Origin of the sequence: Bradyrhizobium sp. Mp19 (assembly GCF_029952935.1) — a bacterium.
Taxonomy (GTDB): Bacteria; Pseudomonadota; Alphaproteobacteria; order Rhizobiales; family Xanthobacteraceae; genus Bradyrhizobium; species Bradyrhizobium elkanii.
Genome location: NZ_JASAUT010000021.1, coordinates 1 through 55,232 on the forward strand (window position 1 = coordinate 1; position 55,232 = coordinate 55,232).

The 55,232-nt window shown below is 65.9% G+C and carries 59 protein-coding genes and 2 tRNA genes (1 of these 61 running past the window's edge); 39 read left to right on the forward strand and 22 right to left on the reverse strand.

Annotated elements, in window-relative coordinates; all coding sequences use genetic code 11:
- Positions 1–83: 83 nt before the first annotated feature.
- The 3 genes from QJT82_RS22380 to murI form a co-directional block, all read right to left on the reverse strand.
- Positions 84–473 carry a cupin domain-containing protein gene (locus QJT82_RS22380; protein WP_028339901.1) on the reverse strand — a complete coding sequence of 130 codons (390 nt, stop codon included), beginning with the start codon at positions 471–473 and terminating at the stop codon, positions 84–86.
- Positions 474–768: 295 nt separating this feature from the next.
- Complete coding sequence (locus QJT82_RS22385; RefSeq protein WP_028339902.1) at positions 769–1,545, reverse strand: aldolase/citrate lyase family protein; 777 nt, start codon at positions 1,543–1,545, stop codon at positions 769–771.
- A gap of 59 nt (positions 1,546–1,604) precedes the next feature.
- Complete coding sequence (gene murI / locus QJT82_RS22390) at positions 1,605–2,402, reverse strand: glutamate racemase (RefSeq protein ID WP_028339903.1); 798 nt, start codon at positions 2,400–2,402, stop codon at positions 1,605–1,607.
- Between the two features lie 184 nt (positions 2,403–2,586).
- Here murI and QJT82_RS22395 point away from each other — a divergent pair, with 184 nt between their 5' ends.
- Positions 2,587–3,150, forward strand: coding sequence for a cytochrome b (locus QJT82_RS22395; protein ID WP_028339904.1), 564 nt, complete (start codon positions 2,587–2,589; stop codon positions 3,148–3,150).
- Positions 3,151–3,342: 192 nt separating this feature from the next.
- Positions 3,343–4,305, forward strand: a complete 963-nt coding sequence (locus QJT82_RS22400; RefSeq protein WP_281446656.1) for an agmatine deiminase family protein — start codon at positions 3,343–3,345, stop codon at positions 4,303–4,305.
- Positions 4,306–4,360: 55 nt separating this feature from the next.
- Here the strand turns inward: QJT82_RS22400 and QJT82_RS22405 are convergent, their stop codons facing one another.
- The 3 genes from QJT82_RS22405 to QJT82_RS22415 form a co-directional block, all read right to left on the reverse strand.
- Positions 4,361–5,533, reverse strand: a complete 1,173-nt coding sequence (locus tag QJT82_RS22405) for a M20 aminoacylase family protein (RefSeq protein ID WP_028339905.1) — start codon at positions 5,531–5,533, stop codon at positions 4,361–4,363.
- Between the two features lie 202 nt (positions 5,534–5,735).
- Complete coding sequence (locus QJT82_RS22410) at positions 5,736–6,389, reverse strand: response regulator transcription factor (RefSeq protein WP_028339906.1); 654 nt, start codon at positions 6,387–6,389, stop codon at positions 5,736–5,738.
- Between the two features lies 1 nt (position 6,390).
- Positions 6,391–7,761, reverse strand: a complete 1,371-nt coding sequence (locus QJT82_RS22415; RefSeq protein ID WP_028339907.1) for a histidine kinase — start codon at positions 7,759–7,761, stop codon at positions 6,391–6,393.
- Positions 7,762–8,005: 244 nt separating this feature from the next.
- On the opposite strand from QJT82_RS22415, the gene QJT82_RS22420 reads away from it, so the two are divergent.
- From QJT82_RS22420 to QJT82_RS22450, 7 genes are all read left to right on the forward strand, one after another.
- Positions 8,006–8,788, forward strand: a complete 783-nt coding sequence (locus QJT82_RS22420) for a MotA/TolQ/ExbB proton channel family protein (RefSeq protein WP_028339908.1) — start codon at positions 8,006–8,008, stop codon at positions 8,786–8,788.
- Complete coding sequence (locus QJT82_RS22425) at positions 8,785–9,474, forward strand: hypothetical protein (RefSeq protein ID WP_028339909.1); 690 nt, start codon at positions 8,785–8,787, stop codon at positions 9,472–9,474. The genes QJT82_RS22420 and QJT82_RS22425 overlap by 4 nt, the downstream gene beginning before the upstream one ends.
- Positions 9,467–10,075 (forward strand): hypothetical protein, encoded by a 609-nt coding sequence (locus QJT82_RS22430; RefSeq protein ID WP_028339910.1) that lies wholly within the window; start codon positions 9,467–9,469, stop codon positions 10,073–10,075. Before QJT82_RS22425 ends, QJT82_RS22430 begins: the two co-directional genes overlap by 8 nt.
- A 625-nt stretch (positions 10,076–10,700) precedes the next feature.
- Entirely contained in the window at positions 10,701–10,835 is a 135-nt protein-coding gene (locus tag QJT82_RS22435) for a hypothetical protein (RefSeq protein ID WP_016843141.1), read from the forward strand.
- A complete protein-coding gene (locus QJT82_RS22440; RefSeq protein WP_028339911.1) occupies positions 10,832–11,425 on the forward strand; it encodes a TetR family transcriptional regulator in 594 nt (197 codons plus the stop codon). The genes QJT82_RS22435 and QJT82_RS22440 overlap by 4 nt, the downstream gene beginning before the upstream one ends.
- Positions 11,426–11,532: 107 nt before the next feature.
- Positions 11,533–12,273, forward strand: a complete 741-nt coding sequence (locus QJT82_RS22445) for a metallophosphoesterase family protein (RefSeq protein ID WP_028339912.1) — start codon at positions 11,533–11,535, stop codon at positions 12,271–12,273.
- A 5-nt stretch (positions 12,274–12,278) separates the two neighbouring features.
- Positions 12,279–13,757: a bifunctional serine/threonine-protein kinase/universal stress protein gene (locus tag QJT82_RS22450; RefSeq protein WP_028339913.1), complete on the forward strand. Its 1,479-nt coding sequence runs from the start codon at positions 12,279–12,281 to the stop codon at positions 13,755–13,757.
- A 13-nt stretch (positions 13,758–13,770) separates the two neighbouring features.
- Here QJT82_RS22450 and rpe read toward each other — a convergent pair whose 3' ends face one another.
- Positions 13,771–14,472: a ribulose-phosphate 3-epimerase gene (rpe, locus tag QJT82_RS22455; RefSeq protein ID WP_028339914.1), complete on the reverse strand. Its 702-nt coding sequence runs from the start codon at positions 14,470–14,472 to the stop codon at positions 13,771–13,773.
- Positions 14,473–14,724: 252 nt separating this feature from the next.
- Here rpe and QJT82_RS22460 point away from each other — a divergent pair, with 252 nt between their 5' ends.
- Complete coding sequence (locus tag QJT82_RS22460) at positions 14,725–15,522, forward strand: EF-hand domain-containing protein (RefSeq protein WP_028339915.1); 798 nt, start codon at positions 14,725–14,727, stop codon at positions 15,520–15,522.
- 221 nt (positions 15,523–15,743) lie between these two features.
- Here the strand turns inward: QJT82_RS22460 and QJT82_RS22465 are convergent, their stop codons facing one another.
- The 6 genes from QJT82_RS22465 to QJT82_RS22490 all read right to left on the reverse strand — a co-directional run bounded on the left by QJT82_RS22465 (position 15,744) and on the right by QJT82_RS22490 (position 22,060).
- A complete protein-coding gene (locus tag QJT82_RS22465; protein ID WP_028339916.1) occupies positions 15,744–16,739 on the reverse strand; it encodes a P1 family peptidase in 996 nt (331 codons plus the stop codon).
- Between the two features lie 205 nt (positions 16,740–16,944).
- Positions 16,945–18,063 (reverse strand): branched-chain amino acid ABC transporter substrate-binding protein, encoded by a 1,119-nt coding sequence (locus QJT82_RS22470; RefSeq protein ID WP_028339917.1) that lies wholly within the window; start codon positions 18,061–18,063, stop codon positions 16,945–16,947.
- A gap of 167 nt (positions 18,064–18,230) precedes the next feature.
- Positions 18,231–18,980: an ABC transporter ATP-binding protein gene (locus QJT82_RS22475; RefSeq protein WP_028339918.1), complete on the reverse strand. Its 750-nt coding sequence runs from the start codon at positions 18,978–18,980 to the stop codon at positions 18,231–18,233.
- The gene (locus QJT82_RS22480; RefSeq protein WP_028339919.1) at positions 18,977–19,810 is read right to left on the reverse strand and encodes an ABC transporter ATP-binding protein; all 834 of its coding nucleotides are present in this window, start codon (positions 19,808–19,810) and stop codon (positions 18,977–18,979) included. Before QJT82_RS22480 ends, QJT82_RS22475 begins: the two co-directional genes overlap by 4 nt.
- Entirely contained in the window at positions 19,807–21,132 is a 1,326-nt protein-coding gene (gene livM / locus QJT82_RS22485; RefSeq protein ID WP_028339920.1) for a high-affinity branched-chain amino acid ABC transporter permease LivM, read from the reverse strand. Before livM ends, QJT82_RS22480 begins: the two co-directional genes overlap by 4 nt.
- A gap of 10 nt (positions 21,133–21,142) precedes the next feature.
- On the reverse strand, positions 21,143–22,060 hold the full coding sequence (locus QJT82_RS22490) for a branched-chain amino acid ABC transporter permease (RefSeq protein ID WP_028339921.1): 918 nt from the start codon (positions 22,058–22,060) through the stop codon (positions 21,143–21,145).
- 368 nt (positions 22,061–22,428) lie between these two features.
- Between QJT82_RS22490 and QJT82_RS22495 the strand changes: the two genes are divergently transcribed.
- Positions 22,429–22,575 (forward strand): hypothetical protein, encoded by a 147-nt coding sequence (locus tag QJT82_RS22495; RefSeq protein ID WP_162832451.1) that lies wholly within the window; start codon positions 22,429–22,431, stop codon positions 22,573–22,575.
- Between the two features lie 94 nt (positions 22,576–22,669).
- Here the strand turns inward: QJT82_RS22495 and QJT82_RS22500 are convergent, their stop codons facing one another.
- The gene (locus QJT82_RS22500; protein WP_028339922.1) at positions 22,670–23,428 is read right to left on the reverse strand and encodes a hypothetical protein; all 759 of its coding nucleotides are present in this window, start codon (positions 23,426–23,428) and stop codon (positions 22,670–22,672) included.
- Between the two features lie 193 nt (positions 23,429–23,621).
- On the opposite strand from QJT82_RS22500, the gene QJT82_RS22505 reads away from it, so the two are divergent.
- Positions 23,622–24,149 (forward strand): hypothetical protein, encoded by a 528-nt coding sequence (locus QJT82_RS22505; protein WP_028339923.1) that lies wholly within the window; start codon positions 23,622–23,624, stop codon positions 24,147–24,149.
- Here the strand turns inward: QJT82_RS22505 and QJT82_RS22510 are convergent.
- The 3 genes from QJT82_RS22510 to QJT82_RS22520 form a co-directional block, all read right to left on the reverse strand.
- A complete protein-coding gene (locus QJT82_RS22510) occupies positions 24,129–24,521 on the reverse strand; it encodes a carboxymuconolactone decarboxylase family protein (protein WP_028339924.1) in 393 nt (130 codons plus the stop codon). The genes QJT82_RS22505 and QJT82_RS22510 overlap by 21 nt on opposite strands.
- 111 nt (positions 24,522–24,632) lie before the next feature.
- Positions 24,633–25,415, reverse strand: a complete 783-nt coding sequence (gene pcaD, locus QJT82_RS22515; protein ID WP_028339925.1) for a 3-oxoadipate enol-lactonase — start codon at positions 25,413–25,415, stop codon at positions 24,633–24,635.
- 83 nt (positions 25,416–25,498) lie between these two features.
- The gene (locus tag QJT82_RS22520) at positions 25,499–26,854 is read right to left on the reverse strand and encodes a 3-carboxy-cis,cis-muconate cycloisomerase (protein ID WP_028339926.1); all 1,356 of its coding nucleotides are present in this window, start codon (positions 26,852–26,854) and stop codon (positions 25,499–25,501) included.
- A gap of 210 nt (positions 26,855–27,064) precedes the next feature.
- On the opposite strand from QJT82_RS22520, the gene QJT82_RS22525 reads away from it, so the two are divergent.
- From QJT82_RS22525 to QJT82_RS22565, 9 genes are all read left to right on the forward strand, one after another.
- Positions 27,065–27,511, forward strand: a complete 447-nt coding sequence (locus QJT82_RS22525; protein WP_028339927.1) for a carbon monoxide dehydrogenase subunit G — start codon at positions 27,065–27,067, stop codon at positions 27,509–27,511.
- Between the two features lie 168 nt (positions 27,512–27,679).
- The gene (locus tag QJT82_RS22530) at positions 27,680–28,165 is read left to right on the forward strand and encodes a (2Fe-2S)-binding protein (protein WP_016840414.1); all 486 of its coding nucleotides are present in this window, start codon (positions 27,680–27,682) and stop codon (positions 28,163–28,165) included.
- An 83-nt stretch (positions 28,166–28,248) separates the two neighbouring features.
- Positions 28,249–29,055 carry a xanthine dehydrogenase family protein subunit M gene (locus QJT82_RS22535; RefSeq protein WP_016840415.1) on the forward strand — a complete coding sequence of 269 codons (807 nt, stop codon included), beginning with the start codon at positions 28,249–28,251 and terminating at the stop codon, positions 29,053–29,055.
- Positions 29,056–29,103: 48 nt separating this feature from the next.
- Complete coding sequence (locus tag QJT82_RS22540; protein WP_028336801.1) at positions 29,104–30,009, forward strand: MoxR family ATPase; 906 nt, start codon at positions 29,104–29,106, stop codon at positions 30,007–30,009.
- Positions 30,010–30,114: 105 nt separating this feature from the next.
- Positions 30,115–31,323, forward strand: coding sequence for a VWA domain-containing protein (locus QJT82_RS22545; RefSeq protein WP_028339928.1), 1,209 nt, complete (start codon positions 30,115–30,117; stop codon positions 31,321–31,323).
- A gap of 28 nt (positions 31,324–31,351) precedes the next feature.
- Complete coding sequence (locus QJT82_RS22550; protein ID WP_018272401.1) at positions 31,352–31,675, forward strand: XdhC family protein; 324 nt, start codon at positions 31,352–31,354, stop codon at positions 31,673–31,675.
- 2 nt (positions 31,676–31,677) lie between these two features.
- Complete coding sequence (locus tag QJT82_RS22555; RefSeq protein WP_028339929.1) at positions 31,678–32,391, forward strand: XdhC family protein; 714 nt, start codon at positions 31,678–31,680, stop codon at positions 32,389–32,391.
- Positions 32,388–33,992 carry a molybdopterin-binding/glycosyltransferase family 2 protein gene (locus QJT82_RS22560; protein WP_028339930.1) on the forward strand — a complete coding sequence of 535 codons (1,605 nt, stop codon included), beginning with the start codon at positions 32,388–32,390 and terminating at the stop codon, positions 33,990–33,992. The genes QJT82_RS22555 and QJT82_RS22560 overlap by 4 nt, the downstream gene beginning before the upstream one ends.
- A 280-nt stretch (positions 33,993–34,272) precedes the next feature.
- The gene (locus tag QJT82_RS22565; RefSeq protein WP_051447784.1) at positions 34,273–34,623 is read left to right on the forward strand and encodes a DUF4189 domain-containing protein; all 351 of its coding nucleotides are present in this window, start codon (positions 34,273–34,275) and stop codon (positions 34,621–34,623) included.
- Positions 34,624–34,692: 69 nt separating this feature from the next.
- Here the strand turns inward: QJT82_RS22565 and QJT82_RS22570 are convergent, their stop codons facing one another.
- Positions 34,693–35,910, reverse strand: a complete 1,218-nt coding sequence (locus QJT82_RS22570) for an FAD-binding oxidoreductase (protein ID WP_028339932.1) — start codon at positions 35,908–35,910, stop codon at positions 34,693–34,695.
- A gap of 309 nt (positions 35,911–36,219) precedes the next feature.
- Between QJT82_RS22570 and QJT82_RS22575 the strand changes: the two genes are divergently transcribed.
- Entirely contained in the window at positions 36,220–36,630 is a 411-nt protein-coding gene (locus QJT82_RS22575; protein WP_028339933.1) for a DUF2000 family protein, read from the forward strand.
- Between the two features lie 29 nt (positions 36,631–36,659).
- Here QJT82_RS22575 and QJT82_RS22580 read toward each other — a convergent pair whose 3' ends face one another.
- Entirely contained in the window at positions 36,660–37,667 is a 1,008-nt protein-coding gene (locus tag QJT82_RS22580; protein WP_245288682.1) for a DUF4239 domain-containing protein, read from the reverse strand.
- Between the two features lie 133 nt (positions 37,668–37,800).
- Between QJT82_RS22580 and QJT82_RS22585 the strand changes: the two genes are divergently transcribed.
- The 6 genes from QJT82_RS22585 (at position 37,801) to QJT82_RS22610 (ending at position 43,954) form a co-directional block, all read left to right on the forward strand.
- Positions 37,801–38,535, forward strand: a complete 735-nt coding sequence (locus tag QJT82_RS22585) for a TetR/AcrR family transcriptional regulator (RefSeq protein WP_035631209.1) — start codon at positions 37,801–37,803, stop codon at positions 38,533–38,535.
- Positions 38,532–39,317 carry an efflux RND transporter periplasmic adaptor subunit gene (locus tag QJT82_RS22590; RefSeq protein ID WP_028339936.1) on the forward strand — a complete coding sequence of 262 codons (786 nt, stop codon included), beginning with the start codon at positions 38,532–38,534 and terminating at the stop codon, positions 39,315–39,317. Before QJT82_RS22585 ends, QJT82_RS22590 begins: the two co-directional genes overlap by 4 nt.
- Positions 39,314–40,273, forward strand: coding sequence for an ABC transporter ATP-binding protein (locus tag QJT82_RS22595; protein ID WP_028339937.1), 960 nt, complete (start codon positions 39,314–39,316; stop codon positions 40,271–40,273). Before QJT82_RS22590 ends, QJT82_RS22595 begins: the two co-directional genes overlap by 4 nt.
- Positions 40,274–40,291: 18 nt before the next feature.
- Positions 40,292–41,455, forward strand: a complete 1,164-nt coding sequence (locus QJT82_RS22600) for an ABC transporter permease (protein ID WP_028339938.1) — start codon at positions 40,292–40,294, stop codon at positions 41,453–41,455.
- A gap of 169 nt (positions 41,456–41,624) precedes the next feature.
- Positions 41,625–42,866: an adenylate/guanylate cyclase domain-containing protein gene (locus tag QJT82_RS22605; protein WP_245288683.1), complete on the forward strand. Its 1,242-nt coding sequence runs from the start codon at positions 41,625–41,627 to the stop codon at positions 42,864–42,866.
- A gap of 170 nt (positions 42,867–43,036) precedes the next feature.
- Positions 43,037–43,954, forward strand: a complete 918-nt coding sequence (locus QJT82_RS22610) for a PhzF family phenazine biosynthesis protein (protein ID WP_028339940.1) — start codon at positions 43,037–43,039, stop codon at positions 43,952–43,954.
- Here QJT82_RS22610 and QJT82_RS22615 read toward each other — a convergent pair.
- Positions 43,951–44,412, reverse strand: a complete 462-nt coding sequence (locus QJT82_RS22615) for a DUF488 domain-containing protein (RefSeq protein WP_028339941.1) — start codon at positions 44,410–44,412, stop codon at positions 43,951–43,953. The genes QJT82_RS22610 and QJT82_RS22615 overlap by 4 nt on opposite strands.
- Positions 44,413–44,422: 10 nt before the next feature.
- Positions 44,423–45,256, reverse strand: coding sequence for a DUF72 domain-containing protein (locus tag QJT82_RS22620; protein WP_028339942.1), 834 nt, complete (start codon positions 45,254–45,256; stop codon positions 44,423–44,425).
- 140 nt (positions 45,257–45,396) lie between these two features.
- Between QJT82_RS22620 and QJT82_RS22625 the strand changes: the two genes are divergently transcribed.
- The 7 genes from QJT82_RS22625 (at position 45,397) to QJT82_RS22655 (ending at position 52,916) form a co-directional block, all read left to right on the forward strand.
- Entirely contained in the window at positions 45,397–45,768 is a 372-nt protein-coding gene (locus tag QJT82_RS22625) for a hypothetical protein (protein ID WP_028339943.1), read from the forward strand.
- A 67-nt stretch (positions 45,769–45,835) separates the two neighbouring features.
- Positions 45,836–46,042 carry a hypothetical protein gene (locus tag QJT82_RS22630; RefSeq protein ID WP_028339944.1) on the forward strand — a complete coding sequence of 69 codons (207 nt, stop codon included), beginning with the start codon at positions 45,836–45,838 and terminating at the stop codon, positions 46,040–46,042.
- A gap of 261 nt (positions 46,043–46,303) precedes the next feature.
- Positions 46,304–47,437: a glycosyltransferase family 2 protein gene (locus tag QJT82_RS22635; protein WP_028339945.1), complete on the forward strand. Its 1,134-nt coding sequence runs from the start codon at positions 46,304–46,306 to the stop codon at positions 47,435–47,437.
- 7 nt (positions 47,438–47,444) lie between these two features.
- Positions 47,445–48,947 (forward strand): glycosyltransferase family 39 protein, encoded by a 1,503-nt coding sequence (locus QJT82_RS22640; RefSeq protein WP_028339946.1) that lies wholly within the window; start codon positions 47,445–47,447, stop codon positions 48,945–48,947.
- Between the two features lie 78 nt (positions 48,948–49,025).
- Positions 49,026–49,721 (forward strand): DUF899 family protein, encoded by a 696-nt coding sequence (locus tag QJT82_RS22645; protein WP_028339947.1) that lies wholly within the window; start codon positions 49,026–49,028, stop codon positions 49,719–49,721.
- Positions 49,722–50,114: 393 nt separating this feature from the next.
- A complete protein-coding gene (locus QJT82_RS22650; protein WP_035631236.1) occupies positions 50,115–51,290 on the forward strand; it encodes a DUF2778 domain-containing protein in 1,176 nt (391 codons plus the stop codon).
- Positions 51,291–51,419: 129 nt separating this feature from the next.
- The gene (locus QJT82_RS22655) at positions 51,420–52,916 is read left to right on the forward strand and encodes an AMP nucleosidase (RefSeq protein WP_028339949.1); all 1,497 of its coding nucleotides are present in this window, start codon (positions 51,420–51,422) and stop codon (positions 52,914–52,916) included.
- 23 nt (positions 52,917–52,939) lie between these two features.
- Here QJT82_RS22655 and QJT82_RS22660 read toward each other — a convergent pair whose 3' ends face one another.
- Positions 52,940–53,533 (reverse strand): cysteine hydrolase family protein, encoded by a 594-nt coding sequence (locus QJT82_RS22660; protein WP_028339950.1) that lies wholly within the window; start codon positions 53,531–53,533, stop codon positions 52,940–52,942.
- 123 nt (positions 53,534–53,656) lie between these two features.
- Between QJT82_RS22660 and QJT82_RS22665 the strand changes: the two genes are divergently transcribed.
- From QJT82_RS22665 to QJT82_RS22680, 4 genes are all read left to right on the forward strand, one after another.
- Positions 53,657–54,496: a LysR family transcriptional regulator gene (locus tag QJT82_RS22665; protein ID WP_028339951.1), complete on the forward strand. Its 840-nt coding sequence runs from the start codon at positions 53,657–53,659 to the stop codon at positions 54,494–54,496.
- A 204-nt stretch (positions 54,497–54,700) separates the two neighbouring features.
- Positions 54,701–54,772, forward strand: a tRNA-Phe gene (locus tag QJT82_RS22670).
- Positions 54,773–54,774: 2 nt separating this feature from the next.
- Positions 54,775–54,841, forward strand: a tRNA-Val gene (locus QJT82_RS22675).
- Positions 54,842–55,177: 336 nt separating this feature from the next.
- Positions 55,178–55,232: the start of a slipin family protein gene (locus QJT82_RS22680; protein WP_028339952.1), read on the forward strand. The gene runs 1,097 nt beyond the window's last position; the window shows 55 of its 1,152 coding nt (coding positions 1–55); its start codon is at positions 55,178–55,180; the stop codon falls past the right edge of the window.

Consider the following 55,232-nt stretch of genomic DNA (forward strand, 5'->3'; position numbering starts at 1 on the left):
ATCGTGCTCAACACCGCACCTCTGGTGCGGTGACGGGTGCTTCGCGTCTTTTTCCTTGCAAAAGGACATGGAAGGGGTTCTGCTCACGGCGCTGGTTTTGCCAACGGCTCGCCGGCCTTGACCACGTAGACGCCGAGCACCTTGAGCGGCTTGTCGCCGGACGTCTTGGCGTCGTGCACCGCACCTTCCGGGATCTGGTAGGAATCGCCCGCCTTCAGCTTCAACGGCGGCTTGCCGTCGATCAGAAGTTCGAGCTCGCCTTCGAGCACATAGCCGGTTTCAGCGCCGGGATGGGTGTGACGCCCCGACGCACCCCCGGCCGGAACCTCGGCGATCGCGGTGACCGTGTTGTAGCCCGGCGGAAAATCGACCTTCTGCAGCGGCGTCCGCTTGATGCCGCTCTGCTGCGCAAAGGCAGCGCCGGCACCGGCAAGCGCAATCACGGTGAGACCAAGCAGTAATTTCCTGAACATGCATTTTCCTCCCAACCCGCAAAACTCTAGCAGCGCGGAATCGCGGCGGAAAGCGGGCGATGTGTGATGTGCACTTGCGACGTTGGGATTAGTCCGTTCATCCAACAGCGCGGGTTTGCGCCGCATATTCATGAGCTACTCAGGCGAACGAGCTGTCTCGGCAATGGTGATGCGTACTGTTCACTCCATCGCGGGCGCGGCGCCGGAAGTTGCGCCGCGGTTCCTTCTCGACGTGACGGGAACCTGCTCGCCGGCAGCTGTGAACGAGCGGAGCGCCGCGCGGCCGCGTTGACGCCTACCGCTTGATCCCCGCGAACGCAGCCGCAATGCCGCGCTGGAACAGCGACCAGTCGAAGCCCAGCGCGAGCGCGAGGTAGCCGCGCTCGATCATCGCATTGGCCTGCTCGGCGGTGCGCGCGACGCCGCCGATCGGCACGCCGCTTTTCATGATGCCTTGTTCGGCGCGCTGCATCAGCGCGACCACTTCGGGATCGTCGGGCAGACCGCGCTTGTTGATCGAGGTGGCGAGATCGCCGGGGCCAATCACCGCGAGGTCAATGCCCGGCGTCGCCATGATCTCGTCGATGCGGTTCACCGCATCGACATGCTCGATCGTGATCATGCAGATCATGTCGTCGTCAGCGGTCGCCATGTAGTCGTTCATCGAGACGCCCCAGCGGAATGGCGCATGGAACGGTCCCCAGAGCCGGTCGCCCTTCGGCGGGTAGCGCACGCTGCGCACCGCCTTCACCGCATCGCTTGCGTTGCAGATCATCGGAAAATTGATGCCGAGCGCGCCGATGTCCATCGGTGCCTTGGCGAGATGCGGCTCGTTGGCGGCGATCCGCACCATCGGCACGCAGGGCGTGCCAGAGGTCGCCACGATCATCGCATGGGCGGTGCCGAGATCGATCGGGCCGTGCTCGAGATCGACGATGATCCAGTCCAGCGACTGCGCCATGATCTGCACGGTCTGGATGCTCGGAATGGTCGCGATCGCGCCGAAGGTCGGGCGCTTGTCGCGCCACTGCTTGCGCAGGCGATTGAGTGGCGTCAGCGGGGCTGCGGTCAAATTCGGTCCTCCCTCGAAGGAGAGCAGAGGCTAGCAGCGCGTTGTGACGGCGAAAAGGATCAGGCCGGGACGCGGCCGCCGAAGAATGGCGTCAAGGCTTCCGTCAGCGCGTGCGGGCGCTTCGAGGTGAAGATCATCTCGGCGCCGGCCTGGTCGCTCTCGTGGCGGGCCGGGCCGAGCAGGTCGGCGACGCGGCGTGCGATCGCCGGCGCCGGATCGATCCAGTCGACCGGCCAGGGTGCGAGCCGGGTGAGGCGTTCCAGCAGCAGCGGATAATGCGTGCAGGCGAGCACGATGGTGTCGGTGCGGGCAGGGTCGTGGGCGCCATCGCCGACGAAGCAGGGCGCGAGCTCGGCCGCGATGTCCTCGTCGCGCACGCTCGCGCCGCTGAGGGCGGCCTCCGCCAGGGAGGCGAGCTCGCCGGAGCCGACCAGCGTCACCTCGCAGCCCTGCGCAAAGTCGGAGATCAGCTTGCGGGTATATTCGCGCTTCACGGTGCCCTTTGTGCCGAGCACCGACACGCGCTTCGTTTTCGACGAGGCGCAGGCCGGCTTGATCGCCGGCACGGTGCCGACGAAGGGCAAAGGATAGGCGTCGCGCAGATGCGACATGACCAGCGTGGATGCCGTGTTGCAGGCGATCACGACGAGGTCGGGCGCGTGGGCCGCGATCAGCTCACCGACCAGCGGCACCACGCGGGCGATGATCTCGTCCTCGCCATGGTGGCCATAGGGGAAGAAGGCGTCGTCGGCGACATAGACGTAATGCGCGTCGGGCCGGGCGCGGACGATCTCGCGCAGCACGGTGAGGCCGCCGAGGCCGGAATCGAACACAAGGATGGTCGGGGGAGTGGACACGCGAAAACTCTATCCGAAGCAGGGTTACCATTCAGTTGTTTTTGGCTATCCGACCGCTTCGGCCGACAAAAGGCGGTGAAGCCGGGAATTTCACATGGCCTTGACCGATAGCTGCAAGTATCACGGCAAACTATTGCTACGACGTGTGAAATCCAAAAATGCGGCCGCAAGGGGGCCACGCGACATGATCCGCAATACCGCCGCGAGCTGGGGCTCGCTCGCCCGCGCGTTCCACTGGGGGCTCGGCATCGCCATCATCGGCATGCTGGCCTATGGCTGGTGGATGAACCACGTCCCGGCGCGGGCGGACAAGTTCTTCTACCGCTCGATCCACGCCGATATCGGCTACCTGGTGCTGCTGCTCACCGTGCTGCGGCTGGTCTGGCGCGGCCTTAACCCGACGCCGGCGCTGCCGGCCGACATGCCCGCCTGGCAGCGGATCGCCGCCCGCGTCAGCCACGGCGCGCTCTATGCCGTCACCATCCTGGTGGCGATGCTGGGGTGGGCGCATTCCGGCGCCCGCGCCGAGGATTATTCGAGCTTCTTCGGCCTGTTTCACGTTCCCCAGATCACCTCGCCCGACAAGGCGGCGGCGGATGCCTTTGAGGATCGCCACATCTTCTTCGCCTATGTCTTGCTGGCGCTGATCGTGCTGCACCTCGCCGCGGTCGCCTTCCACCACTTCGTCAAGCGCGACCGTGTCGCCGCGCGGATGATGGGGACAAGCGAAATCGACCCCGCCCGCTAGGCATGGGCGGCCGGCTCGGTGCGTTCCAAAATGGTCGCCCGCGCGGGGACACCTGCGTTACCCTGTGACGAACGGGGGCGGCCATCGCGGTTCGAATGCTCATGAACGATTCTGCACGACATCAAACGAACTGGCGTATGCCGGACGAGGGCGCCCCGCATGCCGCCACCTGGATGGCCTTCGGCGCCGGACGTGGAGCTCTGGGGCACGAAGCTCCTTCCCGTCATCAGAAATAATCTCGCCAGCGTTGCCAAGGCAATCGCGGTCTATGAGCCGGTGAAGATGCTCGTGCGCGAGGAGGACTACGACATCGCCGCGCGGCTGTGCGGTCCCTCGGTCAGCCTCGTCGTTCAACCGCTCGATGATGTGTGGCTGCGCGACACGGGACCGGCCTTTGTGACCAATTCTGCCGGGCAGCTCGGCGCCGTCGGTTTCAATTTCAACGGCTGGGGCAACAAGCCGCAACCGTATGCACGCAAGCAGCATCTATATGCACGCGATGCCAGGGTTGCAGAGCATCTGGCCCGAGCCGCGCAGGCAATCTTCTTGAAGGCCGATCTGGTGCTGGAAGGCGGCGGGATCGAGGTCGACGGTGAGGGGACGGCCATCATCACCGAGAGCTGCGTCCTCAACCGAAATCGCAATCCCGACGTCTCCAAGGCAAAATGCGAAGACGAATTGTCTCGCCTGCTCGGACTGGACAAGATCATCTGGCTGCCCGGCATCGCCGGCAAGGACATCACAGACGGACATACCGACTTCTACGCGCGATTTGCCAGTCCCGGCGTTGTCGTAGCCGGCCTGGAACCGGACCCGTCGTCGTTCGATCATGCGGTGACCAAACGACACCTCGATTTGTTGCGCGGCGCTGTTGATGCGAAGGGCCGGCGCCTGGATGTCGTGGTGTTGCAGGGCCCGTCGACGGTGCGTCCGAAGCACAGCAGCAAGGACTTCGCCGCCGGTTACATCAATTTCTACGTCTGCAACGGTGCCGTGATCGCGCCGGAATTCGGTGACCCGGCGGCGGACCGCAACGCGCGCGACAAGTTGCGCGACCTGTACCCGGACCGGGAAATCATCCAGCTCAACATCGATGGCATCGCCGCCGGTGGCGGCGGCATCCACTGCACCACGCAACAGCAGCCGCGCCTGTGAAAGCTGGCAGCCCGGTCGCGAAGTGAGCGACCGGGCCGTGGCTGCATGAGCGGCGCTAGCCGGCCGGCATCTGCTTCTCGACCAGGCGCACCCAGTAGGAGGCGCCGTGGCCGAGGATGTTGTCGTTGAACTTGTAGGCGGGGTGGTGGCACATCGGACCGTCGCCCATGCCGAGGAAGACGAACGCGCCGGGGCGCGCTTCCAGCATGAACGCGAAATCCTCGGCGCCCATCACCGGCACCAGATTGTCGTTGACGCGGTCGGCGCCGACCACATCGCGGGCGACCTCGGCGGCGACGCCGGCCTCGCGCGCGTGGTTCAACGTCACCGGATACATGCGTCCATAATCCGTCTCGGCCGAGCCGCCATAGGCCTTGGCGATGCTGGAGGCGACCTCGCTGATCCGGCGCTCGACCAGGTCGCGCACACCGGGATCGAGCGTGCGCACGGTGCCGCCCAGCGTCACGGTCTCCGGGATCACGTTGAACGCGGTGCCGGCCTCGAACATGGTGATCGAGATGACAGCCGATTTCAGCGGGTCGACATTGCGCGATACGATCGACTGCAGCGCATTGATGATCTGGGCACCGATCAGCACGCTGTCGACCGCCTCGTGCGGAGCGGCGCCGGCGTGGCCGCCCTTGCCGTGGACGACAATCTTCAACGTATCCGACGAGGCCAGCATCGCGCCCGGCGTGGTCGCGAAGTAACCCTCGGGCAGCCCCGGCATGTTGTGCAGGCCATAGACCTCCTGGATGCCCCAGCGGGTCATCAGCCCGTCGTCGACCATCGCCTTGCCGCCGGCGCCGCCTTCCTCGGCGGGCTGGAAGATCACGACCGCGGTGCCGTCGAAATTGCGCGTCTCGGTAAGATATTTGGCGGCACCGAGCAGCATCGCGGTGTGGCCGTCATGGCCGCAGGCGTGCATCTTGCCGGGAATCTTCGAGGCATAGGCGACGCCCGAGGCCTCCGCGATCGGCAGCGCGTCCATGTCGGCGCGCAGGCCGATGGTCTTTCCCGATGTTGATTTGCGGCCGCGGATCACGCCGACCACGCCGGTGCGCCCGATCCCCGTCACCACCTCGTCGCAGCCGAACTCGCGCAGCTTCTCGGCGACGATGCCGGCGGTGCGATGGACTTCGTAGAGCAGTTCAGGATTCTCATGGAAGTCATGGCGCCAGGCGGCCATTTCATCCGAGAGGGCGGCAACGCGATTGACGATGGGCATGGGGAGCGTCCGTTTCTTGTGAGCTTTGGTGGGTGGCGCAGCGTAGCGTAACCCGCCGACTTGTCACGCGGAATGGCGTCAGTAGCCCCGATGGGGCCAACGGGTCGCGCGAACGCGCGTCCGATGACAGGCTCCGCGCAATCCGGGATCATTCGCGTGCGCAGTCCCCAGATTTCGCTGCGCTGCATCCGGGCTACGAAGTTCACAAATTCGCCAGCCCGCATTCGACGGCGAGGCGGACCAGCTGGGCGTCGGTCCGCATGCCGGTCTTGGCCTTGATGAGGTAGTGATAGTTCTGCACGGTCTTGGTGCTGAGGTTGAGGTTGGCGGCGATCTGCTCCTTGGTGCTGCCGGCCGCCAGCTGCCGGAGGATTTCGATCTCCCGCTCGCCGAGCTGGTCGAGCGCCGATCGGGTCGGCACCAGGCTCTCCAGCGCCAGCACGCGCGCGACGTCGTCGCTCATTGCATGCTCGCCGCGCGCCACCGAGCGGATCGCTGCGATCAGCTCGGCCGGTTCGCTGCCCTTGGTGACGAAGCCGCTGGCGCCGGCGCCGAATGCCGCCTTCACCTGTGCCGCCTCGCTGTGCATGCTGAAGACGAGGATGCGCGCGTCGGCGTCGCGCGCGCGGATGTTGCGGATCGCCTCCAGTCCGCTGGCACCCGGCATCGAAATGTCCATCACCACTACATCGGGCTGGTGCGACTTGAACGCGCGATAGGCATTGGCGGCGTTGTCGGCTTCGGCGACCACGCGGAAATCGTCCTGATGCTCGAGCACGCGCCGGTAGCCCTGGCGGACGACCGGATGATCGTCCACCAGCAGGATCGAGATGCCGCGGGTAGTCACGGTTGTCATCTCAGGCGGCGAGCGGGATCGTGGCGGCGACCGACAGGCCGCGGCTGGCGCGCGCGATCGACAGCGAGCCGCCGAGGGCTGTGACGCGCTCGCTGACGCCGGTGAGGCCGAAGCCCGCGGATTGCGCCACCTTGGCCGCATCGCCGCCGCCATCATCCTCGACGCGCACCAGCAGGGCGTTCTCGCTTCCGGTCCGCCGCTCGATCCGCAGCACGATCTCGCGCGCCGAGCTGTGGCGCAGCGCATTGGTCAGGCATTCCTGCGCGACGCGATAGGCGGTGGCGGCGACCGTGCCGCTGATGTCGGCAAGGTCGCCCTGCAAATCGAGCTGGATCATCGGCTGCGCCGTGCGCGACCGCCAGCTGTCGACGAGATCGACCAGGCTTGCCTCCAGCCCGAGCTCCTCGGCCGGCGGGTGGCGCAGCCGGTTCAGTGTATCGCGCAGGCACGCCATGATGCGGCGCGTCGCCTGCGAGATCATCCGTGCATCCTGCGCAATTTCGGTGCCGGCGGCATACTTGTCCCCGGCGCTTGCCTCGATCGTGTTGGCGAAGGCGAGGATCGCGGTGAGATTCTGGCCGAACTCATCGTGCAGCTCGCGCGCCAGCGTGCGGCGTTCGTCGTTGCGGATTTCGAGCAGCCGCCGGGTCAGCACCGTGCGCTCCTCCTCGGCAAGCGCGAGGCGGTCGCCGAGATCGCTGACCGCACGCCCGATCATTGCGAGCTCCATCGAGCGGACGCGCGGCAGCGGCGTACGGTACTCGCCGTCGGCCATGCGCCGCAGCGCCGACACGATCGAGTGAGCGGGCGCCAGCGTGTGCGCGATCGCAAGCGAAGCGAGCAGCGCGATGGCGAGCGCCATCAACAGCGCGACATGGATGTTGTCGAGAATGTGCTGCCAGGCGAGCGCGATCGCGGCGTCCGGATCGGCGATGGCGCGGACGGTTCCCGCGGTCGCGGCGCGGGCGCTGATCGGCCGCTCCACGGTGGCGTGATCGCCGAGCACCATCTGCACGGTGGCCGCGAACCAGCGCGGCGGCGCCTTGCCGATCCCCTTGCTCTGGCCGCAGAGCGGCTTCTCGAAGGCGCCGGCCGGTTCGAACTGCACGCAGATCCCGGGCGCGATCAGGCCCATGGTTTCGATGGTGCGCCAGTCCGGTGCCGGCAGCAATTGCTCGCGCATCCGGTTGCTGCGCAGCAGCAATTCGCGCCAGTACAGCGCTTCGAGCGATTGCGAAACCCGCTCGGCGGACGCCTGCGTGGCGCGATCGACGCTGCGATAGGCGTCGATCGTGGCCCAGACGGTGGCTGCGCCGAGGCATAGCGCGACGATCACGAGCAGGCGGGCGACCAGTTGAAGCACGAGGCGCATGCGATCACTCCACGGCCAGAGCATGATCCGGAACGGAGAGACGCGGCTGGTCATGCTCAAACGAGAGGTGCGATGCTAACAGCACCGCTGTTCCCCGCCAATCGCAAGCATGCGAAGCTATGCAGGTCGGGAAATTTGCCCGACGAAATCTGGGCAGATGTCTTTGGACGGCGCAGGCCGGCTCTGCTCTAACGGAACGTGAGGCCCGCGCGGAGCCTCACGGAACACAGGGAGCTCACGCAGCATGGATGCCAAGGTCGACGTCGCGGCCGCATCGGCCGGCACGGACGCGGCGGAGCGCAGCGCCCTGCTGCTCTGGATGATCTTCACCGGCCTTTCGGTGTTCGCCGCCTTCCTGCTGTGGCGCTACGGGCTGATCCGCCTCATGATCAGTTCCGACCGCACCTACATTTCCAGCGTCATCGCCGTCCTCTACATCGTCACCTGCATCCATTGCTTCTGGCGGACGCGGGCGATCGCGCGGGAAGGGGAGGTCGCGCGCTCCTGCCGCACCATCCTCGCCGCGCCCGATGGCGCCAGGATCCTTGCATCAGGGGCGCTTGCATCGGATGCGCGCGGCCTGCCCGGCGGGCTCGTCACCGATCACATCAAAAGCCTGGTGCAGAAAGCCGAGGCGCAGGCCAAGGGGCGCATCGACCAGACCCTGCTGCTGCGGACGCTGGCGGACCGGCTGCGCGGGTCCAACGGCTTTGGCGCCTTCGTCTCCGACACGCTGATGAAGCTCGGCCTGCTCGGCACCATCATCGGCTTCATCATCATGCTGGCGCCGATCGCTTCGCTGGATGCCGCCGACAAGGTCGCGATGAAATCGTCGATGGGCCTGATGAGCGACGGCATGGCGGTCGCGATGTACACGACGCTGGCCGGACTGATTGGATCGATCCTGGTGCGGATCCAGTATTACATGCTCGATTCTGCGACCCAGCGGGTGTTTTCCGACGCCGTCGTGCTGACCGAGACGCACGTCACGCCGGCCCTGGAACGTCGCCTTGGTACGCCGTCATGATGGATGAGTTCGGGCTCTATCCGCGCGAGGAGCCGTTCGATCCGCTCGGCGTGATGCTATTCAAGGCGCTGCAGGTCATCGCCTTCCTGTTCTTCCTGGCGCTGCTTGCGGTGTCGCCGGACTCCAAGGAAGGCAAGATCGAATCCAAGGCGGAGTTCATCATCACGATGGACTGGCCGGACAACCATCCTGACGATCTCGACCTGTTCGTGCAGGATCCGGCCGGCAACATCGCCTGGTACCGGCATCGCGAAGCCGGCTTCCTGACGCTCGATCGCGACGATCGTGGTGGCGCCAACGACTTCATCATCGTCAACGGCAAGAAGATCGCCTCGCCAATCCGCGAGGAGATCGTCACGCTGCGCGGCGTCGTCGCCGGCGAATACACCGTCAACGTCTCGCATTTCCAGGCGACGACCGGCGAGCCGGTGCAGGCCAATGTGAAGGTGCAGAAGCTCAATCCGACGGCGCAGGTGATCTTCGACGACAAGCTGACCGTCGATCACACGGGCGACGAGAAGACCGCGGTCAGGTTTCGTCTCGACGCCGAGGGCAAGGTGATCAACGTGGACCGGCGGCCGAAGTCGCTGCTCGAGACCTTCCGCAGCAGTTGGCGCAACGGCGGCGACCTCGATCCGAAAACCGGTGTCCCGAAAAGCGGCGTCAGGGTGCTCCGCAATGATTAGCTTGCAGTCGGTCATTCTCACGCTTGCGGTCGCATACGCGGTGGTCGGTGCGCTGCTCCTGATCGTGCTGGTCTATGCGCGACTGCACTGGTCGCTGAAGGCTGTCGTCATCGTCGTGACCAGCGCGTTCTACTTCGTCAGCTTCGGCGGCATGCGCGGTCTGCTCGGCTGGGCGTCCGCGGAAAAATTGCCGGCGAACTTCAAGCTGCTGTCGACGCGGATCGTGGAGCCGCATTCGCTGGAGGGCGACTCGGGCTCGATCTATCTCTGGGTCGAGGAGCTCGACGAGGACAACCGGCCGAGCGCGATCCCGCGCGCTTTCCGCATTCCCTATAGCGAGGCGTTGGCGGAGCAGACCCACACCGCCGAGAACGAGATCAAGGCCGGGCATCCGCAAGGCGGGCGGGCGGCGGATTTCGGCGGCGGCGACGGCACCATCATGGACTTCGTCAGGGAGTACATCACGCCGAAGACGATCGTGGAGACCACCGGCGGTGATTCCACCACGGGGACGTTCGTGGCCCCGCCGGCCGGCGCGCAAGGGTCGGTGTTCACGCCGCTGCCGCCGCCCCGGATGCCGCCCAAGGACGCGCAGCAATAGCGGGATGCCTGCCCAGGAGGGTGGCATAAAAATAGGGATCGGCAATAATCAGTCAGCGGGGTGGACAGTAATCATCCGGAATTCCTCAATTCCCTGAAGTGTGTAGTCTTGGGGCTAACCGGGGCTAGATTTTATCCCCAAGCCATTTTTCCCGGCAAAGGGGCCGCTGCGTGAAGCGGCCCCTTTCGATTCCGGCGGCAGGGCACGGTGAGGGGCCGGCGCGGTGGAGCGGGCTTACAGCACCGTCAGGAATGCGATCGCGAGAACCATCAGCCACCCGACAATGACGAGCGAGACCACCGCGCCCGCGGTGATCTTGGCGATCTCCTTCAAGGTCATTGGCCGGTCCATGCAAACCTCTCCTGGGTAGCCCTGAGCGAGACATAGGCGCGGACTGGCAGATCGCCCCGGCTGCTCACGGAACGTTGTAGCGCCCATGAGCCAGGGGTGGGCCCTTCCGGAGGCCCAACCTGTCATTTCACAAAATATTGTCTGACAGATATTGAAATCTGTCAGCGGGATGGTGTATACACTCACCAGCCCCAAGGGAGGAGGGCGCCCAGTGGCTGTTCCGGCGTTGGCCGGGGAGCCGGACTTAATTTGACTACCTCGAAGGACTACCTCCATGACCATAGAAATCTTTCAATTGACCGCCCAGATTCAACAGTGGCTCAATCTTCGCGTCGCCCGCCACTTGGCCGCCCAGGCCGCCAAGTTCACCCGCGGGCAGGACAGCGATAACCAGACGGTAAACGCATGAACGAGGCGGTGGTTTTGACACCCGAGCGGATCCTCGAGGCAACTGAGGATGTCTTGAGGCGCTTCGGGCTGACCAAGGCCACCGTTGTCGACGTTGCCCGTGCGCTGGATGTCAGCCACGGCAGCGTCTACCGTCACTTCCCCAGCAAAGCCTCGCTGCGCGATGCCGTCGCCAAGCGCTGGCTCGACCGCGCCAACGAGCCGCTGTGCAAGATAGCGGCCGGTTCAGGCCCGGCGCCGGAGCGGCTGGAGCAATGGCTGCGCACCGCCTTCACGATCAAGCAGAAGAAGGTCTGTGACGATCCCGAGATGTTCGCGACCTATCTGGCGCTGGCGCAGGACGCGCGTGAGGTGGTGGAAGCCTACAAGGACAAGCAGGTCGACCTGATCGCGAAAATCCTGTCCGACGGTGTCGCGCAAGGCGTGTTCGAGATCGACAATGTGAAGGCGACCGCGCGTGCCGTGTTCGACGCCACCGTCCGCTACCATCACCCGGCGCATGCCGAGGAATGGGCCAAGCCCGAATGTCCGTCGCGCATCGATGCGCTGCTGGCCCTGCTGCTGAAGGGCCTGCGGGTCTGCAAGCCCTGACCGCCCTTTCTGCCGACATCCTCTGACCACCTGATGCCTTTGGCCCGATTGCGAGCCCGGGGCCGCGTGTGCTTGATATCGGATAGGGATCAGCAACGCGGAACACGATGCGGCTTGCACTGTTCGCCGATATTCACGCCAACCGGCAGGCTTTCGCCGCCTGCCTCGACGCTGCGCATGCGCGCGGCGCCGAGCGGCTGATCTGCCTCGGCGATATCGTCGGCTACGGCGCCGATCCGGAATGGGCCGTCGATACGGTGATGGACCTCGTCGCGAAGGGCGCGATCGCGGTGCGCGGCAATCATGACAATGCGATCGGCGTGCCGAGCGACAGCATGAATGCCGAAGCGCAGGCCGCGATCGACTGGACCCGCGGCCGGCTCAGCGGCGAGCAGAAGGAGTTCCTCGCCGAGCTTCCGATGTCACGGCAGGAGGACAACAGGCTCTACGTGCACTCCGAAGCGTCGGAGCCCACGAAATGGCGCTATGTTCGCGACACCGCCGACGCCGCGCGCAGCATGATGGCCACCGAGCTGCAGATCACGTTCTGCGGCCACATCCATCGTCCCGGCCTCTATTCGATGTCCTCGACCGCCAAGATGACGAGCTTCGTTCCGACTTCGGGTATCGCTGTTCAGTTGCTGCCGGGGCGGCGCTGGCTTGCGGTGCTCGGCTCGGTCGGCCAACCGCGCGACGGCGATCCCGCGGCGTCGTTTGCGATGTTCGACACCATAAGCCGCGAGATCACCTATCATCGCGTGCCCTACGACGTTGCGACCGCGGCGGCGCGGATCAAGGCGAGCGGCCTGCCGCACTGGCTCGCCGACCGTCTGCCGCTCGGCCGGTGACGCCGATGGCGGCGCTGGCGATGCAGGCGGGCGCCGAGATCGACGGCTTCACCATCGGCGAACGCGTGCACCGCGGCGGCATGGCGACGCTGTGGAGCGTCACCCATCCCGGCATCACCGTGCCGCTGCTGATGAAGGTGCCGCTGACCTCGGAGGGCGAGGATCCGGCCGCGATCGTCAGCTTCGAGATGGAGCAGATGATCCTGCCGCGGCTGTCAGGGCCGCACGTGCCGGCCTGTTTCGGCACCGGCGACTTCGAACGCCAGGCCTATGTGGTGATGGAGCGCATCCCCGGGCAGACGCTCTACAAGCGGCTCGGCGAGCTGCCGCTGCCGTATGAGGAGGCGAGGGTGATCGGCGGCAAGGTCGCCACCGCGCTCGCCAGCCTGCACCGGCAGAACGTCATCCATCACGACATCAAGCCGAGCAGCATCATGTTCCGCGAGCGCGGCGAGGCGGTGCTGATCGATTTCGGCCTCTCGCACCACCGCCATCTGCCCGACCTGTTGCAGGAGGAGTTTCGCCTGCCTTACGGCACCGCGCCCTACATGGCGCCGGAGCGCCTGCTCGGCGTGCGCGACGATCCGCGCAGCGATCTGTTTTCGCTCGGCGTGCTGCTCTACTTTTTCACCACCGGCGTCCGCCCGTTCGGCGAGACCGAAAGCCTGCGCGGCATGCGCCGGCGGCTGTGGCGTGACCCGTATCCGCCGCGCCAGCTGAAGCCCGACTATCCGCCATGGCTGCAGGAGATCGTGCTGCGCTGCCTGGAGATCGACCCCGCGGCGCGCTATCCGACCGCGGCGCAGCTTGCCTTCGATCTCGGCCATCCCGATCAGGTGAAGCTGACGGCGCGGGCGCAGCGGCTGAGCCGCGATCCGCTCGGCACGGTCTGGCGCCGCCGTTTCAATCTCGGCGCGGTGCCGCCGCGGCCGAAGTCCGATGTCGCGGCCCAGCTCGCCTCGAGCCCGATCGTTGCTGTCGCGCTCGATATCGGCGAGGGAGCCGAGGCGCTGAACGACACCATCCGCGTCACCGCCGAGCGGGTGCTGTCGACCTCGCCGTCGGCGCGACTGGCTTGCGTGAATGTGCTGAAGCTCAATCGCCTGGCGATCGACCGCACCCATGACGAGCAGGGCCAGAACAAGCACGTCGACCGCCTGGTGGCGCTGCAGCACTGGGCGCGGCCGTTCGGGCTCGAGGAAGGACGGCTGACCGTGCATGTGCTGGAGGCGATCGATCCCGCCGCCGCGATCCTGGAATTCGCCGCGGTCAATCTGGTCGACCACATCATCATCGGCGCGCGGCAGAACTCGCCGCGGCGTGCGCTGCTCGGCACCGTGTCCGCCAAGGTCGCGGGGGAGGCGCCGTGCACGGTGACCGTGGTGCGGCCGTCGCGGCTGGCCTCGCAAGCGGAGGACGGCGAGGGCGATGAGGCGGCGGACCAGGCGGCCAATGCCGCGGTCACGCCGCCCGCGTTGTTCTAGTTTCTCCGGATCATCAGATCGCCTCGCCGCGTGCCTCGGCCGCCGCATGGCGGATCGCGGCGATGTTGGTCTTGTAGGCCTCGACGGTGCCGCCCTTGAACACGGCGGACCCCGCGACGAAGGCGTTGGCGCCGGCGGCCGCGAGCTGGCCCGCGACGTCGGGCGCAACGCCGCCGTCGACCTCGATATCGATCGGGCGGCCCGCGACCATCGCCCTGACGTCGCTGATCTTGCCGATCGCCGAGCGGATGAAGGCCTGGCCGCCGAAGCCGGGATTGACCGACATGACCAGCACGAGGTCGATCAGGTCGAGCACATATTCGATCGCGCTCGCCGGCGTTGCCGGATTGAGCGAGACGCCGGCCTTCTTGCCGAGCGCGCGGATTGCCTGCAACGAGCGGTGCAAATGCGGGCCGGCCTCGGCATGCACCGTGATGTGGTCGCAGCCCGCCTTGGCGAACGCCTCCAGGTAGGGATCGCAGGGCGAGATCATCAGATGGGCGTCGAAGATCTTCTTGGTGTGCGGCCGCATCGCCTTGATGACGTCGGGGCCGTAGGAGATGTTCGGCACAAAGTGTCCGTCCATCACGTCGAGATGGATCCAGTCGGCACCGGCCTGGTCGACGGCGCGGACCTCCTCGCCGAGCTTTGAGAAATCCGACGCCAGGATCGACGGAGCGATAACGAGGGGACGCGGGGTGAATGACTGAGTCATGTCAGCTGTTCCGGAAGACTTCAGGGGGCGACGGGTGAGCCCGCCTAACATGCGGACGCGTGGCGGGCAATGCGAACCGACGGCGCTCCGGGATCGGAAAATTCTTCCGCCGGCGGCAGCTCTTGCCGGGTGCGCGGAACCCGCTTCGACGCGGGACCGCCTGGTTTTACTGGGTTTTTGCCATGGCACGCCCCTTGCTCAGCCACTGACCAGCGTTTGAGCCGCCAGGCGCGGCCCTGTTGGAGTATTGCCATGCTGTTCGCCCTTGGCGCTGCGTCGTCGGCCATTGACCTCTTGAGCTCGCTGATGTCGTCGAAGTCGACGACCCAGACCGGCAGCTCCGGTCAGGGGAGTCAGACCACCGGCCTGTTCGCCCCTTCGACCGGTACCTCGACGTCGACCGGCAGCAGCACCGGCACCGGCTCGGGCAGCGGCTCCGCGCAGATTTCACCACTGACGATGGGCGCGCTGATTTCCGCGCAAAGCCAGTCGCAGACCGCGGTTTCAAACAGCCCGACGGCGGCCAGCCGGTCGGATGCCCTCAAGGACCTGTTCTCGCAGATCGATGCCGACGGCAACGGCAAGATCACCCAGTCCGAATTCGAGAACGCGCTCGGCGCCGGCGGCACCAACACGGCGCAGGCCGACGACGTGTTCTCCAAGCTCGACAGCAATGGCGACGGTAGCGTCAGCCTCGACGAGATGTCGCAGGCATTGCAGAGCCATAAGGGCGGCGGCCATCATCGCCATCACATGGCCACTGGCTCGACCGATGGATCCGGCTCCGGCAGCGGCGCGGGCGGATCGAGCTCAGATCCCTTGATGCAGGCGCTGGACGGCGCGACCTCGACGTCGGTGACCAACAGCGACGGCTCCACCACCACGACGACGACCTATGCCGACGGCTCGAAGGTGGCGATGACGACGCCAGCCGCATCCTCCGCGACCCTCAACGCGGCCTCGTCCTACAATATCGTCGAGCAGCTGATCCAGCGCCAGGCGAAGGCGATCTCCGCGCAGAACTTCGCTGCGATCTCGGTCAGCGCGTAACACATTACGCTATCTGAGACAGCGTAGCCGCGAGCTCCGCCTCTCCCCGCGTGCGGGGAGAGGCCGGAACGCATCGCTAGATGCGTTCCGGGTGAGGGGAGTCTCCGCGAGTCCGTCTGTCACCCACGATGCTGAGGCAGCCCCTCACCGCAATCCTCTAAGAGCGAGCTTGGCTCGTCTCGACCCCGTAAGAACGGGGCGAGGGAGCACACGGCCTTCGCCTAACCGAATCTGTCCCGCCAGCTCGGCAAAGCGCCGGCGAATGGCAGCGCGGTCGCCGAATGGACGCCGCGGGCGATGGCGCGCGCCACCGTGTTGGCGGCGAGCGCACCGAGCTTGGTGAGGCCGAACAGCGGATCGATCGGCTTGGCGCCGGTCGCGGCGGCAAACACCACGTCGCCGTCGAGCGGGGCGTGCACCGGATAGATCGCGCGCGCCATGCCGGTCTGCGCGATCATCGCAAGCCGCCGCGCCTGTGGCTTCGTCAGCTGCGCATCGGTCACCACGACGACGAGGGTGGTGTTCTCGGCGGCGCTGGCGTCGGCGCCGCCCTTCAGCCGCGGCTTCAGCATGTCCGGCGTGAACGAGGGCGGCAGGCCGCGCCCGCCGAACTCGCCGCCGACCTCGAACGGCGCCGCCCAGAACCAGGGGCCGCTGCCGACCGTGACGCTGCCGACCGCGTTGACCACCGCGAGCGCCGCCACCTTCACACCGTCATCGGTCACGTCAGACGCCGAGCCGAGGCCGCCCTTCAGATTGGCCGTGGTCGCGCCCAGGCCGGCGCCGACGCTGCCGAGCTCGAAGGCATCAGAGGCCGCATTGGCCGCCGCGTAGCCGAGATCGCGATAGGGCGGAAAGCGTCCCCACGCCTTGTTGCCGCCGTTGAGCAGGTCGAAGCAGATCGCGCCCGGCACGATCGGGATCACCGCATCGCGGATGCGGAAGCCGCGGCCGCGCTCGGCGAGCCAGGCCTGCACGCCGCCGGCGGCATCGAGCCCGTGCGCCGAGCCGCCGGACAGCGCGATGGCGTCGATTGCCTCGACGACGTTGTGCGGCGAAAGCAGCGCTTCCTCGCGGGTGCCGGGACCGCCGCCGCGCACATCGATCGAGGCGACCGCCGACCGCTCGAACAGGATGGCGGTGACACCGGAGGCGACCGTGGGATCGTCGGCATGGCCGACGGCAACGCCGGCAATATCGGTGAGAAGGTTTTTCACGATGGGTCCATCCGCCTGCTGTCCGATCGATCCGGTATAGCAGCCGCGACGGATAAGCAAAACGCCCTGGCTGGACCGGGGCGTCTAGTACTCTGTCCCCGTCATTGCGAGCGAAGCGAAGCAATCCATTATCACCGATCGCGCGGAAGGATGGATTGCTTCGTCGCTTCGCTCCTCGCAATGACGGCGAAGGATGGGGAGTCGATCAGGAGCCCTTCGGATTGATCTCGGTGTAGTTGCCCTTGGCGTCCCACTTGTAGACGACGTAGTCGATCGCCTTGATGTCGCCCTTGGCGTCGAAGGCCATCTTGCCGAGCACGGTGTCCCACTCGCCGGCCTTGATGGTGTCCATCACCTTCTTGGCGTCGGTCGAGCCGGCCTTGGCGACTGCCTGCGTCCACACCTGCATCGCGGCGTAGGTGTAGAGCGTGTAGCCCTCGGGGTCGATGTTCTTGGCCTTGAACTTCTCGACGATCGCCTTCGCGGTCGGCTTGTTGCGCGGGTCCGGACCGAAGGTGAACAGCGTGCCTTCGGCGGCGGGGCCGGTGATCGAGGCGAACTCCTTGTCGTTCATGGCATCGCCCGCCATCAGCACGGTCTGCAGGCCCTGGTCGCGCATCTGGCGCAGGATCAGCCCGGCTTCCTGATGGTAGCCGCCGACATAGACCAGATCGATGTTGTCGCGCTTCAGGCGCGAGACGATCGAGTTGAAGTCCTTGTCGCCCTTGTTGTAGGACTCGAACATCTTCTCCTGGAAGCCGGCCTTGTTCAGCGCCTTCTTGGTCTCGTCGGCGAGGCCTTTGCCGTAGGTGGTCTTGTCGTTCAGGATCGCGACGTTCTTGCCCTTGTAGTTCTTCATGATGTAGTCGGCGGCGACCAGGCCCTGCTGGTCGTCACGGCCGCAGACGCGCGCCACGTTCCAGAGCTTGCGCTCGGTGAACAGCGGGTTGGTCGAGGCCGGGGTGATCTGCAGCACGTTGGCGTCGGCATAGGCCTCGGAGGCCGGGATCGAGGACGACGAGCAGAAATGGCCGGCCACGAACGGGATCTTCGAAGAGCCGATCTTTTCCGCGATCGAGCGCGCCTGCTTCGGATCGCAGGCATCGTCGTCGGCTTCCAGCGCGAGCTTCTTGCCGAGCACGCCGCCGGCGGCGTTGATGTCGGCGACCGCCTGCTCGGCGCCGTTCTTCATCTGCCGGCCGAAAGCGGATTCGGAGCCCGTCATCGGGCCCGCGACTGCGATGGTAATGTCTTGCGCGAACGCGCTCGCCGATAATGCGAACGAGGCGCCAAGTGCCAGGCCGATGAGCTTCAGTGATTTCATGAGACGTCCCTCGTGGTCGTTGCCTCTTGCGGGAGGGGCCCGGCACGCCGGGCCCCAAAACCGCGGGCATTCTCAGCTGATTTCGCGGCGAAGTCACCGGCAATTTTCAGGCAAATCGACGCTGCATCCGCCGCGTCTTGCTTGCGGGGGCGGCACGGAACGTTAAGCTAGCCGCGGCGGCCGCCTTCCAGATAGGCGGCGCGGATTTCCGGGCGCTGCAGCAATTCGGCGCCGGTTCCGGCCAGCGTGATCAGGCCGTTGACCATGACATAGCCGCGATGGGCGAGCTTCAGCGCGTGGTTGGCGTTCTGCTCCACGATCAGCACGGTGAGGCCGTCCTGCCGGTTCAGCGTGCGGATGGCGTCGAAGATCTGCCGCGCGATCAGCGGCGCGAGCCCGAGCGAGGGCTCGTCCAGCATCAACAGCCGCGGCCGGCTCATCAAGGCGCGGCCGATCGCCAGCATCTGCTGCTCGCCGCCCGACAGCGTGCCGCCGCGTTGTGCGACGCGTTCCTTCAGGCGCGGGAACAGCGCGAACACCCGCTCCAGCCCGGCTGCGCGTTCGGCCTCGCTGCACTCGGTGGCATCGGCGCCCATTTGCAGGTTTTCCGCGACGCTCATGCGCGGAAAGATCCGCCGGCCTTCCGGCGATTGTGCGATGCGCAGCCGTGCGATCTCGTGGGTCGGCACGCCGGTGATGTCACGGCCGTCGAATTCGATGGCGCCGGCGCGGGCGCGCGGCCTGCCGAAGATCGTCATCATCAGCGTCGACTTGCCGGCGCCGTTGGCGCCGATCAGGGCGACGATCTCCCCGCGATTGATCTCGATATCGACGCCCTTCAGCGCCTCGATCTTGCCATACGCCGCGCGCACGCCGCGCACCGCGAGCAGGGGTGTCGTTGGCTGTGCCGCGCTCACGTGCCGCTCTCCATCACGGCGATCGCCTCTTCCTCGTCGGCGCCGAGATAGGCGGCGATCACCTTGGGGTCGTCGCGCACCGTCTGCGGCGTGCCTTCGGCGATCTTGACGCCGTAATCCATGACCACGACGTGATCGGAGATCTCCATCACGACCGACATGTCGTGCTCGATCAGGAGGATCGAGGTGCCCTGTTCGTTGCGGATCGACAGCAGCAGTTCGTTGAGCCCGCCGCTCTCGCGCGCGTTCAGTCCGGCCGCCGGCTCGTCGAGACAGAGCAGCGCAGGTTCAGTGCACATCGCGCGCGCGATCTCGAGCCTGCGCTGGTCGCCATAGGGCAGGTTGCCAGCGGCATCGTCGGCGCGGTCGAGCAGGCTGACGCGCGCGAGCCAGGTCCGCGCCAGATCGATGGCGCGCTGCTCGGCCTCGCGCCAGGACGGCAGGCCGAGCAGTCCGAGCAGGGTCAGGCCCGAGGCGCGCATCAACGCGTTGTGCTGGGCGACCATCAGGTTTTCCAGCGCGGTCATGCCGGGAAACAGCCGGATGTTCTGGAAGGTGCGCGCCACCTTGGCCTGCTTGGAGATGCGGAAATCGTTCAGCCGCTCGAGCTGGATGGTGCGGCCGTCGTCATGGGCGAGGCGGATCGCGCCGCCGCTCGGCCGGTAGAACCCGGTGATGCAGTTGAACACTGTGGTCTTGCCGGCGCCGTTCGGCCCGATCAGCGCGGTGATCTTGCGCCGCTCGGCGGCAAAGGACAGCTCGTTGACCGCGACGATGCCGCCGAAGCGCATCATCAGGCGGTCGACGGTGAGGATGTGGTCGCCGCTCATCCGTGGCCCTCCTTGACGAGGTCGGACGAGATCGCCTGGTTGCGTTCCAGGAACACGGTCGGCGAGCGATGGCCGATCAGCCCGCGCGGCCGCCAGATCATCAGCAGCACCATCGCCATGCCGAACACCAGCATGCGGTATTGATCGAGGCCGCGGAACAGCTCGAAGCCGCCGATCATGGTCAGCGCGGCGAGCGCCACGCCAAGCTGCGAGCCCATGCCGCCGAGCACGACGATCGCCAGCACCAGCGCCGATTCCTGGAAGGTGAAGGATTCCGGGCTGATGAAGCCCTGCCGCGTGGCGAAGAACGCGCCGGCTAAGCCGCCGAACATCGCACCGGTCGCGAACGCCGTCAGCTTGGTCGTCGTGGTGTTGATGCCGAGCGCGCGGCAGGCGACCTCGTCCTCGCGCAGCGCCTCCCAGGCGCGGCCGATCGGCAGCCGCCGCAGCCGGATCGTCACCCAGTTGGTGATCAGCGCCATCGCCAGGATCAGATAGAACAGGAAGACGAGGCGGTGGGTCGGCGAGAATTCGATGCCGAGCTTGGCGGCGAGCCCGTCATCACCCGCCGTCAGCGGAATGCCGAACATGGTCGGGCGGGGAATTCCCGAGACGCCGTTGGGGCCGCCGGTTAGGCTCTGCCAGTTGATGATGACGAGGCGGATGATCTCGCCGAAGGCGAGCGTCACGATCGCGAGATAGTCGCCGCGCAGCCGCAGCACCGGGAAGCCGAGCAGCACGCCCCAGAACGCCGCCAGGATGCCGGCAAGCGGCAGGCAGACCCAGAACGACAATCCGAAATTGGTGGCAAGCAATGCGTAGGAATAGGCGCCGACCGCGTAGAAGGCGACATAGCCGAGGTCGAGCAGGCCGGCGAGGCCGACCACGACGTTCAATCCCCATCCCAGCATCACATAGGTCAGGACCAGGATCGACAGGTCGAGAATGTAGCGCTGGTTGTAGAAGATGACAGGCACGAGGAACGTGAACACCAGGAGCGCCGGCGCCAGCCAGCGGCCGGCGAACGACATCGCCGATTGCACCGGCTTCGGCACGACGCGGTCCTTGTCGACCGGTCCCCACCATTGCCGCAGCAACTCGACGACGATGCTGCCGCCGAACACCGCGCCGACGAGGGCTGCGAGGTCGCCGAACCGCGTCCAGTAGATCAGGCCGCCCTGTGGCCCGGCCTCGGTGCGAATGCCGATCATCAGCGAGAACAGCACCAGCGCGACAAGGGCGCTGATCAGGGCTTTCTTGAGAATGAAGGCGCTGCCCGAGGGCTGCGCGGCGTGCGAGGGGCGGGCTGAGGTCGCGCTCACGAAGTGCCTGTCAGACTTTTTCGACTTCGGGACGGCCAAGCAGGCCGGTCGGCATGAAGATCAGCACCACGATCAGGATCGAGAACGCGGCGACGTCCTTGTACTCCACCGAGAAATAGGCCGACCAGAACGTCTCGATCAGGCCGATCGCGAGCCCGCCGAGCATCGCGCCCGGCAGCGAGCCGATGCCGCCGAGCACGGCGGCGGTGAACGCCTTGATGCCGGCGACGAAGCCCATGAAGAAATCGACCAGGCCGTAATACAAGAGATACATCATGCCTGCGACCGCGGCGAGCGCGGCGCCGATCACGAAGGTCATCGAGATGGTGCGGTCGACGTCGACGCCGAGCAGCGCGGCCATGGTCTGGTCCTGCTCGCAGGCGCGCATGTCGCGTCCGAGCCGGGTGCGCGAGACCAGCCAGGTGAACAGCGCCAGCACCACGATGGTGGCCAGCACGACCATGATCTGGATGTTGGAGAGCTGCACGGCGAAGCCCGACGAGCCTTCATGCAGCGTATAGCCGCCGGTGATGATCGGCGGCACCGGCTTCACCCGCGCGCCCTGCGACACCTGCGAGAAATTGGTCAGCACGAACGACATGCCGATCGCCGACAGCATCGGCGCCAGCCGGAACGAATGCCTTAAGGGCCGGTAGGCGATGCGTTCGATGGTCCAGCCATAGAGCGCGGTGATCGCCATCGAGACCAGCAGCACGATCAGCAGGATCAGCGGGATCGCGGTGAGGCCGAGCGACACCAGCACCAGGAACGAGATCAGCGCGATGAAGCCGCCGATCATGAAGATGTCGCCGTGCGCGAAGTTGATCATGCCGACGATGCCGTAGACCATCGTGTAGCCGATGGCGATCAGGCCGTAGATCGAACCGAGCACGAGGCCGTTGATCAATTGCTGGGCGAAATAATCCATACGCTGCCGTCAGAGCCTGTTCGGTTGAGAACCGACCAGGCTCTCGTGTTGATCTGGACGCGCTTTCTTCACGCGAACCGGTTCCCACTTCGCTCGAAAACGCTACGTCGAGGGTGACGCGGCGAGGGCCCCGGCAGCCTGATCCGTCGCGTCGTGTCGTTTTCTAACAGTGGAACCCCGGGCGCGGCAACAGCGTGGCAGCAGCAGAAAGGGCTTGTACATAACTAGTTTGGCGGATGCGGTTCCGATGTCACAGGGCCGACATGGCTTTGCCCTGCAATGATCACGCCGGAACCCGTGTTCCCCGAGAACCGCGCTTCCGACGCGCGCGTTGTCCCCAGCTTGATGAAAGCAAAGGGAGTAGCTGAATGAGCAACCCAAATCAGAATCCGGGACAGCCGAACCAGAACCCCAATCAGAAGCCCGGCCAGCAGCAGCAGGGCGGCGGCCAGAAGCCCGGCCAGCAACAGCAGGATCCGGGCCGGCAGGGCCAGAAGCCCAATCCGGAGCGCTAATTCGGACAATTGAGCCGAACTAGCGGGGAGGCCTCGCCGAAAGGCGAGGCCTTCCTTGTTCAGGCTTAAATCCTTTTCGCTTGGGCTGTCTTGTTCAGGCCAACTGGTCGGCGAAGCGGCCGCGGAAGGCGTACGAACCGAAATGCGTAAGCTCGCTTCGAAGGTCGAGCCAGATTTCGCCGCCGAGATCGATCCAGCGCCGGCAGAACGCGTAATCTTCGGACAAATACTCGCCGGTCGTCTTGTCGATCATGCATTCGAACAGCGACACGCGGTCGAGGTCGGCGCGAACCAGGTCGCCGGTGTTCAAGTCGTTGGACTTGTGGTTCGCCCGATATTTGAGTTCGGGATGGGCGTCGCACAGTCTGACGAGGGCGGATCGCTTCATCATGAGAAAGCCGGTTCCGGCATATCGGACCTTGGCGAAGCCGTCGCCGCGCGCCGTGATCTGGTCGCCCTCCCATGTGACGACATAGTCCAGCGAGGATGACGCGAGGTTCTTGCGCTTGGCCTCCGCAGCCCGCTGCACCTTGGCCCAATCGATGTGCTTGAGCGGATAGGCCGCGGCCGAAACGTCAGTGCCGCAATCCAGCAGCCGGAACACGGACTCGGGTTCGAACCCGATATCGGCATCGATGAACAGGAGATGGCTGGCGCCGGATGCAAGGAATTGGTGGGCCAATTCGTTCCGGGCGCGGACGATCAGCGATTCGTTTCCGATCAGATGGAACTGGATGTCGATGCCCCGGGCCGTGGCCGCAGCCTGAAGCTTCAGGGCGGACAACACATAGGCCATCTTCAGATCGCCGCCGTAGCAGGGCGTTGCGACGAAAACGCGCGTTCTTTCGGTCATTTTACCCCCTTTATCCCGGCTGGCGCCGATCTCGCGCCGATCCCGGCCGGGCCCCGATCGCATCGATCCGGAACCATCGCATCGCGCTTAACCTTAACAAAGGGTTTAAATTGCTGCCGGCAATTGATCGGCGTTAGCTCGCGCCCTGAAGCGTCGCCGATCGGATAAGGCGCGGGAAGCACGGGAAGCGGCAATGTCGAACAACTGGCGGATCAGCTCCTTCAATGGCGCGCTGCTTGCGGCCTATTTCATTCCGGTCTGGACCATCATTGCCTTCAGCATCATGGTGTCGCCGATCCATGGCCTCTATGAGCGGCCGAGCGTGTCGATCGCGTTCTATGCCAGCGACTATCTGCACCTCGGCAAGATGGCGACGGTGCGGCTCGCGTGGCTGCTCGCGCTGGCGCGGATCACCGTGGTGGCGTTCTTCGCCGTCTTCCTCGCGATGACCGCGTTCTCTCCGCTGCGCAAGAGCAGCAGCGGCGCCGACGAGGCGCTGGCGGTGGCGCTCTGCCTCGGCAGCGTGCTGAGCTTCGCCAGCATGATGATCGCTTCCAAAGTCGGCGAGGTCGAAGCGCTGCGCATGCATGCATCCGAGCTTCTGATGCTGCTCGGGACCGCGATCGTGATGTTGTTCGAGACCTCGCCGAAGCGAGCCGTCGAGGCGCCTGTCGTCGAGGCGGGCGCGCCTGCGAGCGAGCTATCCCTTCAACAACCCTAGCTCGGCAATGATTGCGCCGGCTTCCTTGACGGCGTGATTGGCCGCCGGCACGCCGCAATAGATCGCCTGCTGCAGCAGGATCTCCTTGATGTCCTCGGGCGTGAAGCCGCCTTCGGCGAGCGCCGCGCGCACATGCAGGCGGAATTCGTCCCACTGGCCGAGCGCGACCATGGTGCCGATCACAAGCACGCGGCGGGTGCGGTGATCGAAATGCGGCCGGGTCCAGATGTCGCCCCACGCATAGCGCGTGATCAGGTCCTGGAAGTCGGTGTTGAACGCGTTGCGGTTCTTGATCGACTTGTCGACCCATTCATTGCCGAGCACCTTGCGGCGCTGCGTCATGCCGTCGTCGCGGCGCTGATTGTCGTCCATGGATGCCTCCTCCCGTCATTGCGAGCGAAGCGAAGCAATCCATCTCACCGATTGCCGAGGCATGGATTGCTTCGTCGCTTTGCTCCTCGCAATGACGTCTGTGGTTGTGGATTAGCGTTGCGTCAGGAAGCCGACCACGGCTTCGGTGAAGGCGTGCGACTGCTCGACATTGGAAATGTGCGCGGCATCGAGCAGTGTCATGCTGGCGCCGGGAATGCCGCCGCGGATCATTTCGCCCGCCGACACCGGCGTCGCCATGTCCTGCTTGCCTGCGATCACCAGGGTCGGGCTCTTGATCCTGGGCAGCAGCGCGCGCTGGTCGAGTGTCGACAGCGCCTCGCAGCAGGCGAGATAGCCTTCGACCGGCGAGGCAACCAGCATCGCCTTCATGCGCGCCGCGGTCTCCGGCTCGCGCTCGCGGAAATCGGCGGTCAGCCAGCCCGCGATCACGGTGTCGGCGACGGCGGCGATGCCGCCTTCCTTCACCGCCTTGATGCGATTCAGCCAGTTGGTCGGATCGGGATAGTAGCAGGCGGTGTTGGCGAGGATGATCTTGCCGAATCTTTCCGGGGCATTCGCTCCCAGCCACTGTCCGACCATGCCGCCCATCGACAGCCCGCACCAGTGCACCTTCTCGATGTTGAGGTCGTCGAGGATCGCCAGCACGTCGCGGCCGAACCGCTCCATGGAGTAGGGGCCCGCCGGCACGCCGGATTTGCCGTGACCCCGGCGGTCGTAGCGGATGACGCGGAACAGCTGCGTCAGTGCCCGCATCTGCGGCTCCCACATCTGCAAGGTGCAGCCGAGCGAGTTCGACAGCATCAAGGTCGGTCCGCCGTCGCGGCCGTCCACCTGAACGTTGAGCAGGCACCCGTCGGTGTTGATCATCGGCATCGTCTTGTCCCTCTCGTCATGCGCTTGCCGGGTCATCTGCGCGAAGACGCGCTTCGCGCTTTTGTCCGGCAACGACATCGTCGCTATTTGTCATCCAGTGAAGCCAGCAGGCGGTCGATCAGCGCCTGCGAGGCGCCCTGATAGGCCATCGGGTCGAACAGCTCCGCGATTCGTTTCGCGTCGAGATGTGCGGTGACCTTGGCGTCCGCCGACAGCACCTCGCGCAGATGCTTCTTCTCTGCGACCGCGCGCTTGCTGGCGGCCTCGATCAGATGGTAGGCGTCGCTCTTGCCGATCTTGTCGGCGAGCGCGAAGGTGACGGCTTCCGCCATGATCAACCCATGGGTCGCGTCGAGATTGCTGCGCATCCGCGCCGCATCGACCTCGAGCCCCTCGGCGAGGTCGACGATGGCGGCAAGCGCGCCCGAGGTCACCAGCATCAGGCCCGGCAAGGTCGGCCATTCCGCATGCCACGGGCCGGCGCTGCGCTCATGGTCCTGCACCTGCGCGGCGAAGATCGTGGCGGCAAGATTCGGCGCCATGGTCGCGGCGCCCAGCGCGCTTGCGGCGGCGACCGGATTGCGCTTGTGCGGCATGGTCGAGGAGCCGCCGCGGCCGGCGCCGGCTGGCTCGAAGGCTTCGCCGACATCCGTCTGCATCATCAGCGAAACGTCGCGTGCGATCTTGCCGCAGCTGCCGGCGAGGATCGCGAACACCGACGCGGCCTCGGCGATGCGGTCGCGATGGGTATGCCAGGGTGCATCCGGCAGCGGCAGATCGAGCTCTTGCGCAAGGGCGGCGGCGACCGCGAGGCCCTTGTCGCCAAGCGCGGCGAGCGTCCCGGCGGCGCCGCCGAATTGCAGCGCCAGCGTCTCGCGGCGCAGGCGCAGCAAGCGCTTGCGGGAGCGATGCAGCGCCGCGGCATATTCGGCGAGCTTGAGGCCGAACGGCATCGGCAGGGCGTGCTGCAGCCAGGTCCGCGCCACCACGGCGGTGTCGCGATGGGCGCGCGCAAGCTTGCCGAAGCCGGCAACGGCGCGGTCGAGGTCGGCCAGCAGCGCGTCGATCCCCGCGCGCAACGACAGCATCGTCGCAGTGTCGATGACGTCCTGGCTGGTCGCGCCCCAATGCACGTAGCGCGCCGCCTCGGCATCCGCCTTGGCGACGTTGGCGGTCAGGGCCTTCACCAGCGGGATCGCCAAATTGCCGGACCGCGTCGCGGCGTCGGCCAGCGCGGCCAGGTCGAATGATTCGGCCTTGCAGGCGCTGGCGATCGGTCCCGCGCCAGCTGCGGGAATCATCCCGCAGGCCACCTCGGCGCGGGCCAGCGCGGCCTCGAAATCCAGCATGTTCTGCAGCATGGCGGCGTCGTCGCACACCGCGCGCATCGCGGCGCTCGACAGCATCGGCGCGAGCAGGGGAGAGAGGGCTGTGCTCATGGCCGGCGACCTAACCATTCCCGCGCGTCCCTGCCAATGCCCCGGAGCTGCCTGCATTTTCAACACCGCGGATTGCGCGATTTCGTGAACAACGGGCTTGGCTTGCTGCGGTTGCGAATATGCATCGCTCATCCTCCGAAGGTGCCCTTTCCTTTGCGCCCCGGCTGCTTTACTTGGGGGAAAAGGTTCTAGCGATCGAGGAGATCCCCCATGGCCATGACAATGACCGGCGAAGTCCAGCTTGCAGCGCCGCGCCAGGCTGTGTGGGACAAGCTCAACGATCCCGAAGTGTTGAAGGCCTGCATTCCCGGCTGCGAAGAGCTGGAGAAGACCGACGACCGCGGCTTCCGCGCCACCGCCAAGATGAAGGTCGGCCCGGTCTCTGCCCGCTTCAAGGGCAAGGTCACATTGAGCGATCTCGACCCGCCGAACGGCTACAAGATCTCAGGCGAAGGCGAGGGCGGGGTCGCCGGCTTCGCCAAGGGCGGCGCCACCGTTGGCCTTGCCGACAAGGATGGCGGCACGCTTCTGAGCTACAATGTGGAGGCGCAGATCGGCGGCAAGCTCGCCCAGCTCGGCCAGCGCCTGATCAACGGCGCCGCCAAGAAGCTGGCCGATGAATTCTTTGCAAATTTCGCCAAGGCGGTGCAGGGTTAGCCCCGCCTTTCGGCTGGATTATTCAGGTCCGGCCATGTCTTGCCGTTATGTCCTGGATGGGTGGCTCGAAAGGTTGCCCATCGCGGGGCGCGCCCATATTATGCCGTCTGGAATGATTTAAAACCGCCTGCTTCGCCGATATGCGGTGGCGCAGATAAGAGAGTGCTGATGGCCAAGATTTCAATGATCGTGAACGGCAACCCCGTGAACGCGAATGTCGACCCCCGTACCCTTCTGGTCCAGTTTCTGCGCGAAAACCTGCGGCTGACCGGCACCCATGTCGGCTGCGACACCTCGCAGTGCGGCGCCTGCGTCGTGCATCTGGACGGCAAGGCGGTGAAGTCCTGCACGACGCTTGCGGTGATGGCCGACGGTCATGAGGTCAAGACCATCGAGGGGCTGGCGGCCGATGGCGCGCCGCTGCATCCGATGCAGGAGGCCTTCCGCGAGCATCACGGCCTGCAGTGCGGCTTCTGCACGCCGGGCATGATCATGACCGCGGTCGACCTGGTCCATCGCAAGGGCCACGAGCTCTCCGACGAGGTGATCCGCGAGGAGCTGGAAGGCAATCTGTGCCGCTGCACCGGCTACCAGAACATCGTCGCTTCGATCGCCGCCGGCGCCAAGGCGATGGCCAAATCGGACCTCGCTTAGGGCATGATCCGGAAAAGTGTGAAGCGGTTTTCCGAAAAGATCATGCCCCAGTAAATATCGCGATCCGCGATCAGGACATTCCAATGTACGAATTCAAATATCACCGTCCCGGCACCGTGCGGCAGGCTGCCAACCTCCTGGTGAAGAACGAGGACGCCAAGCTGATCGCCGGCGGTCACACGCTGGTGCCGGTCATGAAGCAGCGGCTCGCCAGCCCGCCGCATCTGGTTGACCTCTCCCATATCGAAGGTCTCGACACGATCGAGATGAAGGGCCGCTCGCTGGTCATCGGCGCCACCGCCAAGCACGCCGAAGTCGCGAACTCCGCGGTCGTGGGCGAGGCGATCCCGGCGCTGGCCGAGCTGGCCGGCCTGATCGGCGATCCCGCGGTGCGCCACCGCGGCACCATCGGCGGCTCGCTCGCCAACAACGACCCGACCGCCGACTATCCGGCCGCGGTGCTGGCGCTGGGCGCGACCATCGTCACTAACAAGCGCCGCCTCAAGGCCGAGGAGTATTTCCAGGGCCTGTTCTCGACCGCGCTGGAAGCCGACGAAATCATCACCAAGGTGATGTTCCCGCTGCCGAAGAAGGCGGCCTACGTCAAGTTCCGCAACCAGGCCTCGCGTTATGCGTTGGTCGGCGTGTTCGTGGCCAAGCGTCCGTCCGACGTGCGCGTCGCGGTCACCGGTGCGGGCTCCGACGGCGTATTCCGCGTCACCGCGTTCGAGGACGCTCTTAAGAAGCGCTTCTCGCACAAGGTGCTCGACGGCATCGCGGTTTCGGCCGACGGGCTGAACAGCGACCTGCACGGCAGTGCGGAATACCGCGCGCATCTGATCGGCGTTTTGACGCGCAGGGCGGTGGAAACCGCGAACGCCAAGGACTAAGTACCAAGACGTGACTTTGCTCACTCTCGTTCGAAGACTGGCTGTTCCATGAGTGCATCGGCGTTACCCACTTCCGTCGATGCGCTCGAGGATCTCTTGACGTCGCGCGGCTATCTCGCCGAGCGGTCGCTCGCGACCGTGACCTATCTCGCGCTGCGGATGGGCCGGCCGCTGTTCCTCGAAGGCGAAGCCGGTGTCGGCAAGACCGAGATCGCGAAGGTGTTGTCGGCGGCGCTCGGGCGCAAGCTGATCCGCCTGCAATGCTATGAAGGCCTCGACGTCGCCTCCGCCGTCTACGAGTGGAGCAGCGCGGCGCAGATGATCGCGATCCGCCTTGCGGAGGCTTCCGGCGACACCGATCGCGACCAGCTCGCGAGCGACATTTTCGCCGAGCGCTTCCTGATCAAGCGGCCGCTGCTGCAGGCGCTCGAGCCCGATGTCGCAGGTCCTCCGGTGCTGCTGATCGACGAGCTCGACCGCGCCGACGAGGCGTTCGAGGCGTATCTGTTGGAAATCCTCAGCGACTTCCAGGTCACGATCCCCGAGCTCGGCACCGTGAAGGCGCCGGCGCCGCCGATCGTGATCATCACCTCGAACCGCACGCGCGAGATTCATGACGCGCTGAAGCGGCGCTGCCTCTATCACTGGGTGGATTATCCCTCCGCCGAGCGCGAGCTCGCGATCGTCAAGTCGCGGGTGCCGAACATTTCCGCAAAGCTGTCGCAGCAGGTCGTCCGCTTCGTGCAGGCGCTGCGCAACCAGGATTTCTACAAGTCGCCGGGCGTCGCCGAGACCATCGACTGGGCCACCGCGCTGTCCGAGCTCGACGCCCGCTCGCTGACGCCGCAGGTCGTCGGCGACACGCTGGGCGCGCTCTTGAAGTATCAGGACGACATCGCGCGCATGCAGGGCGATGCGCTGCAGAAGACATTGAAGGAAGCGACGAGCGACTAGCCGTCATTCCGGGGCACGCGAAGCGTGAACCCGGAATCTCGCGCCGCAATCTCCAGATTCCGGATCCGCACTTCGTGCGGTCCGGAATGACGAGGCCAAACAACAATGGCGATCAACCACCTCGCGCCTCCGACCGGCCACATGGCCGACAACGTGATCGGCTTTGCCCGCGCGCTGCGGGCGGCCGGGCTCCCGGTCGGACCGGGCTCGGTGATCGATGCGCTCGACGCGCTGCAGCTGATCGAGGTCGGGCATCGCGGTGACTTCTACGCCACGCTGGAAGCGATCTTCGTCAAGCGCCATGAGCACGCGCTGATCTTCCGCCAGGCCTTTATGCTGTTCTTCCGCGCAGCCGAGGAGTGGAAGAGCATGCTGGATTCCGTCCCGCTGCCGGACCACGCCAGGAAGAAACCGCCGCCGGCCTCGCGCCGCGTCCAGGAGGCGATGGCGCAGCCGGCGAAGAGCGAGGAGCGTCCGCAGGCCCAGGAGCAGGAGCAGGAGCTCAAGCTCTCGGTCTCCGACAAGGAAATCCTGCAGAAGAAGGATTTTGCGCAGATGACCGCGGCGGAGATCGCCGAGGTGACGCGCGAGATCGCCAAGATGCGGCTGCCGCAGGCCGAGCTCGTGACCCGCCGCTACCAGCCGGACGCGCGGGGTTTGCGGCTCGACATGCGCCGCACCGTGCGCAACTCGCTGCGCACCGGCGGCGAGATCATCGATATCAGAAAGCTCGGCCGGATCGAGAAGCCGGCGCCGATCGTGGCGCTGCTCGATATCTCGGGCTCGATGAGCGAGTACACCCGCCTGTTCCTGCATTTCCTGCATGCCATCACCGACGCCCGCAAGCGGGTCTCGGTGTTCCTGTTCGGCACCCGCCTCACCAATGTGACGCGGGCGTTGCGGGCCCGTGACCCCGACGAGGCGCTGGCGAGCTGCTCGTCCTCGGTCGAGGACTGGGCCGGCGGGACCCGGATCGCGACCTCGCTGCACAGCTTCAACCAGCTCTGGGCCCGCCGGGTGCTCGGGCAGGGCGCCATCGTCCTCCTTATATCCGATGGACTAGAACGGGAAGCTGATGCCAAACTGGCCTTCGAGATGGACCGATTGCACCGTTCCTGCCGCCGCCTGATCTGGCTCAATCCGCTGCTGCGCTACTCTGGCTTCGAGGCCAAGGCGCAGGGCATCAAAATGATGTTGCCCCACGTTGACGAATTTCGCCCGGTGCATAACTTGACGTCCATCAAGGGCTTGATCGGGGCGCTGTCATCCCCGCCGCCGGCGCACCACCGCAGCCTGATCCGCTCTGTAGCCTAAGAAGCATCCGATTTCACAGGAGGCCGCCATGCTGAACCGCGACGAAGACATCCTGCAGGCCGCCGAGACCTGGCAGAAGGAGGGCCATGGCGTGGCGCTTGCCACCGTGGTCGAGACCTGGGGCTCGGCGCCGCGCCCGGCCGGCTCGAGCCTCGTCATCAATGACGACGGCACGTTCCTCGGCTCGGTCTCCGGCGGCTGCGTCGAGGGCGCGGTCGTGACGGAAGCGCTCGACGTCATCGCGAGCGGCCAGCCCAAAATGCTCGAATTCGGCGTCGCCGACGAGACCGCCTGGAATGTCGGCCTGTCCTGCGGCGGCACCATCCGCGTCTTCGTCGAGAAGGTCGGTTAGCCGTGAAACTCGAGATCCTGAAAGAGCTGAACGCCGAGCGCGCCGCGCGCCGCCCGGTGATCATCGTCACCGACACCGCCAATGGCGATCAGCGCCTGGTGAAGGCCGCGGACATCGCCGCCGATCCGCTGCGCGCCGAGCTCGCAAAGCAGCTGCGGATGGGCAAGAGCGGCAATGTCGAGGTCGGGACCAAGAAGCTGTTCCTCAACGTCTACGCGCCGACCGCAAAGCTCGTGATCATCGGCGCGGTCCATATCAGCCAGGCGCTGGCGCCGCTGGCGCGCTCGCTCGACTATGACGTCACGGTGGTCGATCCGCGCACCGCGTTTGCGAGCCCGGAGCGCTTCCCCGACGTGCCGCTGGTCGCCGAATGGCCCGACGTCGCGTTGCCGCCGCTCAACGTCGATCACTACACCGCCTTCGTCGCGGTAACGCATGATCCGAAGATCGATGATCCGGCGCTGCTGCACGCCTTCGACCGCGACTGCTTCTATATCGGCGCGCTCGGCTCGCGGAAGACCCACGCCAAGCGCGCCGAGCGGCTGCGCGCGCAGGGCGCCAGGGACAGCGACATCGCGCGCATCCACGCGCCGATCGGCCTCGATATCGGCGCGGTGTCGCCGTCGGAGATCGCGGTTGCGATCATGGCCGAGATCACCGCGCAGCTGCGCCTGCCTCCCAAAGAAAACTCCAAGCAAAAAGAAGAAGCGGCATGAAATTCGGTCCCGCCAGTCCGGCCGACGCGATTGGCGGCGTCACCGTTCACACCCTCCGCCAGGGTGCGCTGGTGCTCAAGAAGGGCACCACGATCGGCCCCGCCGAGGTCGAGGCGCTGACCAAGGCCGGCGTCGACGAGATCGTCGTGGTCCGGCTTGACGAGGGCGACGTCTCCGAGGACGCCGCGGCCGCCAGCATCGCGCAGGCGGTGGCGGGCGAGGGCGTCAATGTCGAGCGCGCCTTCACCGGCCGCGCCAATCTGTTCGCGGCCCGCCCCGGCGTGCTGGTGATCGATCGCGCCGCGGTCGACCGCATCAACGACGTCGACGAGGCCATCACCTTCGCAACCCTCGCCGCGTTCAAGCCGGTGGTCGAAGGCGAGATGATCGCAACCGTCAAGCTGATCCCGTTCGGCGTCGAGGGGCGCTTACGCGATGTCGCCGTCGCGGTGGCCGGCAAGGACACGCTGCGCATCGCGCCCTATGTGATCCGGAAGGTCGGCGTGGTCTCGACGCTGCTGCCGGGCCTCGCGCCGAAGGTGATCGACAAGACGCTGCGCGTCACCGCCGAACGGCTCGCGCCGGCCGGTGCCACCATCATTGCCGAGCGCCGCGTGCAGCATGACGAAACGGTGCTCGCCGCCTCGATCAAGGAATTGCTCGAGCTGGGCGCCGAGCTCGTCATCGTGTTCGGCGCGTCCGCGATCGCCGACCGCCGCGATGTCATTCCCGCTGCGATCACCGAGATCGGCGGCGCGGTCGAGCATTTCGGCATGCCGGTCGATCCGGGCAATCTGCTGCTGATCGGCAGCGCCGGCGGCGTGCCGGTCTTGGGCGCGCCGGGCTGCGCGCGCTCGCCGGTCGAGAACGGCTTTGACTGGGTCTTGATGCGGCTGCTCGCCGGCATCAAGGTGACGCGGTCGGATCTCACCGGCATGGGCGTCGGCGGCCTGCTGATCGAGATCGTGACGCGGCCGCAGCCGCGCACCGTGCCGGACACCGAAGGCAACCGCAATGTCGCGGCGATCGTGCTCGCCGCCGGCCGCTCGACCCGGATGGGCGGCCCGAACAAGCTGCTCGCCGAGCTCGACGGCAAGAAGCTCGCGCGCATCGTCGCCGAGCAGGCTCTGGCGTCGAAGGCCTCCGAGGTGATCGTCGTCACCGGGCATCAAGCCGAGCTGGTCGAGCAGGCGCTCGATGGCCTCAAGGTCAAGCTCGTCCGCAACCCGGATTTCGCCGGCGGCCTCGCCAGCTCGGTCAAGGCGGGCATCTCGGCGGTGTCCGACAGCGCCGACGGCGCGATCGTCTGCCTCGGCGACATGCCGCTGATCGATGCGAAGCTGATCGATCGCCTGATCGAGACCTTCGCGCCGGACCGCGGCCATCTGATCGCGGTCCCCGTCAGCGAGGGCCGCCGCGGCAATCCGGTGCTGTGGTCGCGGCGCTTCTTCAAGGAGCTGATGACGCTGGACGGCGACATCGGCGCGCGTCACCTGGTCACCAAGCATGCCGAGGTGGTCGCCGAGGTCCCTGTCGAAGGCAACAGCGCCTTCCTCGACATCGACACGCCGCAGGCGCTGGAAGCGGCGCGGCGGAGTTAAACACTATCCGCGTCGTCCCGGCGAAGGCCGGGACCCATTACCACCGACGGTGATGATTGCGCGACGTTGGGGCCACAGCTTCTTTCAATAACTCAAGCCTGTGGTTATGGGTCCCGGCTTTCGCCGGGACGACGCGTGGTTGGAGTTGCGCCCTCAACCCGTCATTCACCATCTGGAAACGACCCCTGCGTAGAGTCCGCGCCGGACTTTGGGGGATTTCCGCTTGATCATTTCGACCGCCGCCGCGCAGCGTCGCGCGCTGACGATTCTTGTTCTAACGTTGCTGCTCGGCGCCACGCGTTTCTCCGTGGAGACCTTCGTGCCCAAGGCGCGCGCGGCCGGCGCGTTCGCGGTCGGCAGGTGCGGAGCCTACGGCCAGGCCTACGACTATCCGGCGGAAGGCGCGGCGCGTGCCGCGGCGCTGAAGCAGTGCAAGGGCGATTGCACCACCGTCACCATGAAGCGCGCCTGCGCCGCGCTCTCGATCGACATGAAGAATCCCTGCGGCGCCCATGGCTATGCGGTGGCGCCGAAGATCTCGAGCTCGCTCAATGCCGCGACCAGGAAGTGCTACGACTATGGCGGCAAGGAATGCGTGATCCGCGCCTGGGCCTGCGACGCCAAGGGGTAGGGCGGCCGCCGATCCGCAAGGTCCGCCTGGCTGGCAAGGCGCGCTGATAACCCTCAGTCCGAGCCACGCTCAGACGGCGCCGTAGAAGTGTCGGTATTGCCAGGCGGCGTCGCGCTCCAATTGGTCTTCAGACCACGATTGGTCTTTGAACCGCGTGACCGACATCGGCGATAGATCGACGGGCGGCTCGCCGTCCACGATCCAGGCCGCAAGCGCCTCGCCGACGGTCGGCGAGATCGACAGACCGGCGACGTTGCACCCGCTCGCAAAATAGAAGCCGGCCACGCCGGCGGCTGGGCCAAGAATATGATGGCCGTCGGCGGTCATCGTCGGAATGCCGCCGCGAAACTCCCGCACCTTGGCGGTTTGCAGGAACGGGAGCTGGTCCTTGACCTCATCGGCGGCTGCATGAAGCACGCCGATGTCGAGCGGCATGTCCTTGACGTCGAAGCCGGCCCCAAGCGATTGCATGTCGAAGAAGCGCGGCGTTTCCTCGTAGACACCCCACAGGAAGCCGCCCTGACACGGGCGGGTATACACCGCGGCATCCATGATGCGGATCATCGGCAAGTCGGCACGCGCGCCATCCAAAGGCTCGGTGACGATCAATTGCTGGCGGGTCGGCACCAGCGGCACGCGAATCCCGCTCGCCTCCGCGACCTGCCGTGTCCACGCGCCGGCCGCATCGACGACAACCGGACTTTCAATGACGCCGTTCGCCGTGGTCACGCCGATCACGGTGCCGCCGACGATGTTGACGGCGCGCACGTCGGTCTTCGGCAGCAAGGTTGCACCATTGGCCGCCGCGGCTTTGGCGAATCCGACGGCAACCTGCGCCGGGTCGAAATACCGGTCGTCGCCGATCCGCATCACTGCGACGACACCCGCCGGCTGCAGGAACGGATTGAGACCGCTCGCCTCTTCCGGAGAGATCAGCTCGACATCGAGGCCGGTGCGGCGTCCGCGCTCGAAGTCGTCCTCGATCACTTCGGCGTCCTGCGGCCGGCGCGCAACCTTCAGGCTGCCCGAATGCACCCAGTCGAGCGGCTGACCGGTTTCTTCCGTGAACGTCTCGATCTTGCGACATGCGTCCTTGATGAGGCCGATCATCAGGTCGCTCTTGCGCACGCAGCTCACCATGCCTGCCGCGCGGGGCGAGGTTTGCGATCCGATCTCATGCTTGTCGACAAGGGCGACGCTGAGACCTTCACGCTTGCTCAGGTAATAGGCTGTGGCCGCGCCCAATCCGCCCGAACCAATAACAACAACATCGGCCTTGCTGATCATAATGCAATGCCCTGAAATATGCTGATGATAATTGAACGCCCGAAGCCTACTACGCGGCGCAGGACCTGACTATCGCTTTCCGTCCCAGCACGGGGCCGGGCCTTGCAGCGCACATGGCCAGCGGTCGACGTGTGAGTTGAGCTTCTTCGCCGCAGCGATATCAGCTTCGCCGGCCGCGACGTCGCCCTTCAGGCGGGCAGGGTCCGCCCGTGGGTTGCTTAAGAAACGAACGTCAGCGCCTGGCGGGCAGATGAGGGATGCGCGGTCAGAACTGGCGTTTGTCGTCAACCTGCGGATAGATTTATCGCCATTCAGTTCGACACCAAGATCGCGGTCGTGATCCGCACCGACCTGGAAGTCTGGCAGAAGCTCAACGTGGCGTCGTTTCTGGCCGGCGGCATCGCCGCTTCCTTTCCCGAATGTATCGGAGAGAATTACCAGGACGGCTCGGGGACCACATATCTCTCCCTGATCGGCCAGCCCATCCTGATCTACGGCGCCGACGGGCCTGCGCTGTCGCGGGCGCTGGAGCGCGCGCTGGCGCGCAACGTGCAGCCGGCGCTTTACACCGAGGATATGTTCAAGACCACGCATGACGCCGCCAACCGCGAGGTGGTGAAGGCGGTCGCGCGCAGCGAGCTCAATCTGGTCGGCCTCGCCATTCGCGCCGAGCGCAAGGTGGTCGACAAGATCCTCGACGGGCTGAAGTTTCACACGTAGCGGACAGCGAGCGTAGTGCGGTCCGGCGCTTATCGGCTGGCCTCCTTGTCCGGCATGATCTGCAGCAGCGGCGTCGGCGCAATCGATATCTGACCGGTGAATGGTCGATCATGCGCGGCAATCAGCAGAACCGATGTTGCCACGCCGGTCGCGAACAGGCCCATCGCGATGGCGGATCCCAACCGGTTGTCGCAGTGAACAAGGGCAATGACCAATAGCTCGCAGATGGCCTGAAGGTAGAGGCACCACCATTTGATCGAGTCGACTTCCGTCTGGCTGACGATGATCCGTTGTCGTCGCGCATCGAGTGCCGAATTCAGATTGGTGATGATCTCGTGCTGCGTCGTCTGCTGGCCTGGGTTTTGCGCGGGCGTTGATACGACAAGCCGCAACGCCGCGGTCAGCGCCGGAGGAGCTGCCTTGAGCGATGCAGCCTGGCGCGCCATCATCGGCCATTCCACGGCGACCGTTTCCTCGACGTAGTCGCGAACGAGGCCGCGCAGGCGCGCCTCCTGCTCCGGCGGCAGGCCGCCGGCGAGCAGGACGACCGCCCGCAACGAACTGGCTTCACGGCTCACCGCCGCGGTGGCGCGGTCGCTGTCACTCCAGACCTGTGCCGCGGTGAACGCGACAAACAGGCCGAAAAGGATGCCGAGCACCGGCAACATGCCGGGCGAGATCGATTTGAAGGACGTTGCGCGCTCCTTGGTCGACAGGATCGCAACGCCTGCGAAAATGAGAATGGCAACAAGATAGGTGAAGCCGAAGACGATGAAGGCCATCCACGGCACAGAAAGGTTGTGTAACCAATCGCTCATAGGCGTTTCCCCTAGCCGATCGCTTGTATCAAAATCCCCCCGATCTTGCCGGGGAGAGCACGAAGTGAGCCGTAGCGCATCGCGCAGGGAAAGCCGGATTGCTCCGGTTACACCTGTGGTGCCACCCCTGCGCCTTCTTGTTGCACAGGGCCCGCGGGTGCGATCGGCAACCGATTTTCCTGCGCCATCTGTTCTCCCGAGAGCGGAAATAAGTAGCAAACTCGGGCATTTGCGCCGCGAGATGGCGAACCCAGGCACACCCTTGAGGAGCCGCGAAGGCTGACAGGAACGCTTCCGGCCGGCAGACGTTTTCCCTGAACGCATTGACTATGACTGACTGGTCAGTCATAATGTGGCTATGACAAAGCGCATCGAAAGAACGCCCCGCTCCCGGCTTGCCAAGCGCCGGACCACCACGATCCGGGCTGCCGCGGCGAGGATCCCGAAGGTGGCCTCGGCAAAGCTGCCTGAGCCGAAGCCCGCCGCGAACCGCGCCGAGAAATCGGCGGAGCGACGCGCTGCGATCGTCGAGGCGGCGATGGACGAGTTCATCGCGCGCGGCTTTGCCGCGACGCGGCTCGACGATGTCGCCAAGCGGGCGGGCGTCGCCAAGGGCACGCTCTATCTGTACTTCAAGGACAAGGAGTCGATGTTCGAGGAGTTGATCCGCACCGCCGTCGTGCCCTTGGTCAATCGCATGGCCGCGCCACCCACCATCACCGGCCCGGTGCGCGATGCGGTGGAGAGATTTGCCGAGACCTTCATCCGCGAGGTCGTATCGACCCGGCGCGGCGACATCATCCGCCTGATCGTCTCCGAAGGGCCGCGCTTCCCGACGATCGCCGACTTCTATTTCCGCGAGGTGGTGTCGAAGGGGATGGCCGCGATGCAGGCGCTGATCCAGCTCGCCATCACGCGCGGCGAGATCAGGCAGCGCCAGCTCGCGCAGTTTCCCCAGCTCGTCGTGGCGCCCGCGATCGTCGCGGTGATCTGGCAGAGCCTGTTTGCCCGGCACGCGCCGCTCGATGGGCTGGCGATGTTCAAGGTTCATCTCGACCTGATCTTCGGCGAACGGAGCAAGCCATGACCGTCTCGCGCATGATGAGGCTCGTGACGGCAGCCGCGCTGGCGGCGGCGCTGGCCGGATGCAACGAGAAGCGCGATCCCGGTTTCCAGGGCTGGGTCGAGGCCGACATGATCTTCGTCAGCCCCGATGAATCCGGCCGCGTCATCAAGCTCAATGTGCGCGAGGGCGACGAGGTCAAGCCCGGCGATCTGCTTTATTCGGTCGACGACGATTTGCAGCGCGCCGATCTCAACCAGAACAACGCGACCCTCGCCAACGCGCGGCAAAGCTACGACCGCGCGGCCTCGCTGCGCGGCACCGGCGCCGGCACCCAGGCCAATCTGGATTCCGCGGTCTCGGCGCTGCGCGTCGCGGAGGCGCGGGTCAACACCTCGCAGACCCGGCTCGACCGTCGCAAAGGCTTTGCGCCGATCGCGGGCTCGATCCAGCAGATCTATTTCCGCGAGGGCGAGATGGTGCAGGCGCAGCGCCCGGTGCTGTCGATCATGCCGCCGGGCAACATGAAGCTGCGCTTCTTCGTGCCGGAGGCCGAGCTGCCGAAGCTCGCGCTCGGCGACGAGGTGAGGGTGACCTGCGACAACTGCGCCGCCGACCTCACGGCAAAGATCTACTTCATCGCCACCACGGCGGAGTACACGCCGCCGGTCATCTACAGCCTCGATGAGCGCAACAAGCTGGTCTATCTGATCCAGGCGCGGCCGAGCCGGCCCGATGTGCTGCGCGTCGGTCAGCCGATCAGTATTTATCTCAACCCCAAGACGCCGGTGGCGGAGCGCAGATGAACGGCGGCTCCACCAGCGCGCGGTCCAACGCAGCCTCCATCGCCATCGATGTGAAGGGCCTGACCAAGTCGTTTGGCGGACGCGAGGTGGTCCATGACCTGTCGATGCAGGTCAAGCGCGGTTCGATCTACGGCTTCCTCGGTCCGAACGGCAGCGGCAAGACCACAACCATCCGCATCCTGTGCGGCCTGCTGACGCCCGACAGCGGCGAGGGCACCTGTCTCGGCTACGACATCCGGCGCGATGCCGACAAGATCAAGCGCAAGGTCGGCTACATGACGCAGCGCTTCAGCCTCTACCAGGATCTGTCGGTGCGCGAGAATCTCGAATTCGTGGCGCGGCTCTATGGCATGCCGGACGCGCGCGGCGCCGCGGCCGACATGATCGCGCGGATCGGGCTGAAGGGCCGCGAGGAGCAGCTCGCCGCCAACCTTTCCGGCGGCTGGAAGCAGCGGCTGGCGCTCGGCGCCTGCACGCTGCCCAATCCGCAATTGCTGTTGCTGGACGAGCCGACCGCCGGCGTCGATCCCAAGGCGCGGCGCGATTTCTGGAACGAGATCCACGCGCTCGCCGCCGAAGGCCTCACCGTGCTGGTCTCGACCCATTACATGGACGAGGCCGAGCGCTGTCACGAGATCGCCTACATCGCCTACGGCCATCTGCTGGCGCATGGCACGGTGGACGAGGTGATCGCCGCCTCCGCGCTGTCGACCTGGACGGTGACGGGCGAGGATTTCAACGGCCTGATGGCCGAGCTCACGGACAAGCCCGGCGTCGACATGGTGGCGCCGTTCGGCACCAGCCTGCACGTCTCCGGCCGCGACAAGGCGGCGCTCGAGGCCGCGATCGCGCCCTATCGGGACAATTCGAAATGGCAATGGCAGGCCAGCGAGCCGTCGCTCGAAGACGTCTTCATCGACCTGATGGGGCGCTCCAAGGACAACTTTCAGGGATAATTTCCAGGGATAATTGCGATGAGCGCAACGGAAACGATCCAGAACGGCGAGGCGAGGGAGCCGGCATTCGGCTTCTGGCGGCGCAGCTACGCGATGCTGGTCAAGGAGTTCATCCAGCTTCGCCGCGACCGCGTCTCGTTCGCCATGATCATCATGCTGCCGGTGATGCAGCTGACATTGTTCGGCTACGCCATCAACACCACGCCGCGCAATCTGCCGACCGCGGTGCTGACCCAGGAGGACAGCGATCTCGGCCGTTCGATCCTGAAGGCGATGGAGAACACCGCCTATTTCCATTTTGTCCGCGAGGTCCACACCGTCGAGGAGTTCGACGAGCTGCTGCAATCCGGCAAGGTGCTGTTCGGCGTCGAGATCCCGCGCGGCTTCGAGCGCGCGGTGCGGCGCGGCGACAGACCGGCGCTGCTGGTCGCGGCCGATGCCACCGACCCGGTCGCGTCGGGCTCGGCGCTCGGCGCACTCGGGCCGCTGGTGCAATCGGCGCTGGCGCATGATCTGCACGTCGGCGATCCCCCGGACATGCCGTTCGAGATCCGCGCCCACGCCCGCTATAACCCGGCGGCGGATTCGCGTCTCAATATCGTGCCCGGCCTGGTCGGGACCATCCTGACCATGACCATGCTGATCTTCACCGCGCTCTCGGTGACGCGCGAGATCGAGCGCGGCACCATGGAGAGCCTGCTGTCGATGCCGATCAAGCCGGTCGAGGTGATGTTCGGCAAGATCATCCCCTATGTGCTGGTCGGCTTCATCCAGGCCACGCTGATCATCGCCATTGGCATTTTGCTGTTCGGCGTGCCGGTGCTCGGCAGCCTCACGCTGTTGGCGCTGCTCACCACGCTGTTCATCACCACCAATCTGTCGATCGGCTACACCTTCTCGACCATCGTGCAGAACCAGCTGCAGGCGATGCAACTCTCGATGATGTTCTTCCTGCCGAGCATCCTGCTGTCCGGCTTCATGTTTCCGTTCGCGGGCATGCCGGTCTGGGCGCAATATATCGGCGAGGGGCTGCCGCTGACCCACTTCGTGCGCATCGTCCGGGCCATCATGCTGAAGGGGGCGGCGATGCAGAACCTGCAATACGACACCGCCGCATTGGTTGCCCTGATGCTGTTCGCCATGACGATCGCGGTGACGCGCTTCCGCCGCACGCTCGATTGAGGCTAGTATGGCTGTCACTGAGCGTCATTCCGGGGTGCCTCGAGGAGGCGACCCCGGAATCTCGGGCTTCCGGGTTCGCTTCGCGCGCCGGAATGACGGGGGTGAGGGATTGACGGAATTTCCAGACAGGGACACCACGGCGGTCGCGACGGACTTCCACCACGCCCTGATGCGCGAGGTGATGACCACCGAGCTGCTCCGCATCAAGGTGCTGATCGGCACCGCCGCTACCCTCGCGGCGATCAGCCTGCTGGTGTATTTCTTCGCGCCCGACGTGGTCAGCCGCGTCTGGCACGGCAACCTCAGCCCCGTCTACGTCTTCTACGTCACCATTCCGCTGATCCTGTTCGAGTTCTGGGTGCACGGGGCGATCAGCTGGCACATGCGCAAGGGGCGCGACCTGCCGGTGGTCCGGCGCTACATCGGCGTGCTGGTCGAGACGTCGCTGCCGACCGTCGTGCTGGCGCTGCACATCAACAGCATGGGGCCGCAGGAGGCGCTCGGCTTCGTGGCGCCGCTGATCTATTTCGTCTTCATCATCCTGTCGACGCTGCGGCTCGACTTCTGGCTCTCGACCTTCACCGGCTTCGTCGCGGCGGCCGAGCTGTTCTACATGGCGGTGTTCTTCCATCCCTCGGGCGGCGGCGCGGCCGAGACCAGCATCTACTATCACGCCGCGCGCAGCGCGATCATCCTGATCTGCGGCGTGCTGGCCGGCGCGGTCGGCATGCAGCTGCGCCGGCAGTTCGCGGCCAGCATCGCGGCGGCCACCGCGCGCGATCGCATCACCAATCTGTTCGGCCAGCACGTCTCGCCGCAGGTGGTCGAACGTCTGATGACGGAGGGCGCCGGCACCGGGAGCGACATCCGGCGCGTCGCCGTGATGTTCGTGGATTTCCGCAGCTTCACGGCCGGCGCGCGCACCCGCTCGCCGCAGGAGGTGGTGGACAGGCTCGACGGCGCTTTTGCGGTGCTGGTCGATATCCTCGATCGTCATGGCGGCATCGTGAACAAGTTCTTGGGCGATGGCTTTCTCGCGCTGTTCGGTGCGCCGTTTGAAACCGGCGACGCCGCGCATCAGGCGGTCGCCGCCGCGCGTGAGATGCTCGCCGCGAACGAGCGCACCAACGCGGCGTCAAGCTGGCCGCTGCGCATCGGCATCGGCATCCACATCGGCGAGGTCGTCGCCGGCAATATCGGCTCGCCCCGGCGCAAGGAATACACCGTGATCGGCGACACCGTGAATTTTGCCGCGCGGCTCGAGGCGTTGAACAAGGAGCTCGGCTCGCAGTTTTTGATTTCCTCCGCGGTGCGCGAGGCACTCGGCGACGATTGCAACGACGCCGTCTCGCGCGGCGAAATTCCGGTGCGCGGCTATGAGCACCCGGTGCACGTCTGGCAGTTGGGGTAGGCGGCAACGCTCGCATGATCCGAGGCAATGGTCGATGTGTCCTCAAGCCGTGCGAAGCTGCCTGCATGTGACTTGCAGGCGATTGCACCGAGTGCTCTGAAGGGCATCGCTACGGCTGTGCTACGATGACGTCATCGGTCGCGGGTGACCGGAGCACAAGGACAAGCAAGATGCAGCGGCGCTATATCACCGTCGACGTTTTCACCGACCGCGCCTTCGGCGGCAACCCGCTCGCCGTGGTGCTCGACGCCGAAGGGCTGTCGACCGAAGCGATGCAGGCGATCGCGACCGAGTTCAACTATTCCGAGACGACCTTCGTGCTGCCGCCGCAGGACAAGGCCAACGACGCCCAGGTTCGCATCTTCACGGTGCGCTCGGAAATTCCGTTCGCCGGCCATCCCAATGTCGGCACCGCCTTTGTGCTGGCGAGCCGGGCCGCGAAGGCGCCGGCGCGCTTGAGGTTCGAGGAGAAGACGGGCCTCGTGCCGGTCGAGATACTGTCCGATGGCGGCAATGTGGTCGGGGCCGAGCTGACGGCGCCGCAGGCGTTGCAGCGGACCAACGAGGTGAGCGCGATCGCAGCCGCCGCGTGCCTGTCGCTGACGGCGGATGATGTGAAGACCGATCGGCACGCCCCGCAGGTCGTCTCGGTCGGGCTGCCGTTTCTGGTGGTGGAGATCGCCTCGCGCGAGGCGCTGAGGCGCGCCCGGCCGGATGCGGCGGCGTTCGCCAGGACGCTGGCCGAGATCGGCCGCGACGTCGTCTATTTCTACACAAGCGACGTGCCCGCGAGCGAGCAGCCGCTCGACCTGCAGGCGCGCATGTTCCATCCGGGCGCCAGCGGCCTGTCCGAGGATCCCGCGACCGGCAGCGCGACCGCGGCTTGCGCGGCGCTGCTCGCCGATATCGATCCCGCGCGCGACGGCGAATTGCGGCTGCGGATCGGGCAGGGTGTCGACATGGGCCGGCCGAGCTTCTTGCTGACGCGGGTGCGCAAGCAAGGCGGCGCGGTCACGTCGGTGCATGTCGGCGGCGGCTGCGTGAAGATGATGGAGGGAACGCTGAACGTTCCGGGCGAGGCAGGCTAGACCTGCGGCGCGACCAGGTTCTCGATCCTGACGCCGTCGCGCTCCTCGATGATCTCGGCGATCCAGCGACGATGGCAATGTTCGTGGTCGCGCTCGTAGCAGAGGATGCAGACCGGGCCGGACTGCTTGACCAGCGCCGACAGCTCGTCGAGCTCTTCCTTGGCCTGCGCCGTCTTCAGGTGCGCCGAATAGATCTTGTGCAGCAGCGCATACTGCCCGCTGCGCGCCGCCTCCCGTCCGCTCTTCGGGGTGCCGAGACCGCGCAGGTGGACGTAGGCGATGCCGCGCTCGTCGAGACCCGCGGCGAGCTGGGTCTTGGAAAAGCCGGGCCGGCGCGAGGAGGCGATCGCGCGGACGTCGACCAGCAGCTTGACGCCGGCGTGCTGGAGCTCGTCGAGCACCGCTTTCGACGGCGTCTGCTCGTAGCCGATGGTGAACAGCCTTTTCGCCTTCGCCATCGGTTCTCCCTCACTTCACCCGTTCGATCAATTCCATCGCGCCCGCCGGTGCGCGGACCTTGCCCTCGTGGATCACATAGGCGAACACGTCGCGCGGCGCCTTCTTGGGCGCGGTCTTCTCGACCTTCGGCAGGTCGTCCGGCTCGCTGCCGCCGGCCCAGTCCTGAAACCGCTTGGCCCAGGCGTCGAGCTGCTTCGGCGGATAGCAGGTCTTCAATTCGTCATTGCCCTTCTGCAGCCGGGCATAGACGAAGTCGCTCGCGACGTCGGCGATCGCTGGATATTTGCCGTGCTCGGCGAACACCACCGGCACCTCGTGCTCGCGAATGAGGGCGACGAATTCGGGCACGCAAAAACTGTCGTGGCGGACCTCGACGACGTGGCGCAGCGCGCGGCCGTCGAGCTTGCGCGGCAGCAGCTCGAGGAACTTGCCGAAATCGGCGCCGTCGAACTTCTTGGTCGGCGCAAACTGCCAGAGCACCGGCCCGAGCCGGTCCTTCAGCTCCAGCACGCCCGAATCATAGAACCGCTTCACCGAATCGCCGGCTTCGGCGAGCACGCGGCGGTTGGTGGCGAAGCGTGGCCCCTTCAGCGAGAAGATGAAGCCGTCGGGCACTTCGCTGGCCCATTTGCGAAAGCTCTCCGGCTTCTGCGAGCCGTAATAGGTGCCGTTGATCTCGATCGAGGTCAGCTTCGAGGCGGCGTAGGACAGCTCCTTCGCTTGCGCGAGCCTCTCCGGATAGAACACCCCGCGCCACGGCTCGAAGGTCCAGCCGCCGATGCCGATATAGATGTTGCCTGCGTCTGTCTTGGTCTTGGTCGCCTTGGTGGGAGCTTTGGCCACGACTGCACTCATCGTGAGGGAGGGAACAGGAAGCAAGACTAGTCAAAATAATCGTGATTGGCCAGTTTGCCAGATTGGCGCGGCAGTGCTTATCGTCTCTGTCGCTCTTCGCTACGATGCGCCAAAATGGAGAACAACAAATGCGCATGCTGGTTGCGGCCGCCCTCTTGATCATGTCCTCCGCCGCCATATCGTCCGCCGCGATGGCCGACGAGGTCGACGATGCGCACAAGCTCGCGATCACCGGCCGCGACGCTTACTGGAATTGCCTCGCCCGCGAATATCCTCGCGACAGCAACAAGGCGATGTCCGACCAGGAATTCACCTCGCTGATCGCCAATGTCTGTCCCTCGGAGCGGCAGAACTTCCGGGTCTCGCTGATCGACTTCCTGTCGCTGCAATTTCCGAAACAGGATGCCGATGCGAATCTGACGACTGCCAACCGCGCGATCGAGCTCGCGCAGAAGGACATCGTGACCGCCTTCACCCGGCGCAGGGCCGCGGCGAAATAGGTTCCCAAATCCTGTTGCGGCCGGCCGATTTTTGATATCAATCCGCGCAGGCGAGGGGATGATCGGCATGAGGTCACAATCGACGGCAGGTTTCTTGGGCGCACTGGTCGCGGCCGTCGCGCTGGCGGCGGCGTTCATCTACGGGCCGTCGCCGAGCCAGCTCCGCAACCCGACCCGGTCCGCGGCGCAGCCGCAGGTGGCTCCCGCCGCGGAAGCCGCGCCGGCGGCCCCGGCGCCACGCGGCCCGGTGATCCGGGAAGTCCCCAACAACTAGCGCCAAGACCCCTTTGCAGACGGCCCCTTGCGGATCGCATGGGGGCTACCTAACTAGTTCATAACGGCGACGTTGCAGCTTCAGGGCTCCGGCGCTGGGACGACCACGACATTGATTGGCTGCGCCGGATGTACGCGCGCCCCTTGTTCGTGGTCGTTGGCATTTTCGAACGGTTTTTGCCCCGTTTTCCCGCTTTCCGAGCGCGCGTTTGGGTCGGCCTGCCTTGGCAGCGGGTGAGGCTGCGGCTATACGCTGGCGCTCATGAATGACGCCATCAAGCCTGGCCCCGAAACCTCATCGCAGGCGGCAAGTTTGCCGCAGCTTTCGGTGGTCGTCCCGACCTTCAACGAACGTGACAACGTCACGGTGCTGTATCGCCGGCTCGACGCGACCCTGAAGGACGTGTCCTGGGAAGTCATCTTCGTCGACGACAACTCGCCCGACGGAACCTGGGACGTGGTGCGCGCGCTGGCGCGGAAGGATTCCCGCGTGCGCTGCATCCGCCGAATCGGCCGGCGCGGCCTGTCCGGCGCCTGCATTGAGGGCATCCTGGCATCGAGCGCGCCCTATGCCGCGGTGATGGACGCCGACCTCCAGCATGACGAGAGCCAGCTGCCGAAGATGGTGGCGCTGCTGCAGAGCGGCGAGGCCGAGCTCGTGGTCGGCAGCCGCTATATCGAGGGCTACAAGGCCGACGGCTTCAACAAGCAGCGCGCCGGCGCCAGCGCCTTCGCCACCGAGATCGCGCGCCGCACGCTGAAGGTCGAGATCGCCGACCCCATGAGCGGCTTCTTCATGATCCGCCGCGACCGTTTCGAGCAGCTCGCGCCGCAGCTGTCCACGCAAGGCTTCAAGATTCTGCTCGACGTCGTGGCGACGGCGGAGGGCAAGCTGCGCGCGGTCGAGATTCCCTACACCTTCGGTGCGCGCCAGCATGGCGAGAGCAAGCTCGACTCCATGGTCGCGCTCGACTTCCTCGGCCTGGTGCTGGCGAAGCTGACCAATGATCTGATCTCGCTGCGCTTCATTCTGTTCGCAGCCGTCGGCGGGCTCGGCCTGGTGGTGCACCTCACCGTGCTGTTCGTCGCGCTCGAACTGTTCAAGGCGCCATTCCCGGAGGCCCAGGCCACTGGTGCGATCGTCGCCATGACCAGCAACTTCATCCTCAACAATTTTCTGACCTACCGCGACCAGCGGCTGAAGGGCTTTGGTATCCTGCGCGGCCTGCTGCTGTTCTATCTGGTCTGCAGCGTCGGCCTGCTCGCCAATGTCGGCGTCGCGTTCTCGGTCTACGACCAGGAGCCGATCTGGTGGCTGGCGGGCGCGGCCGGCGCACTGATGGGCGTGGTGTGGAACTACGCGATGTCCGGGCTGTTCGTCTGGCGCAAGCGATGACGGTGGCATGAACGCGAACGAGGCGCGGCTTGCCCGAAACACCGCGCTTGCGGTGTGCGCGCTGGTCGTGTTGCGGCTGGCCGCCGCGGCATGGACGCCGCTGACCTTCGACGAAGCCTATTACTGGATGTGGTCGAAGTCGCTCGCCGGCGGCTATTACGACCATCCGCCGATGGTGGCGATCGTGATCCGGCTCGGCACCATGATCGCGGGCGATACGCCGTTCGGCGTGCGGCTGGTGTCGATCCTGCTCGCACTGCCGATGAGCTGGGCGATCTACCGGGCGGCCGAGATCCTGTTCGGCGGCCGGCGCATCGCCGCGAGCGCAACGATCCTGCTCAATGTGACGCTGATGGCCGCCGTCGGCACGCTGATCGTGACGCCGGATGCGCCGCTGCTGGTCGCTGCCAGCCTCCTGCTGTACGCGCTCGCAAAGGTACTGGAGAGCGGTCGCGGCGCCTGGTGGCTTGCGGTCGGCGCCGGCGCCGGCGCGGCGCTGCTGTCGAAATACTCGGCGCTGTTCTTTGGTCCGGCGATCCTGATCTGGCTTGCGGTGGTGCCGAAGCTGCGGCGCTGGTTTCTCTCGCCCTGGCTGTATCTCGGCGGCCTGGTCGCGCTCGGCCTGTTCAGCCCGGTGATCCGCTGGAATGCGGACCATCACTGGGTGTCCTTCATCAAGCAGATGGGGCGCGCGCGGATCGAGGATTTCCGGCCGACCTACATCGCCGAGCTGATCCCGACCCAGTTTGCGTTCGCAACGCCGTTGGTGTTCATCCTCGGCGTGATGGGCCTCTACGCGCTCTACCGGCGCCGCGCCGGCGCGCTGGAGGCGCGCGTGCTGGTCAACACGATGTTCTGGACCATCGTGGTCTACTTCACCTGGCACGCATTGCATGCGCGGGTCGAGGCCAACTGGTTCGCGCCGGTCTATCCCGCCTTTGCCGTGGCGGCCGCGGTCGCGGCAGTCCAGGTGCAGTGGGCGCCGCGCGAGCAGCGCACGATCGATTTCTGCCGCCGCTGGGCCGCGCCCACAGGCGTCGTGCTGTTCGCGCTGCTGATCGTGCAGGCCAACACCGGTTTGCTCTCGGGCTACCGCCGCGACGCCACCGTGCGCAGCGTCGGTGTCGGCTGGCAGGAGCTCGCGGGCGAGATCGAGGCGGTGCGGACGCGGACCGGCGCGAGCTGCGTGCTGGCGGCGGACTACGGCACCACGGGCTGGCTCGCCTTCTATCTCCCCAAGGGCACCTGCGTCGCCCAGCAGGGCCAGCGCATTCGCTGGGTCAACATGCTGGAGCCGAGCCCTGAGCAGCTGTCCGGCAAGCTGTTGTATGTGCATGAGGTCGAGCAGGCGATGCCGGCCTCGCTGCGCGACAATTTCGCCCATGTCGAAACGGTGGCCGAGGCCAAGCGCATGCGGGGGCCGTTGACCATCGAGACCTACGCGCTCGACCTGCTGGAAGGCGCAAAGGGCGAGATCCTCGACCGTTCCCCACCGCCGGAACTGCAGTAAAACTCTCGCCGTTAAGTGTCGGATCGTCCGGGTCCGGGTCGTCTTCCAGGGAGCCCGTCAACCACGCGAGGTTCCAACATGACCAGTTCCGTTCTCAAGCCTGCTGCCGAACTCGCCACGACCAACGTCAGGCGCTTTCCCAATGAGAGCGCCGAGTATCGTCGCGCCCGCCAGGCGCTGCTCGTCGAAGAGATCGAGCTGCGCCGGCATATCGAGCGCGTCGCCGCGCTGCGCCGTTCATTGCCGCCCGGCGGCGAGGTGACCAAGCCGTATGAGTTCACCGGCGAGGCCGGTGCGGCCGCGCTCGCCGATCTGTTCGGCGACAAGCCGACGCTGATCATCTACAGCTACATGTACGGCCCGCAGCGCGAGAAGCCGTGTCCGATGTGCACATCGTTCATGGGCACGTGGGAGGAGAAGTTGCCCGATATCGAGCGGCGCGTGTCGTTCGTGTTCGTGGCGCGCTCGCCGATCGCACGGCTGATCGAGGCGAAGAAGGCGCGCGGCTGGACGCGTCACAGGATCTACTCGGATGCATCCGGCGATTACACCCGCGACTATGTCAACAAGGATGACGCCGACCTGCCGGGCTACAATGTCTTCACGCGCCACAACGGCACGATCCGTCATTTCTGGGCCGGCGAAATGGGGGCGGGCACGATGGACCCCGGGCAGGACCCGCGCGGCGCGCCGGACATGGATCCGCTCTGGACGGTGCTCGACACCACGCCAGAGGGACGCGGCAAGGACTGGTATCCGAAGCTCGCCTATTGAGGAGATGGTTTTTGCTCGATCCCCGCGTGATTACGGGGCGATCGGCAAGGAAATTCTCCCTAGGTTTCACCCCGGCATGCCGCGTCGGAGCGGCGTGCCGGAATGTCCCATCATGGGACAGAAAAGCCGCTTTGGCGGTCCAATGTCATCTTAAAAAAGCCCTACGCCACAGGCACTTCCCGCGCTGCAGGGGATCGCATCCGGTTAAGTCGCATTTAACTAAAAGTCGCCTTAATGGCCGTCTGAGCCCCCGCGCGACGTTGAGCCGAACATCGTTCGACCACGCGTCGAGTGAGGGACAAAGGTGGACCTGTTTTGAGCGCCGGGCGTATGGGTACGAGTGCGAGTGCGTATGTTCTTGGGGCGCCAAGCCGCAAGAAATCCTCCCGAAAAATTCTCCCACAGCATTTCCTCGGCAGCGCCGCGGTGGCGGGGCTGGTGCTTGGCTGCGCCTGGACCGTCTACGCCAACATCTTTGCGGCGAGCGTCTATCCGTCGGTAGGCAATGCGTCGTTCGATGCGCCGGTGGTCAAGCGGCCCGTCGCGGTCGCCGCGCGGCCGGCGCCTGCCTTCAACGAGGTGTTCGCGTCCCTGACGCCGGCACCGGTGGCCCCCGCGAAGACCGAGGTCGCGAAGTCGGAAGCCGCGGCATCGTCGCTTATGTTTAACGATCGGTTTGCGGCCGCCGCACCCGAGGGCGTCGCGTCCAGCGTCGTGGCTGACGCCGCACCGCAGATCGACCCGATCAAGCAGGCCGCTGCGCCCAAGCTCGCCGAGGCGGCGAGGGCGGTCGCCTCCGCGGAGCTCGCCGAGACATCGAAGCCGTTGCCGGCGCCGAAGTCGGTCGAAGCCGCCAAGAAGCAGGCCGCCGCCAATCTGAAGGTGGCGCTCAACGATCCCGCTGCGGACGTTCAGCCCAAGGGGGCCGATAAGGCGTCCGAGGCGAAGCCTGCCGAAGCCAAGCAGGCGACCAAGTCCGGCGGCGTCCGTGACATGGCCGCGCGCGCCAAGGCCGCGGTGATGTCGATCGCATCGAACGAGCGGCAGACCATGGTCGAAAAGCTGTGGGGCAAGCGCGAGTCGGGCGGCGGGCTGCTGTCGTTCGCCTCGGCCGACGCGAACGTCACCGGCAGCATCCCCTCGACGTTGGACCAGAATCCGATGCTCGGCGGCTCGCCGCCCTATGACCGTCAGACCGCGGTGTACGACATCTCAGCCAAGACCGTGTACCTGCCCGACGGCACGCGCCTCGAGGCGCATTCGGGCCTCGGCTCCAGGCTCGACGACCCCCGGTCCTCGCATCTGAAGATGGTCGGCGTGACGCCGCCGCACATTTACGAGCTCAAGCCGCGCGAAGCGCTGTTCCACGGCGTGCCGGCACTGCGGCTCAATCCGATCGGCGGCGAGGGCAAGATCTTCAACCGCGACGGCCTGCTCGCGCACACCTTCATGCTGGGTCCGAACGGCGACTCCAACGGCTGCGTCTCGTTCAAGGACTATTACGCGTTCCTCGACGCCTACCGTAACAAGGGCATCCGCCGTCTCGCGGTGCTGGCGCGGATTCAGTAGGCAGAATGGCCGGCGGGCAGCGGTCCACCGCTGCGGCGTGATCGACGTCTGGAACTCGATGCCATAGTCGCTATACTGCGCTGATCCAGAGCGAGTCCAAGCTCGACAACCGATCTGGCGCGAAGCGACATGTCTCCTGCATCTTCCGTCCAAACCCCGCCGCCGATCACGACCGAAGCGTTCGTCGATGCCGCTGCCGCGGTTGCCCGCCTCGAAGAGATCTACGCGCGCAACACTGAATTCCTGCGCAATCGCTTTGAGGCCTATGTCAACGGCGTGCCGTTCACGACGCGGGTACGGGCACATTATCCGTTCGTCCGCATCACGACCTCGTCACATGCGCGGCTCGACTCGCGGCTTGCCTATGGTTTCGTCGCGGGGCCCGGCATCCACGAGACCAGCATCACGCGGCCCGATATCTTCCGGACCTATCTCACGGAGCAGATCGGACTCCTGATCAAGAACCATGGCGTGGCGGTCGAGATCGGCGAGTCGAACGAGCCGATCCCGATCCATTTCGCCTACCGCCGCGACATCAATATCGAGGCGGCGCTGACCATCGCCGACAGTTCGGCGTTCACGCGGTCGCTGCGCGACATCTTCGATACCCCCGATCTCGCGGCGATGGACGACGCGATCGCCGACGGGACCTTTGAGCTGACGCCGGGCGCGCCGGAGCCGCTGGCGCTGTTCCGCGCGGCGCGGGTCGATTACTCGCTGCGCCGGCTGTACCACTACACCGGCACCGATCCGGAGCACTTCCAGAATTTCGTGATCTTCACGAACTACCAGTTCTATGTCGACGCCTTCGTGCAGCTGTCCCAGCAGCGGCTTGCGTCGGGCGAGGCCGGTCTCGAGGCCTTCGTCGCGCCCGGCAATGTGATGACGCACAATGCGCGGCTCGGCGGCGGCACCACCGGGACCCCGTCCGAACGCGTCCCGCAGATGCCGGCCTTTCATCTGGTCCGGCCCGGCTATCGCGGCATCACCCTGATCAACATCGGCATCGGTCCGTCCAATGCGCGCAACATCACCGATCACGTCGCGGTGCTGCGGCCGCATGCCTGGCTGATGATCGGGCACTGCGCTGGCTTACGCAACACGCAGCGGCTCGGCGATTATGTGCTCGCCCACGGCTATGTGCGCGAGGACCACGTGCTCGATCACGAGCTGCCGCTCTGGGTGCCGATCCCGGCGCTTGCGGAAATGCAGGTCGCGCTCGAGGAAGCCGTCGGCGAGGTGACCGGGCTCACCGGGTTCGAGCTCAAGCGGCTGATGCGCACCGGCACGGTCGCCAGCGTCGACAACCGCAACTGGGAGATCAGCGGGCCGCAGGTGATCCGGCGCATGTCGCAGTCGCGCGCGGTCGCGCTCGACATGGAATCGGCGGCGATCGCCGCCAACGGCTATCGCTTCCGCGTACCCTACGGCACGCTGCTGTGCGTCTCCGACAAGCCGCTGCATGGCGAGATCAAGCTCGCAGGCATGGCCAGCGAATTCTACCGCCAGCGCGTCGGCCAGCACCTTGAGATCGGTCTCAGGGCGCTGGAACGGCTCAAGCAGCAGGAATCCGAACGCCTGCATTCGCGCAAGCTGCGCAGCTTCGCCGAGGTCGCGTTTCAGTAGCGCAACGCAGACGAGAGCGGCCCTCAGGCAAGCGCGTTGCCGCGGGCGATGATCGCGAAGCGGTCGGACAGTTCGGCGAGCGCGACGTCGTGAATCAGCCTTGCGGCAATCGTGCCGCCGACGCCGTCGGGCAGGTCGCGGGTGGCGCAGCTGTCGGCGTCGATCGTGGTGCGGAAGCCGAGATCGAGCGCGGCGCGGGCGGTCGAGCTCACGCACATATGCGTCATGAAGCCGGCGAGCACCAGCTCCTTGCGGCCGGTCGCGGCAAGCTGCGCGTTGAGGTCGGTGCCGGCGAACGCGTTCGGCAGTTGCTTCTCGATCACGATCTCACCCGGCCGCGGCGCCAGCGGCGCGACGATCGCGCCACGCTCCGCGGTGCGGTCGAACAGGCTGCCCGGCTGGCCCTTGTGCGCGATGTGGATGATCGCGGCGCCGCTTTCGCGGGCGCGCGCGAGCAATGCGGCGGCGCGCGCAATCGCCGGGTTGGCGTCGGGCAGCGCCAGCGGACCTGCGAGGTATTCGTTCTGGATATCGATCAGCACCAGGCAGCTGTCGCCGAGACGGGGCGGGGTGAGGTCGATACCGGCAAGCTGCATCAATGTCTTGGCTGACGTCATGGTCGTTCTCCAGCGGATGTGTCGCCGAAAACATAGCCCGGGATTGGCCTGCCGTTATGCAGGGATATTGCAGCCGGTGGCTGCGTTATTGCAGGCGGCCGCCGCGCGATGTAGCCTGCCGCCATGAACTGGGACGATCTTCGCATCATCGCGGCGGTCAGGGACGAGGGCACTTACGCCGGCGCCAGCGCGCGGCTGCGCATCGACGAGACGACGGTCGGGCGCAGGCTGGCGCGGATCGAGCGCGCGCTCGGCTTGCGCCTGTTCGAGGCCGTCGATGGCGTCCGCAAGCCGACCCGGCAGTGCGACATGGTGCTCGCGCATATCCAGGCGATGGCCGCGCATGCCGAGGAGATCGGCCGGATCGGCGAAAGCCTGCCTGGTCCGGTCGGGCGGCTCCGCATCGCCTCCACCAGTGCGATCGCCGAGGAGGTGCTGGCGCCGCGGGCAAGTGAATTCCTGCGTGCCCATCCGGGCCTGACGCTGCAGTTTCTGACGTCGAGCGACAACGTAAAATTCTCGCGCTGGGAGGCCGATCTCGCGATCCGCTTGCGCAAGCCCGACAAGGGCGACTTTGCGATCTCGAAGCTCGCCGAGGTCAGGTCGTATTTCTTCGAGCCGGCCGCGACAACGGCGGTAGAAGCGATGCTGTGCGCCTATCCCGACGAGCTCGGCGGGATTCCGGAAATGCAGTTCCTGCGCACGAAGCGACTTCGCGCACGCTGCGTGACCGACAATGTCCGTATCATCCACACGCTCATCCAGTCGCATCACGCGGTCGGCGTGTTGCCGGAGCACAGCTGTGCCGACCTGCTGACCGACCGACGTTTGCGCGCCACGCTGCTGCCGAAGCGGCGCGACGTCTGGCTCCTGGTGCAAAACCATCTCAAGCGCGATGCGGCGACGCGCGTCACCATCGACTGGCTGCGCGCCTGCTTCCAGGATGCCGCGCAGAGGGGGTGACGCGCCCTCGCAATGACGGGACGTGCTGCGACGCCTGGGTCACAGCGCCGCTCCGTCATGAAAAAATCACGCGCAGCCCCCTTGCAACCCGGACGTGCTTCGTCTATTAGCCCGCTCCTTCGCTTCGGCCATGGGTTCGGGCTCGTTGAGATCCCGACCGGCGCGAGCCGCTTTGCGGTGTCGTGTTCCGCCGAAATGAAGATCGCGAGATGAAGCTCATGGGCGAGCGTCGGGGATGAAATCCCGAAGGTATCGGTTCGAATCCGGTCTCTCACAAAGGATAGCTCAGTTGGTTAGAGCAGGTGAATGACACTCATCGGGTCGCGGGTTCGATTCCCGCTCCAAGCGCTCCGTTCAGCCTGAAAAGCTGATACCTCTGAAGGGGACCGGACGCGCGCTTCAGTCGCAGTCCGGCCGTCCTGCCGCAAGGCATTTCGTCCGAACATCGACACTGTGAGACCGGCTTTGCGCCGCGGTGGATACCGCTTGCGCTGATGCCGGGTGGCTCCGCACGGCCGCGCGACCTTCGTCGCGCGAACGCGCGCGTGCGCCCGTCATCGCGCAGGCTTTAAGCCACGGCCCGCTCGGCTGACAGGAAGCCGCGTTCGCGTCCTCACGTCCTTTGCAAAATGAAACCCGCTCTTCGGCCCATGGGCCTCGGAGCAACAATGGAGGCGTGTCATGACCTGGCACTTCCTGACGACCAAGTTGACGGTGAAGGATGGCGAGCGCGCGT

Coding starts and splice junctions, on each gene's coding strand:
- QJT82_RS22605 (WP_245288683.1), top strand. CDS start 41,625: ATGCGCGAGGTGATGACCACCGAGCTGCTCCGCATCAAGGTGCTGATC.
- QJT82_RS22510 (WP_028339924.1), bottom strand. CDS start 24,521: ATGGACGACAATCAGCGCCGCGACGACGGCATGACGCAGCGCCGCAAG.
- QJT82_RS22645 (WP_028339947.1), top strand. CDS start 49,026: ATGACCAGTTCCGTTCTCAAGCCTGCTGCCGAACTCGCCACGACCAAC.
- QJT82_RS22395 (WP_028339904.1), top strand. CDS start 2,587: ATGATCCGCAATACCGCCGCGAGCTGGGGCTCGCTCGCCCGCGCGTTC.
- QJT82_RS22545 (WP_028339928.1), top strand. CDS start 30,115: ATGGCGATCAACCACCTCGCGCCTCCGACCGGCCACATGGCCGACAAC.
- QJT82_RS22665 (WP_028339951.1), top strand. CDS start 53,657: ATGAACTGGGACGATCTTCGCATCATCGCGGCGGTCAGGGACGAGGGC.
- QJT82_RS22600 (WP_028339938.1), top strand. CDS start 40,292: ATGAGCGCAACGGAAACGATCCAGAACGGCGAGGCGAGGGAGCCGGCA.
- QJT82_RS22595 (WP_028339937.1), top strand. CDS start 39,314: ATGAACGGCGGCTCCACCAGCGCGCGGTCCAACGCAGCCTCCATCGCC.
- QJT82_RS22535 (WP_016840415.1), top strand. CDS start 28,249: ATGTACGAATTCAAATATCACCGTCCCGGCACCGTGCGGCAGGCTGCC.
- QJT82_RS22440 (WP_028339911.1), top strand. CDS start 10,832: ATGAACGAGGCGGTGGTTTTGACACCCGAGCGGATCCTCGAGGCAACT.
- QJT82_RS22495 (WP_162832451.1), top strand. CDS start 22,429: ATGAGCAACCCAAATCAGAATCCGGGACAGCCGAACCAGAACCCCAAT.
- QJT82_RS22590 (WP_028339936.1), top strand. CDS start 38,532: ATGACCGTCTCGCGCATGATGAGGCTCGTGACGGCAGCCGCGCTGGCG.
- pcaD (WP_028339925.1), bottom strand. CDS start 25,415: ATGCCGATGATCAACACCGACGGGTGCCTGCTCAACGTTCAGGTGGAC.
- QJT82_RS22460 (WP_028339915.1), top strand. CDS start 14,725: ATGCTGTTCGCCCTTGGCGCTGCGTCGTCGGCCATTGACCTCTTGAGC.
- QJT82_RS22630 (WP_028339944.1), top strand. CDS start 45,836: ATGAGGTCACAATCGACGGCAGGTTTCTTGGGCGCACTGGTCGCGGCC.
- QJT82_RS22540 (WP_028336801.1), top strand. CDS start 29,104: ATGAGTGCATCGGCGTTACCCACTTCCGTCGATGCGCTCGAGGATCTC.
- QJT82_RS22520 (WP_028339926.1), bottom strand. CDS start 26,854: ATGAGCACAGCCCTCTCTCCCCTGCTCGCGCCGATGCTGTCGAGCGCC.
- QJT82_RS22380 (WP_028339901.1), bottom strand. CDS start 473: ATGTTCAGGAAATTACTGCTTGGTCTCACCGTGATTGCGCTTGCCGGT.
- QJT82_RS22470 (WP_028339917.1), bottom strand. CDS start 18,063: ATGAAATCACTGAAGCTCATCGGCCTGGCACTTGGCGCCTCGTTCGCA.
- QJT82_RS22425 (WP_028339909.1), top strand. CDS start 8,785: ATGATGGATGAGTTCGGGCTCTATCCGCGCGAGGAGCCGTTCGATCCG.
- QJT82_RS22570 (WP_028339932.1), bottom strand. CDS start 35,910: ATGATCAGCAAGGCCGATGTTGTTGTTATTGGTTCGGGCGGATTGGGC.
- QJT82_RS22550 (WP_018272401.1), top strand. CDS start 31,352: ATGCTGAACCGCGACGAAGACATCCTGCAGGCCGCCGAGACCTGGCAG.
- QJT82_RS22625 (WP_028339943.1), top strand. CDS start 45,397: ATGCGCATGCTGGTTGCGGCCGCCCTCTTGATCATGTCCTCCGCCGCC.
- QJT82_RS22505 (WP_028339923.1), top strand. CDS start 23,622: ATGTCGAACAACTGGCGGATCAGCTCCTTCAATGGCGCGCTGCTTGCG.
- QJT82_RS22405 (WP_028339905.1), bottom strand. CDS start 5,533: ATGCCCATCGTCAATCGCGTTGCCGCCCTCTCGGATGAAATGGCCGCC.
- QJT82_RS22500 (WP_028339922.1), bottom strand. CDS start 23,428: ATGACCGAAAGAACGCGCGTTTTCGTCGCAACGCCCTGCTACGGCGGC.
- QJT82_RS22415 (WP_028339907.1), bottom strand. CDS start 7,761: ATGCGCCTCGTGCTTCAACTGGTCGCCCGCCTGCTCGTGATCGTCGCG.
- QJT82_RS22530 (WP_016840414.1), top strand. CDS start 27,680: ATGGCCAAGATTTCAATGATCGTGAACGGCAACCCCGTGAACGCGAAT.
- QJT82_RS22660 (WP_028339950.1), bottom strand. CDS start 53,533: ATGACGTCAGCCAAGACATTGATGCAGCTTGCCGGTATCGACCTCACC.
- QJT82_RS22560 (WP_028339930.1), top strand. CDS start 32,388: ATGAAATTCGGTCCCGCCAGTCCGGCCGACGCGATTGGCGGCGTCACC.
- QJT82_RS22655 (WP_028339949.1), top strand. CDS start 51,420: ATGTCTCCTGCATCTTCCGTCCAAACCCCGCCGCCGATCACGACCGAA.
- QJT82_RS22420 (WP_028339908.1), top strand. CDS start 8,006: ATGGATGCCAAGGTCGACGTCGCGGCCGCATCGGCCGGCACGGACGCG.
- QJT82_RS22525 (WP_028339927.1), top strand. CDS start 27,065: ATGGCCATGACAATGACCGGCGAAGTCCAGCTTGCAGCGCCGCGCCAG.
- rpe (WP_028339914.1), bottom strand. CDS start 14,472: ATGACTCAGTCATTCACCCCGCGTCCCCTCGTTATCGCTCCGTCGATC.
- QJT82_RS22615 (WP_028339941.1), bottom strand. CDS start 44,412: ATGGCGAAGGCGAAAAGGCTGTTCACCATCGGCTACGAGCAGACGCCG.
- QJT82_RS22640 (WP_028339946.1), top strand. CDS start 47,445: ATGAACGCGAACGAGGCGCGGCTTGCCCGAAACACCGCGCTTGCGGTG.
- QJT82_RS22480 (WP_028339919.1), bottom strand. CDS start 19,810: ATGAGCGGCGACCACATCCTCACCGTCGACCGCCTGATGATGCGCTTC.
- QJT82_RS22635 (WP_028339945.1), top strand. CDS start 46,304: ATGAATGACGCCATCAAGCCTGGCCCCGAAACCTCATCGCAGGCGGCA.
- QJT82_RS22490 (WP_028339921.1), bottom strand. CDS start 22,060: ATGGATTATTTCGCCCAGCAATTGATCAACGGCCTCGTGCTCGGTTCG.
- QJT82_RS22445 (WP_028339912.1), top strand. CDS start 11,533: ATGCGGCTTGCACTGTTCGCCGATATTCACGCCAACCGGCAGGCTTTC.
- QJT82_RS22430 (WP_028339910.1), top strand. CDS start 9,467: ATGATTAGCTTGCAGTCGGTCATTCTCACGCTTGCGGTCGCATACGCG.
- QJT82_RS22410 (WP_028339906.1), bottom strand. CDS start 6,389: ATGACAACCGTGACTACCCGCGGCATCTCGATCCTGCTGGTGGACGAT.
- QJT82_RS22435 (WP_016843141.1), top strand. CDS start 10,701: ATGACCATAGAAATCTTTCAATTGACCGCCCAGATTCAACAGTGGCTC.
- QJT82_RS22450 (WP_028339913.1), top strand. CDS start 12,279: ATGGCGGCGCTGGCGATGCAGGCGGGCGCCGAGATCGACGGCTTCACC.
- QJT82_RS22610 (WP_028339940.1), top strand. CDS start 43,037: ATGCAGCGGCGCTATATCACCGTCGACGTTTTCACCGACCGCGCCTTC.